At 70.4% G+C, this 56,326-nt stretch carries 47 protein-coding genes and 1 pseudogene (1 of these 48 running past the window's edge); 20 read left to right on the top strand and 28 right to left on the bottom strand.

What is annotated here, in order from left to right; all coding sequences use genetic code 11:
* Positions 1-431: 431 nt before the first annotated feature.
* Positions 432-632, bottom strand: coding sequence for a hypothetical protein (locus tag G6O68_RS09325; RefSeq protein ID WP_165246915.1), 201 nt, complete (start codon positions 630-632; stop codon positions 432-434).
* 305 nt (positions 633-937) lie between these two features.
* Between G6O68_RS09325 and G6O68_RS09330 the strand changes: the two genes are divergently transcribed.
* From G6O68_RS09330 to G6O68_RS09340, 3 genes are read left to right on the top strand one after another with little or no spacing between them, the layout of a single operon-like run.
* Complete coding sequence (locus G6O68_RS09330; protein ID WP_165246917.1) at positions 938-3,160, top strand: S8 family peptidase; 2,223 nt, start codon at positions 938-940, stop codon at positions 3,158-3,160.
* 37 nt (positions 3,161-3,197) lie between these two features.
* A complete protein-coding gene (locus tag G6O68_RS09335) occupies positions 3,198-4,373 on the top strand; it encodes a hypothetical protein (protein ID WP_165246919.1) in 1,176 nt (391 codons plus the stop codon).
* 48 nt (positions 4,374-4,421) lie between these two features.
* Complete coding sequence (locus G6O68_RS09340) at positions 4,422-4,757, top strand: hypothetical protein (RefSeq protein ID WP_165246921.1); 336 nt, start codon at positions 4,422-4,424, stop codon at positions 4,755-4,757.
* A 70-nt stretch (positions 4,758-4,827) separates the two neighbouring features.
* Here the strand turns inward: G6O68_RS09340 and G6O68_RS09345 are convergent, their stop codons facing one another.
* Entirely contained in the window at positions 4,828-5,679 is an 852-nt protein-coding gene (locus tag G6O68_RS09345) for a transglutaminase family protein (RefSeq protein ID WP_165246923.1), read from the bottom strand.
* Between the two features lie 288 nt (positions 5,680-5,967).
* On the opposite strand from G6O68_RS09345, the gene G6O68_RS09350 reads away from it, so the two are divergent.
* From G6O68_RS09350 to G6O68_RS09360, 3 genes are all read left to right on the top strand, one after another.
* Entirely contained in the window at positions 5,968-6,582 is a 615-nt protein-coding gene (locus G6O68_RS09350) for a class I SAM-dependent methyltransferase (RefSeq protein ID WP_165246925.1), read from the top strand.
* 308 nt (positions 6,583-6,890) lie between these two features.
* On the top strand, positions 6,891-9,587 hold the full coding sequence (gene gyrA / locus G6O68_RS09355) for a DNA gyrase subunit A (RefSeq protein WP_165246928.1): 2,697 nt from the start codon (positions 6,891-6,893) through the stop codon (positions 9,585-9,587).
* Between the two features lie 141 nt (positions 9,588-9,728).
* Positions 9,729-10,160, top strand: coding sequence for a hypothetical protein (locus G6O68_RS09360; RefSeq protein WP_165246929.1), 432 nt, complete (start codon positions 9,729-9,731; stop codon positions 10,158-10,160).
* Positions 10,161-10,257: 97 nt separating this feature from the next.
* Here the strand turns inward: G6O68_RS09360 and G6O68_RS09365 are convergent, their stop codons facing one another.
* The gene (locus G6O68_RS09365; RefSeq protein ID WP_165246931.1) at positions 10,258-10,851 is read right to left on the bottom strand and encodes a hypothetical protein; all 594 of its coding nucleotides are present in this window, start codon (positions 10,849-10,851) and stop codon (positions 10,258-10,260) included.
* Between the two features lie 177 nt (positions 10,852-11,028).
* Here G6O68_RS09365 and G6O68_RS09370 point away from each other — a divergent pair, with 177 nt between their 5' ends.
* Positions 11,029-11,688, top strand: a complete 660-nt coding sequence (locus tag G6O68_RS09370) for a hypothetical protein (protein WP_240911107.1) — start codon at positions 11,029-11,031, stop codon at positions 11,686-11,688.
* 27 nt (positions 11,689-11,715) lie between these two features.
* The gene (locus G6O68_RS09375) at positions 11,716-13,797 is read left to right on the top strand and encodes an SWIM zinc finger family protein (protein ID WP_165246933.1); all 2,082 of its coding nucleotides are present in this window, start codon (positions 11,716-11,718) and stop codon (positions 13,795-13,797) included.
* Between the two features lie 12 nt (positions 13,798-13,809).
* Here G6O68_RS09375 and G6O68_RS09380 read toward each other — a convergent pair whose 3' ends face one another.
* The 7 genes from G6O68_RS09380 to G6O68_RS09410 all read right to left on the bottom strand — a co-directional run bounded on the left by G6O68_RS09380 (position 13,810) and on the right by G6O68_RS09410 (position 20,145).
* Positions 13,810-14,361: an HAD family hydrolase gene (locus G6O68_RS09380; RefSeq protein ID WP_206108059.1), complete on the bottom strand. Its 552-nt coding sequence runs from the start codon at positions 14,359-14,361 to the stop codon at positions 13,810-13,812.
* 312 nt (positions 14,362-14,673) lie between these two features.
* Positions 14,674-15,213, bottom strand: coding sequence for a hypothetical protein (locus G6O68_RS09385; protein ID WP_165246935.1), 540 nt, complete (start codon positions 15,211-15,213; stop codon positions 14,674-14,676).
* A 385-nt stretch (positions 15,214-15,598) separates the two neighbouring features.
* A complete protein-coding gene (locus tag G6O68_RS09390) occupies positions 15,599-16,264 on the bottom strand; it encodes an O-methyltransferase (RefSeq protein ID WP_165246937.1) in 666 nt (221 codons plus the stop codon).
* Between the two features lie 148 nt (positions 16,265-16,412).
* A complete protein-coding gene (locus G6O68_RS09395) occupies positions 16,413-17,027 on the bottom strand; it encodes a DUF6714 family protein (protein ID WP_165246939.1) in 615 nt (204 codons plus the stop codon).
* A 24-nt stretch (positions 17,028-17,051) separates the two neighbouring features.
* Positions 17,052-18,092 carry an acetyltransferase gene (locus G6O68_RS09400; protein WP_165246941.1) on the bottom strand — a complete coding sequence of 347 codons (1,041 nt, stop codon included), beginning with the start codon at positions 18,090-18,092 and terminating at the stop codon, positions 17,052-17,054.
* On the bottom strand, positions 18,089-18,847 hold the full coding sequence (locus G6O68_RS09405; RefSeq protein WP_165246943.1) for a hypothetical protein: 759 nt from the start codon (positions 18,845-18,847) through the stop codon (positions 18,089-18,091). Before G6O68_RS09405 ends, G6O68_RS09400 begins: the two co-directional genes overlap by 4 nt.
* Positions 18,848-19,002: 155 nt before the next feature.
* Positions 19,003-20,145: a cellulase family glycosylhydrolase gene (locus G6O68_RS09410; protein ID WP_165246945.1), complete on the bottom strand. Its 1,143-nt coding sequence runs from the start codon at positions 20,143-20,145 to the stop codon at positions 19,003-19,005.
* A 408-nt stretch (positions 20,146-20,553) separates the two neighbouring features.
* Between G6O68_RS09410 and G6O68_RS09415 the strand changes: the two genes are divergently transcribed.
* A complete protein-coding gene (locus G6O68_RS09415) occupies positions 20,554-21,279 on the top strand; it encodes a methyltransferase family protein (protein WP_165246947.1) in 726 nt (241 codons plus the stop codon).
* On the opposite strand, the gene G6O68_RS09420 is transcribed toward G6O68_RS09415, so the two are convergent.
* Positions 21,190-22,215, bottom strand: a complete 1,026-nt coding sequence (locus G6O68_RS09420; RefSeq protein WP_206108060.1) for a methyltransferase — start codon at positions 22,213-22,215, stop codon at positions 21,190-21,192. The two genes, G6O68_RS09415 and G6O68_RS09420, sit on opposite strands and share 90 nt — an antisense overlap.
* Before the next feature lie 184 nt (positions 22,216-22,399).
* Between G6O68_RS09420 and G6O68_RS09425 the strand changes: the two genes are divergently transcribed.
* Complete coding sequence (locus G6O68_RS09425; protein WP_165246949.1) at positions 22,400-22,882, top strand: hypothetical protein; 483 nt, start codon at positions 22,400-22,402, stop codon at positions 22,880-22,882.
* Positions 22,883-22,888: 6 nt separating this feature from the next.
* Complete coding sequence (locus G6O68_RS09430; protein WP_165246951.1) at positions 22,889-23,305, top strand: hypothetical protein; 417 nt, start codon at positions 22,889-22,891, stop codon at positions 23,303-23,305.
* Between the two features lie 21 nt (positions 23,306-23,326).
* Here G6O68_RS09430 and G6O68_RS09435 read toward each other — a convergent pair whose 3' ends face one another.
* Positions 23,327-24,649, bottom strand: a complete 1,323-nt coding sequence (locus G6O68_RS09435) for an ATP-dependent 6-phosphofructokinase (protein ID WP_206108061.1) — start codon at positions 24,647-24,649, stop codon at positions 23,327-23,329.
* Between the two features lie 205 nt (positions 24,650-24,854).
* Here G6O68_RS09435 and G6O68_RS09440 point away from each other — a divergent pair, with 205 nt between their 5' ends.
* Positions 24,855-25,565, top strand: a complete 711-nt coding sequence (locus G6O68_RS09440; protein ID WP_240911109.1) for a Yip1 family protein — start codon at positions 24,855-24,857, stop codon at positions 25,563-25,565.
* A gap of 9 nt (positions 25,566-25,574) precedes the next feature.
* Here G6O68_RS09440 and G6O68_RS09445 read toward each other — a convergent pair whose 3' ends face one another.
* From G6O68_RS09445 to G6O68_RS09465, 5 genes are all read right to left on the bottom strand, one after another.
* Positions 25,575-26,255, bottom strand: coding sequence for a hypothetical protein (locus G6O68_RS09445; protein ID WP_165246957.1), 681 nt, complete (start codon positions 26,253-26,255; stop codon positions 25,575-25,577).
* 20 nt (positions 26,256-26,275) lie between these two features.
* Positions 26,276-27,730, bottom strand: a complete 1,455-nt coding sequence (locus G6O68_RS09450; RefSeq protein WP_165246959.1) for a transposase — start codon at positions 27,728-27,730, stop codon at positions 26,276-26,278.
* Positions 27,727-28,689, bottom strand: a complete 963-nt coding sequence (locus tag G6O68_RS09455) for an ABC transporter ATP-binding protein (RefSeq protein ID WP_165246961.1) — start codon at positions 28,687-28,689, stop codon at positions 27,727-27,729. Before G6O68_RS09455 ends, G6O68_RS09450 begins: the two co-directional genes overlap by 4 nt.
* 16 nt (positions 28,690-28,705) lie before the next feature.
* Entirely contained in the window at positions 28,706-29,110 is a 405-nt protein-coding gene (locus tag G6O68_RS09460; RefSeq protein ID WP_165246963.1) for a GntR family transcriptional regulator, read from the bottom strand.
* 326 nt (positions 29,111-29,436) lie between these two features.
* On the bottom strand, positions 29,437-31,983 hold the full coding sequence (locus G6O68_RS09465) for a sodium-translocating pyrophosphatase (RefSeq protein ID WP_165246965.1): 2,547 nt from the start codon (positions 31,981-31,983) through the stop codon (positions 29,437-29,439).
* Positions 31,984-32,568: 585 nt separating this feature from the next.
* On the opposite strand from G6O68_RS09465, the gene G6O68_RS09470 reads away from it, so the two are divergent.
* The gene (locus tag G6O68_RS09470; RefSeq protein WP_165246967.1) at positions 32,569-35,631 is read left to right on the top strand and encodes a serine/threonine-protein kinase; all 3,063 of its coding nucleotides are present in this window, start codon (positions 32,569-32,571) and stop codon (positions 35,629-35,631) included.
* Positions 35,632-35,685: 54 nt separating this feature from the next.
* Here G6O68_RS09470 and pncA read toward each other — a convergent pair whose 3' ends face one another.
* The 5 genes and pseudogenes from pncA to G6O68_RS09490 all read right to left on the bottom strand — a co-directional run bounded on the left by pncA (position 35,686) and on the right by G6O68_RS09490 (position 39,524).
* Positions 35,686-36,303, bottom strand: coding sequence for a bifunctional nicotinamidase/pyrazinamidase (gene pncA, locus G6O68_RS33535; RefSeq protein WP_390625363.1), 618 nt, complete (start codon positions 36,301-36,303; stop codon positions 35,686-35,688).
* 165 nt (positions 36,304-36,468) lie between these two features.
* Positions 36,469-37,272: pseudogene (locus G6O68_RS33540) on the bottom strand (serine/threonine-protein kinase); the annotation flags it as partial.
* A 92-nt stretch (positions 37,273-37,364) separates the two neighbouring features.
* Positions 37,365-37,769 carry a DUF3224 domain-containing protein gene (locus tag G6O68_RS09480; protein WP_165246971.1) on the bottom strand — a complete coding sequence of 135 codons (405 nt, stop codon included), beginning with the start codon at positions 37,767-37,769 and terminating at the stop codon, positions 37,365-37,367.
* A gap of 645 nt (positions 37,770-38,414) precedes the next feature.
* Complete coding sequence (locus G6O68_RS09485) at positions 38,415-38,933, bottom strand: hypothetical protein (protein ID WP_165246973.1); 519 nt, start codon at positions 38,931-38,933, stop codon at positions 38,415-38,417.
* Between the two features lie 258 nt (positions 38,934-39,191).
* Positions 39,192-39,524: a hypothetical protein gene (locus G6O68_RS09490; protein WP_165246975.1), complete on the bottom strand. Its 333-nt coding sequence runs from the start codon at positions 39,522-39,524 to the stop codon at positions 39,192-39,194.
* A gap of 227 nt (positions 39,525-39,751) precedes the next feature.
* On the opposite strand from G6O68_RS09490, the gene G6O68_RS09495 reads away from it, so the two are divergent.
* On the top strand, positions 39,752-41,131 hold the full coding sequence (locus G6O68_RS09495) for an RNA polymerase sigma factor (protein ID WP_165246977.1): 1,380 nt from the start codon (positions 39,752-39,754) through the stop codon (positions 41,129-41,131).
* A 20-nt stretch (positions 41,132-41,151) separates the two neighbouring features.
* Here G6O68_RS09495 and G6O68_RS09500 read toward each other — a convergent pair whose 3' ends face one another.
* Complete coding sequence (locus G6O68_RS09500; RefSeq protein WP_165246979.1) at positions 41,152-41,637, bottom strand: VOC family protein; 486 nt, start codon at positions 41,635-41,637, stop codon at positions 41,152-41,154.
* 339 nt (positions 41,638-41,976) lie between these two features.
* Between G6O68_RS09500 and G6O68_RS09505 the strand changes: the two genes are divergently transcribed.
* Positions 41,977-43,395, top strand: coding sequence for a tetratricopeptide repeat protein (locus G6O68_RS09505; RefSeq protein ID WP_165246981.1), 1,419 nt, complete (start codon positions 41,977-41,979; stop codon positions 43,393-43,395).
* Positions 43,396-43,455: 60 nt separating this feature from the next.
* On the opposite strand, the gene G6O68_RS09510 is transcribed toward G6O68_RS09505, so the two are convergent.
* From G6O68_RS09510 to G6O68_RS09520, 3 genes are all read right to left on the bottom strand, one after another.
* Positions 43,456-44,043, bottom strand: a complete 588-nt coding sequence (locus G6O68_RS09510) for a hypothetical protein (RefSeq protein WP_165246983.1) — start codon at positions 44,041-44,043, stop codon at positions 43,456-43,458.
* A gap of 223 nt (positions 44,044-44,266) precedes the next feature.
* The gene (locus G6O68_RS09515; RefSeq protein ID WP_165246515.1) at positions 44,267-44,770 is read right to left on the bottom strand and encodes a hypothetical protein; all 504 of its coding nucleotides are present in this window, start codon (positions 44,768-44,770) and stop codon (positions 44,267-44,269) included.
* Between the two features lie 177 nt (positions 44,771-44,947).
* On the bottom strand, positions 44,948-45,460 hold the full coding sequence (locus G6O68_RS09520) for a hypothetical protein (RefSeq protein ID WP_165246516.1): 513 nt from the start codon (positions 45,458-45,460) through the stop codon (positions 44,948-44,950).
* Between the two features lie 336 nt (positions 45,461-45,796).
* Here G6O68_RS09520 and G6O68_RS09525 point away from each other — a divergent pair, with 336 nt between their 5' ends.
* The 5 genes from G6O68_RS09525 (at position 45,797) to G6O68_RS09545 (ending at position 55,436) form a co-directional block, all read left to right on the top strand.
* Complete coding sequence (locus G6O68_RS09525; protein ID WP_165246985.1) at positions 45,797-46,282, top strand: (2Fe-2S)-binding protein; 486 nt, start codon at positions 45,797-45,799, stop codon at positions 46,280-46,282.
* Complete coding sequence (locus G6O68_RS09530) at positions 46,279-48,507, top strand: xanthine dehydrogenase family protein molybdopterin-binding subunit (protein WP_165246987.1); 2,229 nt, start codon at positions 46,279-46,281, stop codon at positions 48,505-48,507. The genes G6O68_RS09525 and G6O68_RS09530 overlap by 4 nt, the downstream gene beginning before the upstream one ends.
* A 172-nt stretch (positions 48,508-48,679) precedes the next feature.
* Positions 48,680-50,947: a polymorphic toxin-type HINT domain-containing protein gene (locus G6O68_RS09535; protein ID WP_165246989.1), complete on the top strand. Its 2,268-nt coding sequence runs from the start codon at positions 48,680-48,682 to the stop codon at positions 50,945-50,947.
* Between the two features lie 47 nt (positions 50,948-50,994).
* On the top strand, positions 50,995-53,139 hold the full coding sequence (locus G6O68_RS33230; protein WP_165246991.1) for a Hint domain-containing protein: 2,145 nt from the start codon (positions 50,995-50,997) through the stop codon (positions 53,137-53,139).
* A 56-nt stretch (positions 53,140-53,195) separates the two neighbouring features.
* Positions 53,196-55,436, top strand: a complete 2,241-nt coding sequence (locus G6O68_RS09545; RefSeq protein WP_165246993.1) for a polymorphic toxin-type HINT domain-containing protein — start codon at positions 53,196-53,198, stop codon at positions 55,434-55,436.
* A gap of 30 nt (positions 55,437-55,466) precedes the next feature.
* Here the strand turns inward: G6O68_RS09545 and G6O68_RS09550 are convergent, their stop codons facing one another.
* Together G6O68_RS09550 and G6O68_RS09555 are read right to left on the bottom strand one after the other, a co-directional pair.
* Positions 55,467-55,856: a c-type cytochrome gene (locus G6O68_RS09550; RefSeq protein WP_165246995.1), complete on the bottom strand. Its 390-nt coding sequence runs from the start codon at positions 55,854-55,856 to the stop codon at positions 55,467-55,469.
* A 379-nt stretch (positions 55,857-56,235) separates the two neighbouring features.
* A protein-coding gene (locus G6O68_RS09555; RefSeq protein ID WP_165246997.1) for a hypothetical protein crosses the window boundary here: on the bottom strand, positions 56,236-56,326 show its 3' end. Its footprint extends 1,913 nt past the window's final position; only the last 91 of its 2,004 coding nucleotides appear in the window; its start codon lies off the right edge, out of view; it ends in the stop codon at positions 56,236-56,238.

Raw genomic sequence — 56,326 nt, forward strand, 5'->3', positions numbered from 1 at the left:
CCCAACTGCCCCCGCGACGGGGTACGGCAGCGGGACGGGGTAGGCGAAGTAGGCGGGCATGGCTTTCCTGTCGTCTGGATGAGGAAGTCCGTCGGGCACGGAGGGCCGCCGGAGCGGCGATCTCATGCCGCCGCGCCCATCCCTGGGGCGCTTCGGGCGTCGAGGGCCGGGACGGCGTCGCGCCGGACCGGCCATCTCCCTCAAACTGCTACAGGAATGCGGAATTGCGACAAGGACGCGCGGATTCAATGGGCCGGCGCGTCCTCGCTCCGAGTCCGCGGACGCCGCATCCGGGCTGGGACGAATCGGCTCGGCGGGCGTCCGGGGCGGGGCTTGAAGAGGAGGAACGCCAGGACCTCATCGAGCCGTCCGTGGGCGTCGAGGTCGCCAAGTCTCTTCATGCTGGGCACGTCGGCCACGTAGGGGCCGCATCAGGTCGCCTGGAAATCGAGGACGACGACGCGCCCCTTGAGGTCCGCGATCGCGCTGGAGCGTCCCGAGGCCTCGTCGTCGAACTTCAAGGTGGAGGAGCTTGCCCACGAGTTCCATGACGGCGAGCGAGCCGAAAGCGGCCTTGCTGCGGGCGTCTCGGGATAGTCGGCGATCAGGCGGTCGAGCAGCATTCGCTTCACCGCGTCGCAGGTCGTCTGGGCGAAGCCAGGGAGGCTGGCGTCCAGGCGGTCCCCAGGTAGTCGGCTAGGAACCGCTCGACCACGGGGACCGCACTCGGGGAGACGAATCCTCGGCGCCTCGACCCGGGCGTGCAAATTTTGTCCTTGTTTGGGTCTTTTAACTCGATGCTGTCTTGGTTTTAAAAAATTGTGACGATATGGGTTTTTTTTGTTTGAAACAAGGCGGCGGAGATGGAATATTGGTCGAGAACATCCTGGCATGATTTGGTCTGAACCGCAAAGGCTCGCTGGCCGAAGGGGGGGGGATGTTTACGCGTCGCGCACATCTCGGCCGTCTCAAGCTAGATTTCGCGATCGTCCTTCTGACCTCGCTGGCATCTGCCGCGGCCGGTCGGTCCGAGGCGCAAGATCAACTTGAACAACTCGTCTACGACCATCCTCCGACCCCAAGGCTCCTGCCGAAACAGGAGCCATCCTTTGCGCCTCTAGACGCCGAATCCGATCGGTTCATCCACGTCCGCGAGGCGAGATCGGAGTTTGGCGTCAGCGGCGCGGGGCTTGCCGTGGTCGTCGTCGACACCGGAGTGAATCAGGATCATGTCTCGTTCCAGGGCCAGTTGCTTCCTGGAATGAACTTCAGCGAGAAAGGGGCGCCGGAGAACACGCTGGACCTCGATGGGCATGGGAGCAACGTCGCGGGAATCATCGGTGCGAAGGTTCTTCTGAACGAGGATATGCCCGTCGGGATCGCTCCCGGTGCCCGGATCATCCCACTCAAAGTGTTCCCCGGCGGCCAGTCTTCCCGCATCGTCGACGCATTGCAGTGGACCCTGGATCACCAAGATCGATACCTGACCGAGCACGGGGTCTTGATCTCCGCCGTCAACCTCTCGCTTGGCACCAGGGAGAATATCACCAGGGGGATGGGGAGAGAGGCGCCCGACAAGGCGAAGCAGGCCGAACTGATTGGGCGACTTCGATCGCGGGGGATCGTGGTGACGGTTTCGGCCGGCAATCATTACTTCCCGTTCGAGTCGAAAGAGGGGATGAGCTTTCCGGCGATCTGTCAAGATACCGTGAGTGTCGGCGCCGTTTTCGACGACGTGTATCGAGCCCGTCCTGGAGGCGTCCCGTGGCGAGAGTACACCGACGGATCGGTGGTATTCTCTGGCCTTCCGTCGCGGTGCGTGGCGTTCTCGCAGAGATTGGGCGAGCATGTCGGGGGGGCGAGTCGTACGGACCTGTTCGCCCCTGGCTTCATCATGACTTCCATGGGTCCATCGACGGATCGCGAGGGCCAGGACAAGGCCCGCACGCGCACCACGCAGGACGGCACGAGTCAGGCTGCCCCGGTCACGGCCGGCGTGGCGCTCCTGCTGCAGGAAAGCTATATGCGAATGAACATGGCGACGGGACGCTCGTCGTCGGATCTCCCGTCCGTCGATCTAATCGAGGAATGCCTCCGCAATGGCGGCGTGGAATTCGACGACGTCGAGGATGCGGAAGCCGCGCGGATGGACAACGTCAGCGGCTGCGGGGCCCGCTTCGTGCGGCTCGACGCGCTTGGCGCCTTGAGGTATCTGAGGAGCCGTTGGGAGCCGAACCTCGTGCCGGATCTCAGGGCGAGGCAGGCCGACCTGCTGGCGAATGCGAAGCCGTCGGTGGAGATCGCCCCACGCTCGACGAAGATCAAGCTGGTGATGGCGTCCACGGTGAAAGGGGTGGTCGAGCCTGCCCGAGATTTGGATCGTATCGAGAACATGATTCGACGGGGCGCGGTCGCCTCCGGAATCGAGCCCCCGATCGTCTCTCCATTGATCGGGCCGTTCGGTCGGAAAGCGTTGGAGGATCAGATCGAGAAAGCCCTGGCAGACGAGACGACTACGCTTGTTTGCTATCTGAAGCTTCACGGTCGGATCGATAAGAATCGTGAAGGCGCTCATATCATGGAACTTGATTTCTTGGACGCCGCGCAGCCAGAGCAGATCACGCGAGCCGAGGTGCGCAGGATCCTGGAGAATCAACAGGCCCGCCTGACGGTCTTGATCACCGAATCCTGCAGCCAGTCGGAGATCATCAGCGCGCCGATCGCGAGGGCGGGTGGATTCCCTAGGGAGCTTTTCGAAGCCCTATTCGTGAACCCCAGCGGTTTCACCGACGTCAACTCGTCGACTTACGCGCGTAACGGCCAGATCCTGGATCAGGCCGCCTGGATGGATGCGGATGGTGCAGTGTTCACCCGGATGCTCGTTCATGCTTTCGATGCGGGCGATCAGCAGGACGATATTCTGGCGCGGATCAGGCGAGAGGGCTCCGGAGCCTTCACCTGGCCAGGCTTTCTGAGCTATCTCACGGCGGAAACCACCTCCGAGTATCGGCGGTTGAAGACGAACCAACTGGTCGTCATCGACCGGGAACTGTCGGATCCGAGAACCATGCTCGACCGGCTCCAAAAATCACATTCGCTTCGCAATGGACTCGATCGGCAAACCGATCAATTTCCTCAGGCGTATGAGCTGGCCAGGTGAAGGCGCGACGTTCAACGAGGATAGGAGGACCGGAACCATGCCCGCGCGATTCGTCCACGCTTCGCTGCTCGCGGCGTTGATCCTGACGTCCGTCTCGACCCCGGCGGCCGGACAGGCGACGCCGGATGGGCCGCCGCCCGCCCGGAAGAAGACGATCAGGACGCTCTGGACCGGGAATCCGCGCATCAAGCCTGCTCGGTTCTTCACGCTGTTTATGTATTCGGAATCATTCAATCAAGGGCAAAGGGAAGATACTCATAAGAATATGACCAACATGTTCAGGGAGTTCAATAACGATGTCTCCGATCTTCGTGAGGCGCTTGGTCCGGAGCTTATCGATATCAGCAGGCCGGTTCGTGTCGATTCATCGGCGCGAGCGCCGCGCCCGCCCCGCTCTCAGAAGGACGGCGTCGACGAGTCGTACGTGGTGATCAAGGATAAGCGCGGCCTCCGAGATTGCATCGACGCCCTCAAGAAGGAACTCGAGGAGAACGATCCCGGAACCGACGACGTCGTTTTCGTCTATCTGCTCACGCACGGCGGCAAGGACCAGAACGGACGCGTCGTGCTTGAGGCCGGCGACCGTGACCTGGTCGATCGTCAGAACGACCTGGTGATGCCGTTGAAGTCGTTGGTGGCCGTGGATGATGGACCGGCGCGTTTGGTCGTGCTGATCACTGATAACTGCGCGGGGGACCGACTTGTTCGTGGGGTACGCCCCCAACCCGCGGCTCAGCCTGCCGCGGCCCCCCTCCTTCCCGAAACCTCGGAGAGGCGCGTAGGCGGCATCTGGCGAGCCCTCTACTTCGGCCACGAGGGCTTCGTCGACATCCAATCCGCCGATCCGAACCTGAACCAATCTGGGTATATCGTGGGTTCGAGTGGTTCGCTATTCCTGTTGGCATTCAGCTCCGCGCTGAGCGCCAATTCTATTGATTATCTGTTGGATCCTGATGAGCGCGATAGATTCAAGAGCATGAACAATTTTGCCAAGCGCAACCGTTTCGTAGAGAAACTCGATCGGCCTGACGCCAATGGCCTCAAAGACGGCGTCGTGGCCTGGAAGGATGAGTTCAGAGGGCATCTTGAACACGAGATGTCCCGGCTGTTCGACCAGGCTTTCAAGCGGAATGAGGGGCAACAGCGTCAGACGATCTCGTTCGACCTGTCCGGCGTGAAGGTGAGGCCGGCCGACGGCGGCATCCGAAATTGAATCAAGTGTAGGCTCCCCTCTCGCATTGTCGCTGCGGAGATCACGTAGATGAAGCGCTTCAAACGGTCCATGCTCGTCACCGTCGCGCTCCTCAACGGGGTGTCTCAGGTTGAGGCCGGCGGATGGTGCCGGATCTTCCACCATCGCGCGCGCCCTTGCGTGCCGGGCTCCAACCAAGTCTCCCCCGGCCTCGACGTGCACCCCAAGAGCGATGGAATCCGCGACGTCGATCAGGCGAAGGGATTCTATGTCGTCTTCCTGATCACCGAAGCCGGACATCGCGTCTACGACGGAGAGTTCGGGGATTTTGGGCCGGCTCTTCGACGATATCAGAGCTTCAACCCCGAGGTACAGCCGGCGGAGCTCTGGTGGTATCCCGAGTGAGGACTTCGACGTCCTGGGTCGGACGGTGGAAGCGGAGGACCGCGATGGAATCACGGCGCAATCCAAGCTTCTACATCCCGACGACCTGCACGGAGACGTCCATCCGGTCGAACGCGCCGGCGGGGCCGATCCAGGAGCCGGAGAGGGGGGAGGCCTTGTCGTGGTCGCGCGAGACGGCCACCGAGACGTGCTCGGAGCCGGCGAGCTTGTCGTTGGTCGGGTCGAATCCCCGCCAGCCGGCGCCGGGGAGGTAGATCTCGGTCCAGGCGTGGGTCGCGCCGTGCTGGCCCTCGCCCATCTGGATGTAGCCGGTGACGAACCGCGAGGCGAAGCCCAGGTGCCGCGCCGCCTCCATCATGAAGACGGCGTAGTCGCGGCAGGAGCCGGTCCCCCACTCCAGCGTCTGGCAGGGGAGCTGCACGCCCGGCTCCTCGCGGCGGACGTAGCGGAACGAGTCGTGGACGCGGGTGTTCAGCGCGTTCAGCAGCTCGGCCGTGAGGACCGACCGGCCGGGCTTGTAGAGGTCGCCGAGCCATCGCCGGACCGCCGCGCCGTCGTGGGGGTAGCTGGAGAGCCGGTAGGCGACCAGCTCGACCTGCTCGGCCGCGTCGTAATGGAACGGATACCACTGGGCCTCGGGGTCGACCGAGCAGTCGATCGGGCCGTCCTCGTACAGGTCGACGTCGACCTCGCTGAGCAGGCGGAACGTCGACCCCGGCTCGTGGAACGTCAGGACGGCGATCGAGTTGCCGTAGACGTCGCGATACCACCGCACGTCGGCGCCCGGCTCGACCGCGAGCCGCGAGCTGGCGATGTGGACGTCGTGCCCCTCGCGCGGCCGGACGAGCGCCCGATGGGGCAGGAACCGGACCGGCTCGTGATAGTGGTACTCGGTCGAGTGCGTGATCCGGATTCGCTTCATGGCGGGCGCCTCCCTTGGTCCGGCCCTGTCCGCGCGACGCCCGCCTCGGGCGCGGCGGCCTTCGTGCGGTCATCGTAGCAGACGAGGCCGGGCGCGATGGCGTCCATCCGCGACGATTCCGCGACCGGGCCGCCGTTCGGGGTCCGTGAGCGAGGCGGAGCACGGTCCGCCGAGCCCTCGCGGGGCTGTCCGGGGCTCGCTATCGTGAATCCGGCGATCGGGCCGCCGGCCCGGGGTCGAGAGGGGTCGCACGCGGGCGGCGGCGCGCGACTCGGGCGGGAGGGTGCCATGGCGGGGCCTGGGCGGAAGGAGCGCTGGGAAGAGGTCTACTCGACGAAGGCCGAGGTCAGCTGGTATCAGGAGGACCCCCGGCTCTCCCAGGAACTCATCCGGAAATTCGCCCCGCCCGGGAGGGGGCGGATCCTCGACGTGGGCGGCGGCGCCTCGCGGCTGGTCGACGCGCTGCTCGGCCTGGATTTCGAGCGGGTGGCGGTGCTCGACATCGCGGAGGCCGCGCTGGAGCGATCCCGGCGACGCCTGGGCGCGCGGGCCAGCGAGGTGGAATGGATCGTCGCCGACGTGACGACCGTCGGGGACGTCGGCGGCTTCGACCTGTGGCACGACCGCGCGGTCTTCCACTTCCTGACCGACGCGGAGGACCGCGAGGCGTACGTCGACCTGGCCCGTCGGACCCTCCCGGTCGGCGGCCACCTGATCGTCGCCACCTTCGCCGACGACGGCCCGACCCGGTGCAGCCGCCTCGACGTCCGTCGCTACGACGCGGAGTCGATGGCGGCCGCGCTCGGCGACGGATTCCGGCTCATCGAGCAAGCCCGGGAGCGGCACGAGACCCCCTGGGGGGCGTCGCAATCCTTCTTCTACGGCGTCTTCCGGCGCGTCTGAGTCGGGGAGGGGCCGCGCGAGGCGCCGGCGGCGGCCGGCCCGGTCGATCGTCCCGCGGCCTCCCGGCTCGTCCTCCCCCGATCCGGCCCGTCGGGCCATTTTCCCCCGCCCGGCGGGAAGGGCGTCGGGGCCCCGCTTCGCCCGCGCAAAACGTCTTGCGAGGTTTGCACTTAACGGGGGTTGAAAGGGAGGCCGTCGGCGTTGCGGGGAGGGGCCGGATCGGATAAAATCGACGTGATTGGAATGGCTCTTGCGACGTCGCGCGCCCGGGCGCGTCGATCGGCTCTTGACGAGGGAACGGAACCGACGTGAGTACCGCCGAACTGCCGCCCAACGCGCCGCTCGCCCCCCTGCCGCTGGACATCGAGGAGGAGCTGAAGGAGAGCTACCTCAACTACGCGATGTCCGTCATCATCAGCCGGGCCCTGCCCGACGTGCGCGACGGGCTGAAGCCCTCGCAGCGGCGGATCCTGGTCGCCATGCGCGACCTCGGGCTGAACCCGGGCTCGTCCACCAGCAAGTGCGCGGGCATCGTCGGCGAGACGATGAAGCGGTACCACCCCCACGGCGACAACTCCATCTACCCCACGCTGGCGCGCATGGCCCAGTGGTGGAACATGCGGCACCTCCTGATCACCGGCCAGGGGAACTTCGGCAGCATCCACGGCCTGCCGCCGGCCGCCATGCGGTACACCGAGGCCAAGCTCAGCCCGGTCGCCGCCGAGATGCTGGAGGACCTGAACTACGACACGGTCGACTTTCAGCCCAACTACGACGAGAAGTACCAGGAGCCCCGGGTCCTCCCCGCCAAGTTCCCGAACCTGCTGGTGAACGGCTCCGGCGGCATCGCCGTCGGCATGGCGACCTCGATCCCGCCGCACAACCTGGGCGAGGTCTGCGACGCCGTGGTCGCCTACATCGACGACCCGGCGATCGACCTCGACGAGATCATGGAGATCCTCCCCGCGCCCGACTTCCCCACCGGGGGCGTCATCTGCGGCCGGATGGGCGTGAAGGAGGCGTACCGCAGCGGCCGGGGCCGCGTGATCCTCCGCGCCACGTCGTCGATCGAGGAGCTGAAGGACGGCCGCTCGCAGATCGTCTTCAGCGACATCCCCTACCAGCTCACCAAGGAGCCGCTGTTCAAGAAGCTGGCCGAGCTGGTCAACAACGGCCGGATCACCGGCGTCTCCGACATCGTCGACGAGAGCGACCGCAAGCAGCCGGTGCGGATCGTCGTGAAGCTGAAGAAGGCGGAAGACCCCAACGTCATCCTCAACCAGCTTTATGAGTTCTCGCCGCTGCAGGACACGTTCAGCGTCATCATGCTGGCCCTGGTCGACGGCCGGCCCAAGACGCTGCCGATCAAGGAGTTCCTCCGCCTCTTTGTCGAGCACCGCGTCAACGTGATCCGCCGACGCACCCGCTACCTGCTCCGCCAGGCGAAGCAGCGGGCGCACATCGTCGAGGGCCTGTTGATCGCCCTGCACCACATCGACGAGATCATCCGCGTCATCCGCACCTCGGCCAACCCGCCCGAGGCCCGCGTCCGCCTGATGACGATGGAGGTCTCCGCCCAGATCCTCCAGCGCGCCCTCGACGACCCGAACGCCCGCGAGTCCACCAGCCTGACCCGCATGCAGGCCGACGCCATCCTCGCCATGCAGCTCCAGCGCCTGACCGGCCTCGAGGCCGACAAGCTGGCGGCCGAGTACCTGGGCCTCAAGGCCGACATCGACCGCTACGAGGAGATCCTCGGCGACGAGCGGATCATCCTGGGCATGATCCGCGACGACCTGCTGGAGCTGAAGTCGAAGTACGCCAACCCCCGCCGGAGCACGATCTCCGACGAGGAGCTGGGCAACTACGACAAGGAAGCCCTGATCCGCGAAGAGTACATGGTCGTCACCGTCACCCACGACGGCTACATCAAGCGCCAGCCCCCCAGCACCTACCGCGCCCAGGGCCGCGGCGGCCGCGGCATCACCGCCGCCGGCACCCGCGACGGCGACTTCCTCGAACATATGTTCGTCGCCCTGACGCACGACTACCTCCTCTTCTTCACCGACCTCGGCAAGGTCTTCTGGCTGAAGGTCTACGACCTCCCCATCGCCACCCGGACCTCGGGCGGCCGCGCGATCGTCAACCTGCTGCAGGTCGCCGAGGGGGAGAAGATCACCGGCATCATCCCGGTCCGCCGATTCCTGGAGGGCGAGTCCTTGATGATGGTCACCCGCCGGGGGACCGTGAAGAAGACCGACCTCACCGCCTTCAAGCGGCCTTTGGGACGCGGGATCATCGCGCTGGGCCTGGACGAGGGGGACCACCTGATCGGCGTCGCCCGGACCAAGCCCGGCGACCACGTCATCCTGAGCACCCGCGAGGGGATGGCCGTCCGGTTCGACGAGTCCGACGTCCGCAGCATGGGACGCCCCGCCCACGGCGTGCGCGGGATCAACCTGGAGGAAGGCGACGAGGTCGTCGGCATGATCGTGGCCAACGGCCCGGACGACCCGGCGAGCCTCTTGACGGTCTGCGAGAACGGCTACGGCAAGCGGACCCTGCTGTCGGAGTATCGCTCGCAGAACCGGGGCGGCAAGGGCCTGATCGACATCAAGACCAGCGACCGCAACGGCCGCGTGGTCGCCATCAGCAAGGTGACCGACGCCGACGAGGTGATGATCACCACCACCGGCGGCATCCTGATCCGCACCCGCGTGGGCGACACCCGCCCCATCGGCCGCAACACCCAGGGCGTCCGCCTGATCCGCCTGGACGAGGGCGACGCCGTCAGCAGCCTCGCCAAGCTCCCCGAGGAGCAGCTCGCCGCCGACGCCGCCCTCGCCGCCGACCTCGCCGCCGAGGCCGAGGCCGCCGCCCTCGCCGCCCCGGCCGACGGCGACGGCCACATCCTCGACGACGGCGTCGCCGAGGCCGAGGCCCAGGACCACCCGGAGATCGAGGCCGAGTCCGACGACGAGGCCGAAGACGACGCGGAGGCGTGATCCGGGAGGATCGCCGACACGCCGCGGCCGCCGGGGGCGGGAATGTCATCGAGGGCCGGCTCCGCACGGGCGTCTGGCGGGTGTGATCACCGCCGTCGTCCCGTGCGGGTGGGCCTTTCCATTCATCTGGTTGGGTGTCCCATGGCATTCCCCGACGTTCGCGAGTTCCCGGAGGAGAGCGGTCCCGGCCCGTATGGGCTCCAGATGGGAAGCGTCATCGCCGCTTTGCTCAGGTTGTTCGCCGGAAAGGTGCCCGACCTGGAGAGCAACACCTGCGTGCTGGAACTGGCGTCCGACCCGACTCGATGGTCGGCCGGACACGCCGTCTTCGACGAGGTGCGGAAGCGGCTGCTTACGGCCCTTGAGGCCGAGGATGGAACGCGAGGGTGGCAATATCAGTTCGAAGAGTCTTGCTGCCAGGCCATGTACAACGCCACCTGCCCGCTAGATGAATTCGACTCGGAATCGGCGTTTTTCATAGCCGGCCAGGCGATCGACCTGGCGCGAGTCGTGGGCGTGCCGGTGGAACGGGTCGTCGCCGTCCTCGCCCCGGAGGTCGAGGCTCCGGAATAGGCGAGACCGAGACACGACACCAGGACCGCATCGCCCGGCGAGCGAGGCCGAGACCGACGCTGGACCCAAGGCCGGCGGACCGGCCGAGACCCGCGCCCTACCGGTCCGCCACCTCTCCCGCCCCTGGGTTTCCGGCCTTCTTCAGGCGGACGGCGACCGGGGGCAGGACGCCGCCGAGCGGCAGGCGGACGCCGGCCTCGCGACGCAGGTCTTCGAGCCGCATCGTGCGGGGCTCGCAGCCGACCGCCCGGATGCGGAACCCGTCGCGGGGATGGAAGACGACCTCGGGATCGCCCGCGACGGGGAGCAGGCCGAAGGCCCCCCGGCGGGGGAGCCTTTGGTAGTCGCCCTGCGTGTAGACCCGGACCCAGCCGTCGTCGCGCGTCCGCGAGGAGGGAGGCCGGAGATCTCCCCCGAGGGTTTCCAGGCCGTCCAGCCCGTCGGGGAGGACATGAGCCCGGAAGACCTCGGCGTCCGGGATCGGCCTCCCCGCCTCGTCCAGCACCCGGACGTCCACGGCGATGAAATTCTTGATTCCGACCGGCACGCGGCCCAGCCTCCGCTCGACCGCGCGGACGTAGAGCCCCAAGGCGATCGCGATCATCGCCAGGGCCGCCGCCGTCGCCCGCAGGCTGAGCCGGAATCGACGCCATCCCCCCCTCGGTCCCGAATCGCGCTCGACCAGGCCCATGCTCCGCCCTCCTCGCCCCTGCGGCGTATCGCTCGGCGTCCCGATCCAGCGTATCTCCATGAGTCGATCCGATCCAGAGCGCCGCCCCGTCGCGAATTCCCTGGACTCGGTCGTCCCGGCGGGGTCCAATCGATGGGGTGACGATGGGCTGACGCACCCCGGTGGAGTGGCCGCAAGATGATTCGTCCGCATCGGTTACTTGGGCTCGGACTTCGGGTTTTGCTGGCGGCGGCGATCTCGGTCGCGGCTTCGGGATCGGTCTTCGCCGAGCAGTTCGTGCTGTTCGACGAGACGTTCACCTTCACCAAGAAGGACGCGGATGAGTCCCGGCCGAGCAAGTCGCATTATTATGTGAAGGGGGCGAAGATCAACCCGGACCGGCCGAAGGACTGGACCGCGCCGGTAGATTACCGCAACGGCACGGTGCACATCCGGGCCGAGGTGATCGAGAAGCCCGAAGGGGGCGCGCCGACAACCTGGACGCTCTGCTACATCCCCAACAAGGGCCGGGGCAACGGCTACGGCTGCACCGGGACCGGGATCTACACGGAGGCGGGCGTCTATGAGAAGGACGTCGCCATGACCGAGTTCTGGGAGAACGGCTCGATCGTCTGGGAGGAGGGGATCAAGCAGATGGACCTCGTCATCAAGGACGACAGCGGCGGCCAGGGCCACGCCCACAAGCGGGCCGACCACGAGAAGTTCTTCCCCACGAAGATGCGGATCACCATGATCCAGGTCTCCGCCGGGTCGAACTACGACCCGAGCCTCGTCCCGGGCCTCCCCGAATCGAAGGCCGCCGCGAAGGCTGCGGAAGGCTGCGGCTCCTGCGAGTGAAGGTCGACGACGACCGGGAGGTCGGCCATGCCGCGAGCGAAGTCCGAGACGCCGGCCGGATCCGCCGAGGCCGCCTGGCGCGCCCTGAGCTGGGATGACCTGGAAGCCTGGGCCGGCGAGAAGGCCCTCGAACGCGGCAAGAATTATCAGGCCGAGGGCCGCGTCACGGACCTGGCGCTCACCGAGGAAGGGGGCCTGCTCGCCTCGGTCGAGGGGACGGAGGAGTATGCGACTCACGCCTGGCTGGAGTCGCGCGGCAAGCGGTTCGTCCTGGAGTCGCACTGCTCCTGCCCGGTCGGCTACGCCTGCAAGCACGCGGTGGCCGTCGTGGTCGAGTACCTCAAGGCCCTCGCCGAGAAGCGCGAAATCCCGACCGCCTTGGAAGACGACCCCCGTTGGTACGACCTGGACGTGCCCGAGGACGAGGACGAAGGCTACGACGAGCCCGAGGACCGGCCGCAGAAGTCGGCGAAGGCGACGAAGGAGTGGGACGAGAAGGTCCGCGACCACCTGCGGAACCTCCCGCAGGCCGAGCTGGCCGAACTCGCCTGGGGCCTCGTCCGCAAGTCCCCGCGCGACTACGAGGCGATCCGCGAGAAGGTCGCCCTCGCCGAGCTGGACCCGAAGGGCCTGGTCGCCGAGGCCCGGCGCGAGATCCGCGAGACGACCGCCGTCCAGCCCTGGCGGAACCACTGGGACGGCGGCGGCGAGCTGCCCGACTACCGCCCGACCCGCCGGCTGCTCGAACGCCTGCTGGAACTCGGCCGGGCCGACGACGTGGTGAGCCTGGGCCGCGACCTGATCCGCAAGGGGTTCGCCCAGGTGGGCCGGGCCGACGACGAGGGGGAGACGATCGACCGCCTCGCCCGCTGCCTCCCCGTCGTCTTCGAGGCCGTCGCCCGGTCCAGCCTGTCGCCGCCGGAACGCCTGCTGTTTGCCATCGACGCCGAGCTGGCCGACCAAACCGACATGGTCGCCGAGGCGAGCGAGGCCGTCTTCGAATCCCCGCTCACGCCCGAGGACTGGTCGGCCGCCGCCGACGCGCTCCTGAAGCGCATCAAGGGTCGGACCGTCGCCGGGACGGACGACTTCTCCGATCGCTGGAACCGCGACCAGCTCACCGGCTGGATCGCGCGGGCGCTCGAGGAGGCCGGCCGCCGCGACGAGCTGGCGGCCCTCTACGAGGCCGAGGCCCGACTCACCGGGAGTTACGAGCGGCTCGTCGCGTTCCTCGCCGACGAGGGCCGGCTCGACGACGCCGAGCGCCGGGCGACCGAGGGGATCGCCGCCGTGATCGCCGCGGCGCCCGGCACGGCGTCGCACCTGGCGGTCTGGCTCCGCGACCTGGCCGCGCGCCGAGGACGCTGGGACGTCGTCGCCGCGCACGCCGCGCGGACCTTCTTCGACCATCCCGGCGTCGTCCCCTACGACGACCTGATCGAGGCCGCCGCGAAGGCCGGCGTCGCGGAGCCCGTCCGCGCCTGGGCCCGACGGTTCCTCGAGACGGGCGAGCGGCCCTACCGTGTCGTCGTGCCGAAGGCCGCCGCGAAAGCCTCGCGCTCCCGGGCGAAGGCTGCGCCGAAGTCCTCCAGGCCGGCCGAAGAAGCCCCCTCGACCCCGAGCGTGAAGGTCGACCCGACGTGGCCGCTCCCGGTGCCCGAGGTGCTCATTCCCCTGCTGGCCCAGCCCCGGGGGTTCGGGTCGACCGGGCCGCGTTGGAGCGTCCTGATCGACCTGGCCCTGGCCGCCGGAGAGCCCGCCGAGGTCCTGAGGTGGTACGACCGGATGCGGGCTGCGGAGGAGGGGACGCCCTATCCGTCCGACTCCCCGCGCCTCGCCGACCGCGTGGCCGAGGCCGTCGCCGCGACCCACCCCGATCGCGCGCTGGCGATCTACCGCGACCGTCTCGACGCGCAACTCCCCCACACCGACCCCTCGGCCTACGCGGCCTGCGCCGACTATCTCGACCGCATGGGCCCGATCTACCGCGCCCAGGGCCGGATGCCCGAATGGTCGGCCCTCGTCGCCTCCATCCGCGAGAAGTACCGCAACCGCCCCCGCTTCATGGAGCAGCTCGACCGCACCCTCGGCCGCGCGCCGGCGAAGTGAGGGGATCGCTGTTCAGGCGTTGTCGGATCGGAGCCATCCGCGCTTCTCCAGGATTCGCACGTTCGGCGAGTCGCGAAGGGTCGCCAGGTAGGCGGCCAACCTGGGGAGGACGTCGTCGGCCGGGTCTCCCAGGAACGCGGGGATGTAGACCGCGTTGCCGTATTGCCGGGCGACCTTACTGGGCGTGTCGTCGACGATCAGGGTTCGTTCCAGGGCGAATCCTCGACGTCGGATCTTCTTCAAGTCCTTGAGATAGACGTCCTCGAACGTTTCCGGGTCGAAGCGACGCGAGCAGCGGCTTCGCCCCCAGACGAATGCCGGGGCCGTCCCCTCGGGCAGGATCCGCGCGACTACGGCCTCGACATAGGCGTCGGTCGCGGTCGACCAGAACGCCAGCGTCGACCAACGGGCGCCGCTTTTCAGGAAGGCGTCCAGGTGCGGACGCCTCTTCACCGCATACGGCCCGACCTGGAAGTCCGGACCGCACGCCGAGGCGTCCTCGACGGCGTGAATCAGCGTATCGTCCAGGTCCAGGATCAGCAGCATCGGCGCGTCGCTCGTCATGGGTCGCCTCATCGGCCGGCCCATCGGACACCAGCCTTCCCGACACGGTTCGTCAGCGCCGGAGGATTGCGATCGCCCCGAGGATGCGACGGGCCCCCTCTTCGCCAGCCCCTGTGCGGAGTCCTTGATCGGGGAACCATGCGAGTTTCGGGCTGGTTCGGCGGGGCGTCATGCGCTGTTCTCTGGATACGCATCGAATGACGCCGGGAACCGTCGGGAGGGGTGTTGAAGGAAATGGGATGACCGACTTCGAAACGCTGCGCACGCATCGATCGACGTTCGCGTCCGAAGGGAACCCTCTCGGAACGGCCGTCAATAGCCTTCGGGATTCTCGGCGGTGGCCGTGCGGGCCGACAGCAGGGTCTCCAGGCTGCGAAACTGCTGAACGCGATAGCGATCATCGAGCAGGTCGCGGATCCGCTCGAAGGCCTCCTGATCGAGAGGCCCCACGTAGACCAGGGCCCGGGGCGAGCGGCCGCCCTTTCGCTTGATGGTGAGGGCCGCAAGCTGGGCGCCACCCGGCTGTCCGCCGAAGATTTCGGCGATGAACGAACGCGATCCGGCCTGGCTGACGACCCGGGAGAGCTCAAGGGGGCCCGGCCAGTCCGAGAGGGGGGCGCTCTCTCGGGCGACGCCGGCGCGTTCCCCGTCGTAGGAGGACTCTCGGATCAACTTCCCGTCGCGGCACTCGAACTGCCAGGCGTCCCCCGTCTCCTCTCCGCGGCCCCGCGCCCGGAAAAGCACGCCCGGGAAGCCGGAGGAAACGAAGGTTACGAGTCCGATCGCCCACTCCTCTTCCACGACCTTGATGTCGGCTCCCCTGCCGACGAAAGCCTCGCGGAACTCGTCCATCCAACCGTCCGCATCGTAAGTCCCTTCACTTCGAAGGTAGTCCTCCACGCGCGCGAGTACCGCATCCTGCGAGGTTTTGATTCGCGGGCCGAATCCCTTACAGCCCCACGTCACCCGAAACCGGACGAAGTAGCTCATCGGCGACGGCCCTTTCCATCCATCCCGCGAACGGGGACGACTCGGCCCGTCCCGCTGGCCGCGCGGCCGGGAGCCCTCGGGCGTTCAGCCTTCCCACCTCGACGCATCGGGGAAGAAATGCCGGCAGGATCGATCGGCTGCCGCACGGCGCCGGCGGAGGAGGCCGGCGGCGTCGTGATCATCTCGAGGTCGTACCCGCGAAACGGGCCGGGAATCCGGAGTCCGTCGGATCCCCGGCGAGGCCGCTTCAGCGCTTCTTGAGCGTGACGCCCAGCCCGGCTCCGTCCATCAGCAGGAACGAGGTGTCCAGGTCGGGGTTGGTGGTGACGGCCTCGACGTACCTGGGATTGGGGGCGGGCGTGTGCATGTTGTGGGCGAGGATCAGGCCGCCGGGACGGACGAGGGGGAGCAGCTCGCGGAGGTAGGCGTCGTAGCCGGGCTTCTCGGCGTCGATGAACAGGACGTCGATGGGCTCGGTGTTCTTCGGGGCGGTCTCGTGGGCGTCGCCCAGGGTGACGACGATCAGGTCCTCGACGCCCGCCCGCTTGAAGTTGGCCTTGGCGACCTCCACCCGGCCGGGGTCGATGTCGTACGTGTAGAGCTTGCCGCCGGTCTTGCGCAGGGCGAGCGAGAAGTACAGGCCAGACTCGCCGGTGGAAGTCCCCAGCTCGACGACCCGCTTGGCGTTCACGGCCTCGACGAGCTGCCGCATCAGCCGGCCGTCGGCGTCGGAGACGTTGGCGTAACGCTGGCCTTTGCGGGCCTCGGCGATCGCCTCCAGGATCCGCTTCTCGCCGTCGTCCTTCGGCAGGGCGGGCTTCGGCTCGGCCGTCTGCGCGGCGCTCATCGCGGGCGTCCCCAGCAGCAGGGCCCCGGCCAGGCAGGCCAGGGCGGTCTTGTGGATGGTCGTCATGAGAGGTCTCCATCGTGACGAGTGGTCCCGGGAGCGGTCGCTCGCCGTCCGCTCGCCCGGGCGACGGACCCCCGTCGAAGCCCGCCGCCGTCCCGAGTATGCGCCGATCCCCGCGCCGAAGCCAGGACGCGATCGGGCCGGGCCTCGTTCAACGCTTCTCGAAGCGATGCCAGTACGATCGGATGGCCTTGCGTGCGTCTCGGCCGTCGGGCTCGCCGGAGTACTTGTCGAAGAACGCCAGGAAGTCGTGGACCGCCTCGGACTGGGCGAGGTCGAGCGACGCGAACCGTTCCGATGTCATCAGCGGGTCCGAAGGCCAGTCCGTGCGGAGCGTCAGGGTCCAGATCGTTGAGGCCACGGTGGTGGTCTTCGCCGTACGCCAGTTCCGGAGCGACCAGCACAGGAAGGCGGGGAGGTAGAACCGCCAGCCCTCGAGGTCGAAGAACGTGAGCGTGGAGGCCCCTTGCTCCAGCTTCCAGTCCGGGACCTCGGTCCAGTCGGATTCCGGGTCCTTCGCGCCCTCCGCAGCCCACCTCGCGTCCCGGCCGAAGATGCCTTCGAGATGGGCCTGGTGGATGGTCTCGCCCTCGCCGCGACTGACCCCGGCGAACGCCTCGCGGATCCGGCGGATCAGCTCGGCGACGTCGCGGAGTTCCTCGTCGGTCTGCGTCGCCGGGTACACGGCCCCGCCGTAGTTCCGGTTGCACTCGGGGCAGTATTCCCAGTCGTACTCCCACGGGACGCCGCAATGACGACATTGCATTTCGGGCTCTCCGCCGAGGTGCGATCAGGTGTAGCCGTAATCCGCCTCGATGGGCGTGAGGTAGAACGGCGCGTGAGGCAGGAGTTCGCGACGGTCGCGGAGGCTGAGTTCCAGCGGATGCCGCATCACGAAGCCGGCGCGGCGGAGGGCCTCGGCGGTCCACGGCGGGGCGGCGAAGACGCGGGCGACGTCGGCCCCGCGGCGGGCCAGCTCGGCGGAGAGGAGGAGCAGGGCGGCGTGCCAGGCGTCGGGGTCGTCGTCGTCCATCAAGAGGTCGACGACGCGGCCGAGCGCGGTCCGGCCCGCGTCCTGCGGGAGGACGTTGAGCACGGCGAAGCCGCGCACCCCGCCGCCCGATTCGCGGAGGAGGAAGCCGGAGGGGGGGCGTCGGGGATAGCGCAGGGCGAGGTCCAGCCGGCCCGGCGTGCGGGCCGTGACGACGGCGAAGCGGGAGGCCCCCCGGACGACCTCGGCGACCTCCGGCCCGAACGTCGAGACCGGCTCCAGTTGCAGGCGAAGGCCTGCGGGACGGGGGCGATGGACGAGGCTTCGGGCCACGTCCCGCAGCGCCCGCGCGGCCGATTTCGGTGCGAGGCCGCCGGCGCGGAGGCGTCGCAGCGGGCTCAGGAGCCGATCGAACACGAGGACCGGGGGCATGGGCTCATACCCCCCGCGCTTGATGACGGCGCGGCCGGCGTCGCTGCCCCCCAGGCCGAACTGCACGGGCGCCGCCTCGTGCGCCCGTCGCATCAGGCTGGCGCCGACCGAGCGGTGCTCGCGCGAGCCCAGCCAGTCGATCATGTGCAACGCCGGGATCGGCTCCGCGAGGCCCGGGGCCGCGAAGGCGGTCGGACAGAGCCCGACGTGGCCGACGATCGCGCCCGACTCGTCGATCGCCACGAAGCTGCGCGGCCCCGGAGCGTCGTCGCGGGCGTCGAGGAACTTCCAGCGCAGGACGTCCACGGCCGCGAACTCGGCGTCGGCCGGGGTGTGGAACCCGGCCGTCAGGAACCGCGAGAGGGCCGGAAGGTCGGCCTCGGCCAGGGGGCGGATGCTCACGCTCATGCCGGACCCTGAAGGGTTGATAAGCCCCCCTGGTCGGTTCCATCGGGGAGTTCGGCGGATTGGATCAGGCTGGCGAGCCGGTCGAGCGGGACGCGGAGGCTCGCCCGCGTCGGCCGTTCGTCCCGCGCGACGTGATCCAGCAGCTCCGCCATCGCGGCGTCGATCGCCCCCATGACGGCATCTCCCTCGACGAGCCGGTCGATGGCGGCGTATACCTTCTCGGTCGGCTCGTCCGATGGGTGACGGAGGACGTGCCCATTCCACAAGCGTCTGCGTAAGTGTTCCACGACCAGTTCCGTCGCCTTGGCGGCATCCGACGCCGAGTCGGCCTGGGCGGACCGGATGGCCAGGTCGACCACGCCGACGGCGTCGAGCGCCTCCCAGTAATGCCGGTAGGATGCGTCGGCGACCCGGCAGGGGACGTCGTCGGCGGCGGGCAAGGCGGCGACTGCGGACTCGCAGCGGTTCGCCAGGTCGTCGATCTCCCGCATCGACGCCTCGCTGTCGTTGAGCGAGAGCCAGAAGCGATCGATGATCGGTCGAAGCGCGTCCGGCTCATTCCTTTCGTCCTGGAATCGCCGATAGCCCGGGTGCAGGAGGTCGCAGCAGGCCGCTGCGACGGCGAGCCGGCCGCTCGTCGGCATCCGTGCGATGCGGTCTCGGACCTCGCGGAGGTGCGGCGAGAGGGCGAAGATCAGGTCGGGGCCGAGTCGCAGCATCTCGTCGGGGTCCCGCAACAGCTCGTCGGCGTTCATCGTCTGGGACTCCGGCTCAGAAGGATATCCGATGGCCGGGGCGTCGAGGGCTGGAGGTTGCGGGAGCGACGAACGGCCCTCGTGTTCGGCTTCCCGCTCATCCGGCTCTGCGGGCCGCCTTCCCCCGCGAGGGGGAAGGGGTCGTCTTCACCCGCTTACTTCTTCGCGCCGGTGACGGACTTGATGTAGTCCACCTCGTCCTGCTTGTAGGGCGTGCCGTCGGTGCGGAGGATGTCGTGGAACCAGACGGGGGGCTCGCCGTCGTAGGGCTTCTTCCAGGAGTCCCAGGGGTAGATGGTCTGGCTCTTGCCGTCGATGAAGCCCCAGTTGTACGCGCCGACCTTCTCGGCCTTGAGGTAGCCGAGGAGCGGGTCGAACCGGCTGCCGTTGGGGCGGGCCATGTACTCGGTGCAGAGGACGGGCCGGCCGTACTTCTTGAGGGCGTCGACGTCGGCCTTCATCCTCTCGGGCGGGTTGTAGTTGTGGAAGCTGATGACGTCGGACTGCTCGACCTGGAACTTGTTGAAGGGGGAGAGTTTCTCGGGATTCGTCAGGTCGCCGGTCCAGAGGCCCATGGTGAGGGGCTGGCTGGGGTTGAGCGGGCGGACCCAGGCGAGCGTCTTCTTCAACAGGTCCCACGCGCGTTCGCGCTTGTCCTTCAGCTCGGTGGCGCCGTAGCTGTTGGCGTTGGGGTTGTCGGCCTCGTTGAAGAGGTCCCAGGCGTGGACGCGGGGGTCGTCCTTGAACCGGCCGACGACGCCGACGACGTAGTCCTTCAACTCGTCGTGCCGCGCGGGATCGCCCAGGATGGCGCGGCCGGGACTCTGGACCCAGCCCGAGTTGTGCAGGCCGGGCTTCGGGTCGCGTTGCTTGCCCGGCTTGGGATCGGTGTCCCAGACGCCGTCGAAGAGGACGAGCATCACGCCGATCTTGTGGCGGTCGGCGACCTTGAGGAATTCGTCGATCCGCTTGAGGAACGCCTCGGGGTCCTGCTTGTAGGGGATGTCGTGGAGGAACACGCGCATGCTGTTGAAGCCCAGGTCATGCGCCCAGCCCAGCTCGCGGTCGATGGTGGGGATGTCGAAGGTCTCGGCCTGCCACATCTCCAGCTGGTTGATGGCCGTGCTGGGGCAGTAGTTGCAGCCGACGAGCCAGGGGTGGGCCTCGCCCCAGGCCCGGGCCTTGTCGACGGGCCAGGGGCCGTCGTCGGCCCGGGAGGGGGTTCCGAACGCCGCGCCGGCGAGGGCGATTGCGGCGGTCGCGAGGATTCCCGCGAGCGGGAGGCGTGTGCGTCTCATGGCGATGTCTTCATCCATCCGGGGAATGCGGAGAGGTCTACGGGAGGCCCGTGCAGGGCCCAGTCTACGCCCTGCCGGACCCCCTTATCAACCGCCCCGCCCGCCCACGCCGGACCCCCTCCCGACGAATCCCCGCGAATCCCCCGCGCCGATTTGCGTTCCGCCCCGGGGGTGGCATAATACAGCCGATCGCGGAGCCCGGACGGCCGAAACGCCCTCGCAAATCTTCATCCCACGTCGCCGCCGAATCCCGCCGATCCATCTTGAGACACTCCCCGGGCGGGCGGGGCGCCAAGGACTCAGTGCGCCTCGCCCGCTTTTTCGACCTCCTCGTCCGGGACCGGTCCCGGCATCGCTCTTGCAAGGTCCTCCAGGTCCATCATGGGGGGCACGACGATGTGGCGGAGCATGCTGAAGACGGCGGCGGCGACGGCGGCCTTCGGGCTGGTGCACAGCGCCCTGGCCTCGCGCCCGGCCAAGCGGGCGGCGGCGGGGCTGATCGGCCGGAGGGCCCGCGACGGCCTCTACCGGCCGCTCTACCTCGGCCAGTCGATCGCCGCGACGGCCGCGCTGGTTTCCTACGTCCGGCGGCTCCCCGACCGCGAGCTGTACCACGTCCGGGGGCCGGCGGCCGCGCTGATGCGCGGCGGGCAGGCGGCCGGCCTAGCCTACATGACCTGGGCCGCCTTCCAGGTCGGCGTCCCCCGCCTGACCGGCCTCGCGGGCCTGGCCGCCCTCGGCGCCGGGGACCCGGACCCGCCGCCGCCGGTCGAGGCCCAGGGACCGGCCCCCGACGCCGACGGCCGAATCCGCGCCGAGGGGCCGTTCCGGCACAGCCGGCACCCGCTGAACCTGGCGCCCCTGCCGGTCTTCTGGCTCCAGCCCCGGATGACCGCCAACCTGCTGGCCTTCAACCTGGCGGCCACGGCGTACCTCGTCCTGGGCTCGAAACACGAGGAGCATCGCCTGCGCGCCGCCTACGGGAAGGCCTACGAGGGCTATCTCCGCACCGGCGTGCCGTTCTACCTGCCCGGCCCGGGGTCGTCAGGCTGGGTCGACCACGCCCTCGATCACGCACATCGGGGAGCCGGTGGGGACGATGCGCGACAGCCGGATCCCGGCCGAGGCGAGTAGGTCGCGGAACTGCTCCTCGGTGCGCTCGCGGCCGCCGGCCAGGACGAGCATCTCCAGGTCCAGCAGCTTGCCGGGATGGCGGTCGTTGCCGGGGGGGATCACCATCTCCGCCAGCAGCACGCGGCCGCCGGGGCCGAGGGCCCTGGCGCAGTTCCGCAGGATCCGCGCGGCGCGGGCGTCGTCCCAGTCGTGGATCACGCTCTTGAGGATGCAGGCGTCGGCGCCCTGGGGGACCGTCTCGAAGAAGTCGCCCGGGACGACCCGGCAGCGGTCGGCGAGCCCCTCGGCTTCGAACCGCTCGCGGGCCCCCTCGCAGACCTCGGGCGTCTCGTACAGGATCCCCTTGAGCGAAGGGTTGGCCTTGAGGATCGTGGCGAGCAGCAGGCCGTGGCCGCCACCGACGTCCATCAGCGTGTCGATCCCGGAGAAGTCCCAGGCCGCCGCGACCGGCGGGGAGTTCTGCGTCGACCAGCCGGTCATGGCCTCGTCGAAGACCGTGGCCGCGATCGGGTTCTTCGCGAGGTACTCGAACGGCGGCATGCCGAACACGCGGTCGAACGCGCGCTCGCCGGTCTTCACGCTGCCGTAGAGGTCCCCCCAGGGCCGCCAGGTCCAGTCCTCGCCGACCATCGTCGCCACGGCCCGGAGCGAGCCGGGCGCGTCCGATCGCAGGAATTCGGCCGTCGGCGTGAGGGCGAACCGGCGGTCCTCCACCTCGGCGAAGACGCCCACGCTCGCCAGGGCGCGGAGCACGCGGTAGAGCGAGTCGGCGTCCATCTGGTTCATCCGGGCCAGCTCGTCGCAGCCCTTCGGCCCGTCCTTCAGCGAGTCGGCGATCCCCAGCTTCGCCGCGAAGCTCACCGCCTGGGCGACCCACTTGCCCAGGATCATGTCGTGCAGGGCCATCAGCTCGGCGGGAGGCGTGTTCTCGGGCATCAAGGCGGTTCCTGTTCAGGGCGGTTGTCGGGGCGGCCGGATCGACGGCCTTTCTACCCTACGTAGAGACCTGCCGGCGGACGACACGGGGAGACGGCTTTTCGGGGCGATTCCCGCCGAATCCGCCCGTTCTCCGCGAGGAGGCGCTAGAATGCGAGGCGATCGTCGACGCGGAGGTGATGGAATGGACGTCTCGAAGCGTTCGGGGCCGAGCCGGATTCCGACCGGGTACGTCGCGCCGCTCGGCCTGCTGGCCGTGGTGCTGGCGGTCCTCGCCGATCGTTCGCGGTCCCCCGCCGATCGGGCGATCCTCCTGTTCGTCCTCGTCGCGGCCTCGGCGATCTACCTGAAGGACCGCCGCCTGGTCGCGGCGGCCCTGGCGTTCGGGGCCGCGACGTGGGCGCTGGAACCGATCCCTCCCGCGTGGGCGTCGGGCTTGCTGCGCGGCCTCGTCGCAACTCGCGTCCCGTCGCCGATCGACGCGCCGACGCACGACTTCGTGGATCATTTCGAGCGAGTCGCGATCCAGGAGCGTTTCGACGAGGAATTTCGACTGTACTGGTTCGTCCTCCTAGACGGGCTGGCGTTCTCGACGCTCCTGGCGTCCGCGACGATCTTGAGGCAAGGACGAGGGACGGGGCGGTCCGATGGGTCGAGGGAGGCTTGAGCGGCGATGTCATATCAGATCACCGCCGACTTCGAGGGACGATTCGCGATCGAGTTCGAGGGTGAGCCGCATTTCATCCGAGGCTTGCGAATGGCCCCGGACCGGATCGAGCCTGAACTCATGACCGGTGATTGGCTGCTCCTGACCTTCGCCGTCTGGGACGCCTACGAACGCAAGTCCATCGACGCGGCCGTCGGCATCGCGAAGGAGCATGCAGGCCGCTTCTCCCTGGGCGTGCGGCCCTTCGAGAGCTTCGAGGAATTCGAAGCCTGGCTGCACCCTCTCGCGGGACAGGTCCCGAAAGAGGCGTCGCGCGTCCCATGCTGGCACCGCCTAAACTCCGGAGAAATCGTCGCCACGCACTTCGGGCCGCTCGACGCCGCGAGCCTGGATGCTCTCATCCGCCGCGTGCCGGCGGGTTGAGACGCTCGGCCGAGATTCCGATCACTCGAACGCAGGAGGCTGGCCGGTGGACTCCAAAACGGACATCCAGAGGTCGCCGTTGGGGTCGACGGTGTGGCGGTCGCGGACGGCCAGGGGGATGGGGAGGAGGACGAACCGGCCGTGCCAGCGGCTGACGACGACCTCGGTGCGGCCGGCCATCGCGGCGTGGACGGCGTTGTGCGCCAGCCGCAGGCAGTACACGGCGTCGAACGGGATGGCCTTCACGCTGCGGACGAGGTAGCTGGGGTCGAAGTACTTGAGGTTCAGCTCCAGGCCGTCGGCGGCGAACGCCGCCTCGATCCGGCCCTTCAGGAACACGCCCACGTCGCCGAGCTTGGCGTTGCCGGAGGCGTCCGAGCCGTTGCCGCGGCCCCCCATCAGGTCCTGGCCCGCCCCCTCGGCGACGACGACCACGGCGTGGCCGAACGACCGGACGCGGTCCTTGAGCGCCGCGAGGAACCCGCCGGGGCCGTCGAGGGCGAAGGGGACCTCGGGGATGAGGACGAAGTTGGCGTCGTTGTGGGCGAGCGAGGCGTAGCAGGCGATGAAGCCCGAGTGCCGGCCCATCAGCTTCACCAGGCCGATCCCGTTGGGCGACGCCTTGGCCTCGGCGTGCGCCGTGCGGATCACGTCGGCCGCGACCGAGAAGGCCGTCTGGAAGCCGAAGCTCTGGTCCATGTACATGACGTCGTTGTCGATCGTCTTCGGCACGCCGACGACCGCCAGCTTCGTCCCGCGCGACTCCGCCTCGCGGCAGATCGCCCGCGCCCCGCGCAGGGTGCCGTCGCCGCCGACGACGAACAGCAGGTTGATCCCCATCCGCTCCAGGCAGTCGACGATCTCGCCCGGGTCCTGCTCGCCGCGCGAGGTGCCCAGGATCGTCCCCCCCAGCTCGTTGATCCGGCTGACCGACTGCGGCGTCAGCTCCATCACCGGCCGCTTGTACTTGGGGATGAACCCCTGGTAGCCGTTGCAGAAGCCGTGGATCCGCCGCACCCCGTAGGCGAAGTGCAGCTCCATCACGAGCGCCCGGATCACGTCGTTGAACCCCGGGCAGAGCCCGCCGCAGGTCACGATCCCGGCGCGGGCCTTGGAGGGGTCGAAGTAGATCTTCCGCCGCGGCCCCGCGGGCTCGAACCCGGGGACGTCGGCGGCCGAACCGCCGCGTTCGATCAGCGCCGAGCCCGTGTCGTCGAACAGCACCCGGTCGGACTCGTCGACGTTGTAATAGCTCCGCCGCCGACGCTCCAGAAGCGGGAGCATCGGCGAGTCGACCCGGCACTCTCCGAGCGACCGGACCGCGAGGTCTTCCTGGGTGATCACGGGCGCCCTCGCCAGCGTGGGGCCGAGTTCGATCGTCCTGGAGAGGAGGTGACCCGAAATGCTAAACGCCCCATCGCGAGCCCGCAAGGGCGCCGCGGGGAGGGCACCGTCCCGAGGCGCACTGGGCCGGAACTTTCGCATCGCCCGGACTAATGTAGTATCATGTCCGTGCGATCGAGGACGGCACGGATGAAAGGGGGTGGCTATGTCCGATGAGAAGGCCCGGGGCCTGGATTTCACGCATAAACGCCTGTCGCCGAGCGACGAGGGCCTGCCTCCTCCGGCGGCCGAAGGCGACCGCCGATCTCCCGGCCGCCCGCTGGCGACGATCTGGACCAGGCCCCGGGAGACGATCCGGCGGATCCTGGAGTCCGACCCGTCCTACCTGGTGATCCCGCTGAGCCTGGCGGCCGGGGTGGCGAAGGTGCTCGACGCGGCGTCGTGGAGGCACGACGGCGGACGGCTGCAGATGCCGACGATCCTGGCGATGGCGATGATCTTCGGCCCCCTCACGGGGGTCTTCGGCCTGTATCTCGCCGGCTGGCTGTTGTCGTGGTCCGGCCGCGTCCTCGGGGGCGTCGCCGAGCCCGAGGCGACCCGCGCCGCCCTCGCCTGGTCTCTGGTTCCGACGGTCGCGAGCCTGACGGTCTCGGCCGTCCAACTCGCGTTCCTTGGCGACGCGATGTTCCGGAACTCCCCGGGACCGGCCGCCGGCACCGGCCGGTTCCTCCTGGCGACCTGGGCCATCCACATCTTCCTGGGGGTCTGGAGCCTCCTCCTGCTGCTCATCGGCCTGAGCGAAGCCCACCGCATCTCGATGGCGCGGGCGCTCGGGGCGTTCCTCCTGGCGGGGTTCGTCCTCCTCATCGCATCCATCGTCGTCAACTTCGGCTTTCTCCTGTCGCGCCTCGTCTGACGCCCAGCCTCAATAATCCCGCGTCTCGGCCTCGCGGAGGATGAAGACCGTCAGCGCCGCCGTCGCGAGCGCCAGGATCGGCAGGCCGACCGACCACCACCAGGGCACGACGGCGGCGGCCGTGGCGGGCAGCGCGACCGCCGCCAGCGGCAGCAGCCGCGAGCCGAACCAGCGCGCCGGGCGGAGGCCGCTGGCGAAGGCCCCGAGGTAGACGAGCGGCAGCACGGCCCACACGCGGAGCGCATCGCCGGTCATCGACCATTCGAACGGGCCGGGGTGCGTCCGGGGCGTCGCGGCCCAGAGTCCGTACAGCCCGATCGGCGTCAGCGTGCACGCCAGCAGCAGGCCGACGCCCGTCAGCAGCTTCGTCAGGACGATCGTCCGGCGCGGCAGCGGCAGGTGCAGCAGGTACAAGGCCGTCCGCTGGCTCGGCTCCCAGGCCGACTGCCGGAACCCCAGGGCGATCCCCAGCGCGGCGCCGATGTAGAGGAGAGTTGAGTTGAAGTCGCCCTGGATGAACGGCAAGTCGGGGGGCATCCCGCTCAAGCCGGGGAGGAGGCCGGCCAGGGCCCTGGCCAGGGGACGCGCCATGCCCGTGAGGTGGCCCACATAAACGAGATAGAGCGCGAGGGCGGGCGCGACGAACGCCAGGGTCTCGCGGAGTTCCTTGCGGACGAGGGTCGGGACCATGGTCATCTCCGATGGGGGGGTCAGGCGAAGATCTCGGTTCCTCGGAGCGCCGGGGCCGGGAAGGGGGCCCCGCATTCCGCGCACGCTTCGCGGTCGCGGACCGTCCGCGAATGGCAATGAGGGCAGGGCGACGGGGCCGGCCAGCGGCGATGGAGCAGGAAGCCCGCGAAGCCCGGCAGGCCGAGGAGGAAGACGAAGGCCGTCCACGCGGCCCGCTCGCGGCCCGTGAGCCCATACACGCGGCCTCGCCGCCAGGTCGCCGCGGCCAGCGCGGCCGCCAGGGCCGTCGCCGCCGCGAGGGCCGGCAACACGCGATCCCGCATCGGCACGAACTCCGAACCGTCGCTCATCGCCAGGAAGATCAGGGCGCTCGCGACCTGGGGCGCGGGGGAGGGCAAGCTCAGGCCCAGTTGGAAGCTGTCTTCCCACGGCTTCGGGATCCCCGCCGAACTCGCGAAGGCGACCTCGGTCGGGCCCTGGACCGCCCCGCCGGGGCCGAATCGGTAGAGCTTCAACCTGACGACGCCGTCGGGGAAGCGTCGGTACGTGGCGACGGGCCGGGCCGTGACCACCGCCTTGCCCGAGTCGGACTCGTACCAGGAGATCAGGTCACCGCGGTCGATCCCGTCCGGGAGGGCGACCGTGTCCAACAACTTGTACTCATAATCCAGCTTGTAAATCGCCCTCTCGGTCCTGACGAGGAGGATCCGTCGCTTCCGGAGCGGGATCTCGACGTCCGACCTCAGGATGGTCGTGCTCACCGAGACGATCGGCTCCGGCGCCTCGAACACCGTGGCGATCGTCCTCGCGGAAAAGTCGACGAGCCGGATGAGGTTTCCGGACGGCACGTGGAGCATCAGGTTCGACCTTAGGTCGCCGGGCTCGCCCCGGACGATCAAGTGCTCCGTCAAGGACCAGGGCCCGAACGACCGATCGACACGGAATGGGATGCGATCCTCGGGAGGGACGGGCCCCTCACGGAAGCCGGAGCTGTCGATCGAGCCGAGGAGACGGTTGCCGAGCCGCTCATATCCGACGAAGTACCCGGAGCCCCGTGATTGGCCGTCGTGCACGAAATACCAGGCCTCGGCCGGATCGCCCCCGGTCCGGAGCGTCACGAGGCGAGTCCGCCAGTCCGAAGGCGAGGAAATCCCCCGGGAATCGTCGGCCAGGCCTGGAAGTTGAGCATTGGAGACCATTCTCGACTCGTCGCCGTCTTGACGGGCCACGCCGTCAAGGTCGCGGAAGGTCGGCCGCGATCGGCCGTCGCCCACCATGCTCATGATCAAGGGCGTGCCGTCGGTCGTCACCACGAACTGGTTGATGCGGGTCGCGGCCTCGTCCCGCGTCGCGGAGAGGACCGCGGAACCCAGCCACATCGCGAAGGCGAACCAGGCGGTGCCGAAGCCGATCGCGAGGATGAGGGCCGCGAGCAGGCGTCCCGGCAGCGAAGTCTTGTGCCGATTCATGATCATGCGGCCCCCCGATCGGCGGAAGTTGCGGTTGAGGGGGCCTCGGGCGGGCCGTCGTCGAAGACGGGGAGCGACCGCCGGGGCCCTCGGGTGTAGGCGACGAACGCGTCTTCCAGGCTCATCGACGCCGCGTCCCACGAGAGCGGCGCGAGCGACTCCACCACCCGGCGCTGGTCGTCGCCGAAGTCCACGACCACCAGCTCCAGCCGGCGGCCGACCTCCCACGCCTGGACCAGCCCCGCGCAGCCGGGGAAGGCCGGCGGCTTGCCGGGGAACTCCAGGACGACCCGGCTGACGGCCTCCTTGAAGCGGTCGGTCGGGCAGTCGACGCGGAGCACGCCGTCGACGAGGACGCCGATGCGGTCCGCCACGCGCTCGACGTCGGCGAGGATGTGCGAGCTGAAGAGGATTGTCCGCCCCTCGCGCTGGACCAGATGGATCAGCGACAGCAGGAAGTCGTGGCGGGCGACCGTGTCGAGCCCGAGCGTCGGGTCGTCGAGGATCAGCAGGTCGGGGTCCGGCGCGATCGCCAGGGCCAGCGCCACGTTGGCGCGCTGGCCGTTCGAGAGCCGGCGGACCTTCGCCCGCCCGGGGATCTCGAAGTGGTCGAGGATCTGGTCGAGCTTCCGCCCGTCCCAGCGCCCCGGGTGGAAGGCGCGGGCGAATCGCGAGGCCTCGGCGACGGTCATCCAGCCGTAGAGCGGCTGGCCCTCCGCCAGGTAGGCGATCCGCTCGCGGACCGAGGGGGGGAGGGCGGCCAGGTCGTGACCCAGCAGCTCCACCCGCCCGAAGGTGGGCCGCACCATCCCCAGGAGCATCTTGATCGTGGTCGACTTGCCGGCGCCGTTGCGGCCCAGGAACCCATAAACGCACCCGGTGGGGACGCGCAGGTTCAGGCCGTCGACGACGCGCCGGGCGCCGTAGTCCTTCGTGAGGCGATCGGTCGCGATCGCAAGCGTCATGGCCGGGTCCCTCCGCTCATTTCGGGGCCGAATTCGGCGTGTTCCAGTGGAATTGCCGGGATCGCGCCGCCACGAGCCGCGCGACCTCTTCTTCCGAGAAGCCCAGGTTGACCGCCTCCGTCAGCAGCCGATCGATCGTCTCGATCAGCCGCTTCCGGCGCGCGTCCTTCGTCAGGTCGGCCCGGGGCTCGGCGACGAACACGCCGCGCCCCGGCCGGTTGGCGACCAGGCCCTCCCGCTCCAGCTCGGTGTACGCGCGGGCCACGGTGTTCGGATTGACCACCAGGTCGCGCGACATCTGCCGCACCGAGGGGAGCTGGTCCTGGGGCTTCAGGTCCCCCCGGGCGATCCCCTCGCGCACCTGCTCGACGAGTTGCCGATAGATCGGCAGGCGGCTCGCGCCGCTGATCTCGTACTGCATGCCGCCCCCTTTCGTTAACTGTATTAGGTGTTGTAGTACAGTTGGGGTGCGGCGTCAAGCTTGTTCCGGGATGTCGGCGCGCGAAGGCGCCCCCTCGCGGCGTCGCGAGGGGGCGTCGTTGGGATTCGCGCGTATTCCCTTCCCCCCTGGTGGGGGAAGGTGGCCCGTCAGGGCCGGATGAGGGGGACCATCAAGGCGGAGTGCGCGGGGAAGCGGGGGTGTTCGGACCCGATTGTTTCTCCGAGTGGCCCTCGTGCTCGTCTTCCCCCTCATCCGGCCTTTCAGGCCACCTTCCCCCGCGAGGGGGGAAGGGCTTGGTTCGCCGCTCAGCCGAGCGTGTCGGCGGCGACCAGGGTGGGGGCCTCGTCGCCCGAGGGGCGGCCGTTCTCCTCGACGTCGATCCGCATGCCGAAGAAGCTGCGGTGGATGAACGTCAGGGCGGCGGCGGCGAACAGGGCGGCCAGGACCAGGCGGGGCGCGGTCGGGACGCCGCGGGCCAGCTCGACGGCCAGGAGGCCGAACAGGGTGGCGAACTTGATGATCGGATTCATGGCCACGCTGCTGGTGTCCTTGAACGGGTCTCCCACCGTGTCGCCGACGACGACCGCGGCGTGCAGCTCGGTCCCCTTCTCGCGGAGGTCGGTCTCGACGATCTTCTTGGCGTTGTCCCAGGCGCCGCCGGCGTTGGCCATGTAGATCGCCTGGAAGAGCCCGCTGAGCGCCAGGCCGATCAGGAATCCGACGAAGAAGAAGGGCTCGACGAACGCCGCCGCCAGCGTGACGAAGAAGATCGTGAGGAAGATGTTGAACATGCCGAGCTGGGCGTATCGCGTGCAGATGGCGACGACCCGCTTGGAGTCCTCGACGCTCGCCTTGGCGGAGCCGTCGAGCTTCATGTGCCGCTTGATGAACGCCACGGCCCGGTAGGCGCCGGTGATGACCGCCTGGGTGCTCGCGCCGGTGAACCAGTAGATCACCGCCATGCCGAAGATCATCCCCAGGAAGAACGGCGGGTGCAGGATCGACAGCTTGACCACCTGGTCCGGCCGCAGCATGAGCAGGCCGGTGGCCGGGTCGACGCCGCCGGCGAGCTGCACGACGATCGAGAAGATCATCGTGGTCGCCCCCACCACGGCCGTGCCGATCAGCACCGGCTTGGCGGTGGCCTTGAACGTGTTGCCCGCGCCGTCGTTCTCTTCAAGAAGGAGCTTGGCGTGTTCGAAGTCGGGCTCGAAGTGGTAGTCGCGGCGGATCTCCTCGGCGATGTCGGGCTCCTGCTCGATCAGCGACAGTTCATACACGCTCTGGGCGTTGTCGGTCACCGGGCCGTAGCTGTCCACGGCGATGGTGACCGGGCCCATGCCGAGGAACCCGAACGCGACCAGGCCGAAGGCGAAGACCGCCGGCGCCAGCATCAGGTCGGCCGGGAAGAGCAGGCTCACGCCGTAGGCGACCGCCATCAGCCCGGTGATCACCACGCCGCCGACCCAGAAGGCCGAGAAGTTGCCGGCCGTGAGCCCCGAGAGGACGTTCAGCGACGCCCCCCCCTCGCGGCTGGCCGTCACCACCTCCTTGACGTGCAAGGACCCGGTCGAGGTGAAGACCTTGGTGACCTCGGGGATCACCGCGCCGGCCAGGGTGCCGCAGCTGATGATGCTGGCGAGCGCCCACCAGAGGTTCGGGTCGCCGCCCACGTTCGGGATCAACGCGTAGCTGGCCGCGTAGGTCGCCAGGATCGACAGGATGCTGGCGACCCAGACCAGCCCGGTGAGCGGGACCTCGAAGTCGAAGTGGCGGACGTGGTGGAAGCGGGACTTGGCGATGGCCTCGTTGACGAAGTACGAGACGCCGCTGACCGCCACCATCAGGATCCGCATGGCGAAGATCCAGACCAGCAGGTCCACCTGGACCTCGGGCCGGGAGACGGCCAGGAGGATGAACGTGATCAGGGCCACGCCCGTGACGCCGTAGGTCTCGAAGCCGTCGGCCGTGGGGCCCACCGAGTCGCCGGCGTTGTCGCCCGTGCAGTCGGCGATGACGCCGGGGTTGCGGGCGTCGTCCTCCTTGACCTTGAAGACGATCTTCATCAGGTCGGAGCCGATGTCGGCGATCTTGGTGAAGATGCCCCCGGCCACCCGCAACGCCGCGGCGCTCAGCGACTCGCCGATGGCGAAGCCGATGAAGCACGGCCCGGCCAGCTCCCTCGGCACGAACAGCAGGATGCAGAGCATGATCAGCAGCTCCACGCTGATCAGCACCATGCCGATCGACATCCCCGCCTTCAGCGGGATCGAGTAGCAGAGGAACGGCTTGCCCCGCAGGCTCGCCATGCTCGTCCGGCTGTTGGCGAAGGTGTTGATCCGGATCCCGAACCAGGCGACGAGGTAGCTGCCGGCGATCCCCACCAGGCTGAACGCCAGGATCACCGGCACCTTCACCACGCGCGGGAACTCGCGCAGGCCCTCGGCCGCCGCGGCGGCGTCGTGGCCGCCGTCGGACAGGAAGCCGAAATAGGCGACGATCACCGCCGCGATGAACGCCCAGAGGATCATGATGAACTTGGCCTGGTGGAGAAGGTACGTCTTGCACGTCGCGTAGATCAGCTCGCTGACCTCGCGCATCGTGCGATGGACGGGGAGCCTCTCCAGCTGCCGGTAGAAGGCCAGGCCGAACGCCAGGCCCGCCGCGCACACGCCCAGGCCCCAGAGCAGCAGCGTCCGGCCGTTGACGGACCCGCCCAGGTAGCTGCGGGAGGCCAGGTCGGGCAGGACCAGGTCCGCCTCGCTCGCGACGGCCGAACTCGGCAGCGCCGCCGCCAGCCCCAGGGCGGCCAGCACGGCCCCCCGGGCGATCCATCGTCGTGTGTTCGCCATGATGCTGTTCCGACGTCCGAATTGGGAAAGCCGGCGACGCCCGATTGACGGAGAGTCGGGTTCATCCCGCCGGCGGTGGAAGGTCCGATTATGTCGACGGCGCCCGCATGCAAGCAATCCGGCGCGGGCCGCGAGTCTGTTCAAAGGCTCGGGTCGTCCCACCTAGGAGGTTACGCCCCCCCCGGCCGCCATCACAAGAACCGACCCTCCTGAACGGCCATAAAGAATCCGGGAACCGCCCCCTCGCCGCCATGGCGCCACGGCATCGCGCAGGCCGAGGAGCGATCCGGCGGCTTCGACCAGGACACCTCACGCCCGCCTCGATCGGCCTCGGTCCGAGTCCCGCTCGCGCGAGCGGCGGGGCGGCCCGGGACGTCGAGGATGCGAGCGGAGGACTCCCGGCCGCGGGGGTCCTGGGGCGGGTCGCGACTCCCCGGTGCAAAGGGGGGGGCGAAGCCGAATCTCGGCGGAAGCTCGGCCACTCATGGCCGCTCGCCTCGGGGCGGGTGACAATCGTCGGATCTCGCGATCGGGGCGCCGCCCCGTCGCGGGCCGCGGGGAACGGGCTCGATGGGGAGCGCCACGATGACCGAGATGTCCCGGGTCGAAGAGATCGTCCTCACGGCCCTCCGGATCGCCACCCGCGCCGGGCGGGACGCCTACCTCGACGACGCCTGCGGCGATCGGCCGGATCTTCGGGAGCAGGTCGAGCGGCTCCTCGCCGCTCGGGCGGGCGGGGGCGACGTCCTCGAAGGGGGGTCGGCCACCGAGGCGGTCGATGCGGCCGACCCCGACGCCACGACCGCGGGCGAGGAGGCCGCCACCCGAACTCGCGAGCCCGAGGGGGGGCCGACACGCGAGTCGTCGGGCCCGGGGAGCGATCCCGCCCCCCTCATCGACGGCAAGTATACGCTCGTCGAGGCCATCGGCGAGGGCGGCATGGGCACCGTCTACCTGGCCCGGCAGAGCGAGCCGGTCCGGCGCATGGTGGCCCTCAAGCTCATCAAGGCCGGCATGGACTCGAGGGCCGTCCTCGCCCGATTCGAGCAGGAACGGCACGCGCTGGCGCTGATGGACCACCCGAACATCGCGCGCGTCTTCGATGCGGGGATGACGCCGACGGGCCGGCCGTTCTTCGTCATGGAGCTGGTCGACGGCCTGCCGCTCGGCAGGTTCTGCGACGAGGGGAGGCTCACGCCCCGCGAGCGGCTGGAGCTGTTCGTCCCCATCTGCCAGGCGGTGCAGCACGCGCATCAGAAGGGCGTCGTCCATCGCGACCTCAAGCCGGCCAACATCCTGGTGACGCTCGTCGACGCGAGGCCCGTCCCGAAGATCATCGACTTCGGCGTGGCCAAGGCGATCGCCGGCAAGCTCGCCGACGAGGCGCCGCCCACCCAGTTCGGCGCGATCGTCGGCACGCTGGAATACATGTCGCCGGAGCAGGCGGGCCAGCTCGGCGAGGACGTCGACACGCGGGCGGACGTCTATTCGCTCGGCGTGATCCTCTACGAGCTGCTGACCGGGCTGCGGCCGATCGACGCCGCGCGATTGAGGCGGGCGGCCCTCACCGAGATGATCCGGATCGTCCGGGAGGAGGAGCCGTCGAAGCCCTCGACCCGGCTGTCCGGCGAGGCCTCGCTGCCGTCGCTGGCCGCGCTGCGGCAGGTGGAGCCGAGGAAGCTGATGGCGTTGCTGCGGGGCGAGCTGGACTGGGTGGTGATGAAGTGCCTGGAGAAGCAGCGCGACCGACGGTACGCGACCGCCAACGCCCTCGCCCGGGACATCCAACGCTACCTGGCGGACGAGGCGGTGGAGGCGCGGCCGCCGAGCGCCGGGTATCGCCTGAGGAAGTTCATCCGGCGCAACCGGGCGACGGCGACGGCGGCCGCCGCGGTGGCGGCGGCGCTCGTGCTCGCCGCGGGCGTGTCGGTCCGGTTCGGCCTGAGCGAGGCCCGCCAGCGCGCCGAGGCCGTGGAGCTGCGCGACCTCGCCGACGCCCGGGCCGCCGCCGAGATCAAGGCGCGCGCCCGGGCCGAGGCCGTCACGAGCTTCGTCACCAAGGCCCTCGCGTCCGTCGACCCCCTGCAGGAGGGCCGGCAGGACGCCACCATCGCCCAGGCGATGACCCGGGCCATCGCCGAGATCGAGTCGGGAGCGTTCGCGGACGACCCCGAGACCGAGGCGGCGCTCAAGAACACCATCGGCCTGATCCTCAAGAACGAGGGCAAGTACGCCCAGGCCGCGCCCCTCTTGGAGCAGTCCCTCGCGACCCGCGAGGCGCTCTTCCAACGCGACCACCCCGACGTCGCCGACGTCCTGAACAGCCTCGCCGCCCTCCACTCCGCCCAGGGCCGGTACGAGCAGGCCGAGCCGCTCCTGGAGCGCGCCGTGGCGATTTTCGAGAAGACCCGGGGCCCCGAGCATCGGAACACCGCCGCCGTCCTCAGCGCCCTGGCCGCGCTTTATTACAACCAGGGCCGCTTCGACGAGGCCGAGCCGCTCTTCCGGCGGGCGCGGGCGATCCGCGAGAAGGTCCTCGGCCCGGACGACCGCGACCTGGCCCTCACCCTGAACGACCTGGCCCTCCTCTACAGCGCCCAGGAGCGGTACGCCGAGGCCGAGCCCCTCATGAAGCGGGCGCTCGCGATCAACGAGCGGGCCCTGGGCCCGGACCACCCGGACGTCGCCGCCAGCCTGAACAGCCTCGCGCTGATGTACGACACCCAGGCGCGATACGCCCAGGCGGAGCCCCTCTACGTCCGCGCCCTGGCGATCTGCGAGAAGGCCCTGGGCCCGGACCACCCGCTCGTCGCCGTCGGCCTCCTGAACCTGGGGGACCTGTACCGGAACCTGGCCCAGTACGACCGGGCGGGCCCGATGCTCGCCCGCGCGCTGGCCATCCGCGAGAAGGTCCACGGGCCGGAGCACGCCGACGTCGGGGTCGTGCTCGTCAACCTCGCCCGGGTCTACCGGCAGCAAGGCCGCCTCGCCGAGGCCGAGCCGCTGCTCCGGCGCACCCTGGCGATCGACGAGAAACTCCTGGGCCCCGAGCACCCCGAGGTCGCGGGGGACCTCAACAGCCTAGGCGTCCTCTACGAGGCCCAGAAGGCGTACGACGAGGCCGAGGAGGCCTACCGGCGCTCGCTGGCGATCCGCGAGAAGGCCCAGGGGCCCGACCACCCGGAGGTGGCCGCCACGCTCGGCAACCTCGCCTCGCTCTACCGCGTCCAGGGTCGAGAGGCCGAGGCCGAGCCGCTCGCGCGACGCGCGGTGGAGATCGGCCGCAAGGCCCCGGACCCGACCCATCCCGGCCTCGCCGCGTCCCTGGCCACCCTCGCCGGCGTCCAGAACGCCCTCGGCAAGGCCGTCGAGGCCCGGCAGGGCTTCGATCAGGCCCTGGCCATCCTGCGCGGGCGATCGCCCGACGGCTCGCCGCAGCTCGCCCGCACCCTGTGGCGTTCCGCCGTCGCCCGCATGAAGGGCGGGCCCCCGACGGAACTCCAGGCTGCTCGCCGTGAGCTGGAAGAAGCCGTCGCCATGGCGGCCGCGATCCTGCCGCCGGAGCATCCCGACCTCAAGCAGTACGCCGACGAACTCGCCAGGTGCAAGGCGGCGCTGGCGGAGCAGGGCGAGCCCGAGGGGCGGTGACGAGGCCGTCGCGTCGCGTCGTCCGGGCGGATGCGAGCGAGGGCGGGCTCGCCCTCACGCCCGGACCACGCCGGCCTCGTCCATCTGGGCCCAGGCGGCTTCGAGGGAGCCGTCCAGGTCGATGCCGCGGCAGGCGGACTCGATGACGGTGACCTCGAAGCCCAGGCGGCGGGCGTCGAGGGCGGAGTAGGCGACGCAGAAATCCGTGGCCAGGCCCACGAGGAACAGGCGGTTGAGCCCGCGCTCGCGGAGGTAGCCGGCGAGGCCGGTGGGGGTGGTGCGGTCGTTCTCGAAGAAGGCGGAGTAGCTGTCGATCTCGCGGAGGTAGCCCTTGCGGATGACCAACTCGCAGTTCGCCACCCTCAGCCCCGGGTGGAACTCCGCGCCGGGGGTCTCCTGGACGCAGTGGTCGGGCCAGAGGATCTGGGGGCCGTACGGCAGCTCGATCGCCGCGTAGGGCTTCTCGCCGGGGTGGGACGTGGCGAACGAGAGGTGGTCCTCCGGGTGCCAGTCCTGCGTCAGCACGACGTGGGCGAAACGCCGCGAGAGCCGGCTGATGATCGCCGGCAGCTCGTCGCCGCCGGGGACGGCCAGGGCGCCGCCGGGGCAGAAGTCGTTCTGCACGTCCACCACCAGGAGCACCCGGTTCTCGCGCGGGGAGGCCGAGTGGATCGCCCGGCCCGCCGTCCTCGCCGCCGGGATGACCCCGGAGGTCGAGATCGACGCCCGCGAGGCCGGCGACGAGGACGCGGGCCGCACGAAGGACGACGACGGCGGCCCGCCCGACTGCTGCGCCGCGCGCAGGTCGTCGATCAGCTCGGCGTGGGTCTGGTGGCGGTCGGCCGGCCTCTTCGCCATCATCTTGGCGACGAGCTGCTCCACGGCCAGGGGGACGTGCGAGGGCAGGGCGGGCGGGTCCTCGCGCTCGATGACCCGCAGCAGGGCGAAGAGGCTGTCGGCCTCGAACGGGGGGCGGCCGGCGAGCATGTGGTAGAGGGTGGCGCCCAGGGCGTAGACGTCGGCCCGGAGGTCCACCGAGGCGGCGTCCAGGAACTGCTCCGGCGGCATATAGGCCGGCGTCCCCAGCGAGGTGCCGGCCTCGGTCCGGCCGGCGAAGTCCATCGTGGCGTCGGTGGAGTCCGAGACGACCGCCACCTTCGCCAGCCCCAGGTCGGCGAGCTTCACCTGCCCGGCCGAGGTCAGCAGGATGTTCGCCGGCTTCACGTCGCGGTGGATCACGCCGACCTGGCTCCAGGCCTCGCCGAGCGCCCGGGCGACCTCCTCGGCGATCTGCAGCGAGCGGTCCACGCCCACCGCCCGGCGCTCGGCGATGTGGGCGTCCAGGCCCTGGCCGTCGACGAACTCCATGACGATGTACGAGCGGCCGTCGGCCTGGCCGCAGTCGAAGACCCGCACCACCCCCGGGTGGTTCAGCCGCGCCGCGAGCCGGGCCTCGCGCAGGAAACGCTCCGCGCCCCGGCCGTCGGCCACCCGGTCCGGGCTCAGGAACTTGACCGCGACCGGCAGGTCCAGGTCCTCGTGCCACCCTCGGTAGACGACCCCCATGCCCCCCTCGCCGATCCGCTCGATCAGCCGGCAGCGGCCGAGGTTCGGGGACTGCAGGTAGGGGTCGTCGGACATGAGGAACCTCGACGGCGCGAGACGGGCGGGGACGCTCCAGCCATCCAATCTAACCCCCGACGCCGCCGGGCCGCAACGCGCGCCGCGACGGGTCAGGGGGCCTCGGGCAGGTCGTATTCGAAGTCGTAGTAATGCTTGCCGTCCGCGACCGTGATCCCCATCCGGCCCGTCAGGCCCGCCAGCCCGTCGGTCCCGGAGTCGGGCACGACGGCGATCGACAGGCTCGGCGTGCCCCGGTCCATCAGCCCCTGGTGCAGGATTACGAAGCTCCCCGCCTTCCCCCCCAGCGTCCCCGTCACTCGCTCCAGCGCGACGTACCCGGCCGAGTCGGGCCTCGCTCCGTGCGCCGCCAGCATCTCGCCCTTGCCTACCCCCTCCAGCTCGCCGCGATACCGCTTGTCCAGCGACATCCGGTGCAGGCCCGCCTCCCTCGCCAGCTCGCTCGGCTCCTGGGGCGGCATCGTCACCTCGAACTCCCCGCAGATCCGCGTCGCCATCGCTTCGGCCCTCCTGTTCGTTTGACTACCGGCGTGAAGCCTAGCCGGACCGGGCCAGGTGAACAAGGGAAGGCCCGTGAATCTTCGCCGGGGCGAATCACGATCCCTCGCGATTGGCTTCGTTCGCGCCGGCCCGAGAACGAAGCCGTCGGACGCAAGGTGTTTTGGTGACGGTGTTTGATGTTCGTTCAGACGATCGGAGATTGGGTTCGTTCGGCGCGCTTTCGATGGTGCGGACGCCGCTCGACGTGGGGCCTGGGGCAACCGTGGCATTTCGACGGGACTCCTCGGCTGACGACGATCGCCGCATCGGTGCGCAACGGCCCTACCTGGAACATGCGCACGAATCACCGTCCGGGAACTCGGCCGGCTCCGGGTGCCACGGGTTCGCAGAACCCGTGACTCGGCGTCGGGCCGGTCCCGAGCCCTGGCCGAAGTCCCCGGCCGGTCCACGGGTTCGGGGAACCCGTGGCACCCGCGCGCGATCGCAGATGAAGCTTGCGGGGACCTTCGTGTATCCTACCCAAGGGCGTTTGCGCATTACGGGACTTGGGCGCAGCGTCGTGGCCGAGAGGCCCAACCGGATCGACGTCACCTAACCGTTCACGTTCCGAATCGCTTGCCGGTCAGGGCCCCACGTCTCAGCTATCCGTTGAACCAGAAGACGAGACGGCTGCGCCCCCCTTGCCCTTTCTCCAGAGCTTGCACCGCAGCGATAACCGCTCCGAGTTCAAGGTGATCGGCGCCGCGCAGAAGCCGATAGCGACGCTGGACCTCTTCAAGTTCGGTGGCGCCTAACCATGAGACGGAGTGCCAGTCGGGATTGGTGACCGCATGATCTCCGATGTAATCCGCGTACCCTTCCTGCACCCACTGCTCCGCATCCTCGCGGCTGCAATAGCCCTCCACCTCATGTGCCGCCAGTTCATCGTCGATCCGGCAGCCCGAGTGGAACAAGAACGCGGTTGAAATGTCTTTCGGCAGCCCCTTCGGCTCGCAGACCGGTACGAGGCCCTCCTCACCGCGGACCCCCGCCATCAGGGCGAACAGGTCATAGTCGCGGCCTAGGTTCAGCTCGCAGGCGAAGGGGGTGTAAACCCACCGCGATTCGTCCGGGCGAAGCGAGGAAGCATACTCAATACAGCAATGGATATCGCAACCCATCGGTAACCCTCGAAAGAGGCCGGGCTGCGGCGAGGCGGCCCCTGACGATGCTGTCCGCTCAGAGGGCACGAGTGCGACGAGGAGCCGAGTGGGACGTGCCCCCCGCCTGGGTGCCACGGGTTCTCCGAACCCGTGGATCGGCGTCGGTCGGCTCCCGAGCCTTCGCCGAGATCCCCGGCCGGTCCACGGGTTCTCCGAACCCGTGGCACCCGAGGAGCTTCCCTCGCATGCTGGTGGATTCGAGCGAGGAGCGTCTCGCTACCCGGGTTCCCGGACGCTCGCCACGCAGCAGGTCTGGCCCGGATCGGGACGCGGCCACTCCTTCTTTTCCGGGAAATGGCCCGCCTCCAGGTAGGCCTTGATGTGCTCGGCGTCCTCGGCGGTCACGCCCTTCGCGACGACGACCGGGGCCGACGTGGCGAGCCGCTCGGCCTTCGCCGGGTCCAGGCCCAGGCCGACCGTGGCGGCGCTGCGGAAGCCCGCGACCTCGGTCCACTTCGTCCGGCTCGGGATCCGGACGGTGAGCAAGGCGGCGACCACCGGGCCGTGGAAGCCCGGCGACACGGATTCGAGGACGACGTCGTAAGCCATGGGGGCATTCTACCCGCCCACGAAGGGGAGGGGGAGGGCGGGGCGGGGCCCAACGTCGCTCCCGATTCCGAAGCCCGCTCGGAGGCGGCGAGGGGCTCGCCGCGGCCTGGATGCGCCGGGCTGCGCTGGCCGGTTCTTCGCGAAATCGACGCGGGCGAGCGTGAGGATCGGCCTTCGACGGGCACTAGGCTAGTGGAGCGAACCGACGACAGGGAGGGCGAACCCGCATGAATCCGTCGAACCGCGCACCGGCCTTGGCCTTGCAGACGCTGATGACGCTGGGGGTCCTGGGCGATTGGAGCGACGGCCGGCTGCTGGAACTCTATCGCTCGCGACGCCCGGGCGGCGACGAGGCCTTCCAGGTCCTCGTCCGGCGGCATGGGCCGATGGTCCTCGCCGTCTGCCGGGCCGTCGCCGGCCCCGGCGAGGCCGACGACGCGTTCCAGGCCGTGTTCCTCGTCCTGATCCGTCGCGCGGGCTCCATCCGGAAGGAGGATTCCCTCGGGCCCTGGCTGCACGGCGTGGCCGTGCGCGTCGCCCGCAAGGCGAGGCGGCGGAGGTCCCGGGACGCCGCGCGGGTCCGCCCGGTCGACGCCGGGACGCTCGCCTCCATCCCGGCTCGGCGGCCCGACGCGGGGGGATCGGCGGAGATCGACGCCGAGATCGAACGCCTGCCCGAGCGCGAACGGCTGCCGCTGGTCCTCTGCACGCTGGAGGGCCTGTCGTACGACCAGGCCGCGCGGACGCTGGGCGTCTCGGAGTCCACGCTCCGCGGGCGGCTCCACCGGGCTCGCCGGCGGCTGGAGGCGCGGCTCCGATCTCGGGACGTCTCCGTGCCCTCGACGCTCGCGATTCCCGTGCTTCCCAGGGAGCTGCTCGACGCCGTCCTCGCGATCGGGAAGGCCGCGACGCCCATCCCGACGACGGCCTCCTCGTTCGCGAAAGGAGCGATCTTCGCCATGGCTTTCTCCCCCTCGAAGTGCGTCGCCGGGCTGACGCTGGCGACCCTGTTGACGACGCTGGGCGTCCTGGGTTCCGAGGTCGTCGTCGGCCTCTGGTCGCCCCCGCCGCTGGAGTTCCGTTGGACCGGCGCGGGGACGGGCTCCTCGTCCGCCCCGCCGCGGGAGTTCGCCGCGGCCGGCGCGGCGGACGAGCCGTTCCCGCCGTTGTCGCCCCCCGAGCCGATCCGGCCCCCCGGATCGACGCCGGCGGAGATCGAGGCCAGGAACCGGGCGATCCGGGCCGCGCTGGAGGCGCCCGTCGACTTCGATTTCCCCGAAGGCGTCGCGCTCGATCGCTTCCTCGAGCATCTCAAGGAAGCGACCGCGAAGGGCGATGATCCGGGGATCCCCGTCCACGTCGAGCCGACCGCCCTGGACGGGGACCTCTCCGCGTACGTCACGAAGTTCGTGTCCAGGGGGAGGCCCGCCCGGGTGGCCCTGAGGACCTACCTCGGCAGCCTGGGGCTGGGGTTCGCCGTCCACGACGGCTTCCTGCGGGTCGACTCCCAGGCCGCCGCGGCCGAGTATCGGTCGGAGTCGATCGAAGCCCGGCTGGATCGGCTGATCGAACTGCTGGAGGCCCGCGAGGACGCCGCCCCGCATTGATCGAGCCGCGGCCCTTCGGCCTAGCCTTCGCCCCGGCGCGCGGCCTCGATCGCGGCGATGTCGATCTTGCCCATCGTCATCATGGCGTCCGTGGCGCGCTTCGCGGCGGCGCGATCGGGGTCGGTCGTCGCCTCCATCAGCACGCGCGGGGTGATCTGCCACGAGAAGCCCCAGCGATCCTTGCACCAGCCGCAATGGCTCTCCTCGCCGCCGTTGCCGACGATCGCGTCCCAGTAGCGGTCGGTCTCCTCCTGGTCCTCGGTCAGGACGATGAAGCTGACCGCCTCGTTCGGCTTGAACATCGGGCCGCCGTTCAGGCCGAGATACTCCCGACCCATGACGGTGAACTCCACGAGCAACTCCTCGCCCTCGTTCGCCGACGGATTGTCCGTGGCGGAGGCGTGGGCCTTGCCGACGCGGCTGTCGGGGAACACGCTCGCGTAGAACTCGGCCGCCTTGCGGGCCTCGCCCCGATCGAACCACAGGCAGGTGATCAGCTCGCTCATCTTCTTCTCCTCAATCGCCGCCGATCGGCGGGACGCGGGGCGCCCGTTCTCGCCCCGAAAGATTCCCGTCCGCGGGGATTGGAATCTTTTATCGGCGAGAAGTCAACGGGTGTACAGTATAAATCCGGGGCGGGGGGGCAAGTCCTGAAGTTCCGCGGGGGGGCCGCTTTTGGTGGTTTATCTGGATGGAGTCTGGTATCAATCGATGAGGGTCGAGGTGAGGGACCGGGTCCTCGACGAGCACCTGCTGGGCGGCCGGGTCGTGGCCGGGCGCGCGTTCGCGGGCGATCCCAGGGGCGGGCCGACGCCGGCGGGCCCGGGTTGGGGGGGAGCGTCGTCATGGAGTCCTCCAGGATCCTCGGCAAGGTCGGCCTCCCGGCCGTCGGGCTGATCGCCGCGACGATCGCGTTCGGGATCGTCGCGCCGGAATACTGGTGGGGCGACGGCTACGGCCAGATCGCCCGCGCGCAGCCGATCGAGCAGATGGAGGTGGTGCGTCGCGTGGCGCGGGAGTGTCCGCCCGAGAAGCGGCCGACGCTGCTGCGACGGGTGGCCGACCTCGACGGCGGCGAGGGCCTGGCCACCGAGCTGCTGCTGGCCGTGATCGAGTCCGACCCGGGCCACGCCGACCCGCTGCTGGAAGCCTACCGCGAACGGTTCCCCATCTCCCCGATGCTCAACGCCTGGACGATCGAGGCCAGGCTGGGTCAGGGGCGGTTCGACGAGGCGGTCCGCCTGCACCGCGAGGCCCTGGCCGACCTCGGCGGCGCGGAGGCGGCCCGGCGGGGTCTGGTGGACCGGTTCGCGCGGCAGATGGCCGAGGCCGGCCGCCCGGTGGAAGCCTACGTCGCGGCCGACGCGCGCGACGCCGAGGACACCTTCCGGGCCATCGCCGAGCGGCTGGAGCAGAGCTGCAACCTGGGCGACGCGGAGGCCGCCGTCCCCCTGCGGGCGCTGGTCGCGGCGCGCGAGGCCCGGTCCGGCCCCTCCGCCTGGACGAAGTTCTACGCGGGCCTCGTCGCCGAGGTCTCGGGCGACGACGAGTCCGCCCAGCGGCTCTACGCCGAGGCGAGCCGCGCGGCCCGCTCGGACGCCGATCCGTCCGTCGGCACGGCCCCGGCCCCGGCCCCGGGGCTCGGCTCGGACCGCTTCCAGAGGCGTCGTTTGGGCTGCCTGGTGCGGCTGGGGCGCTGGGAGCAGGCCTACGAGGAGTGCACGCCCGTCGAGGACGCCTTCGACCTGATCGGCCTCAACCTGCAGCTGAAGGGGCGGATCGACGACCTGGCCAGGCTCGTCGAGCGGCATCGCCCGAAGTTCCCGGAATCCCCCACGGTCGTCTACTGGGACGCGATGACGCACTGGGAGCGAGGCGAATACGCGGAGGCGGTCGCGCTCTTCGACGCCCACCTGCGGTCGCCGAACCCGATCCGCCGCTACGACTCGGAGGCGACCGCGAAGAAGTTCCGCAGCCTCATCCGGCTCGACCGCCTGGACGAGGCTCGCGCGATGCTCGACGGCCCCCGCTCCCGGCGCTGGTCGCTCAGTCCGATCTGGAGGATGATCGTCGCCGCGAAGGCGGGCGACGAGGCCGCGCTCGGGCCCATGCTGGAGGCCTACGCGGCGGGCCGCAGCGACGGCGCGGCCGACGCCTTCGCCGACCCCGACCTCGGCCCGTTGCTGCGGGCCTCGGGCCGAACCGCCCCCGCCCCCGCCGGCGCCGACGCGAAGGCCCCGCCCCCCGGCTCGGCTTCACGCTGAGCGATGGGGAGGCGGGGCCGTCGGTTTCGCGTCTTCTCGACCTCGGCGGGCGGGCGCCCGTCACCGGGGGAAGACATACCTCGGCGCGGCCTGCTGAGGCTGGTAGCCGGGGGCGGCGTACTGATACTGCTGCGGCTGGACGACCGAGCGGACCGCGTCGGCGTAGCGCTGGGTCGTCGTCTGAGGATAAGGCTGCTGGAACGGCGTGTAGGCCTGCTGCGGCTGGGTGTAGCCGTAGCCGCTGTAGGTCGGCTGCTGGTACGGCGTCGTGTAGCCCGGCTGGATCGGCTGGGCGTAGCCGTTGGCGGCGGGCTGGACGTATTGCGTCGGCACGTAGCCGTTGGCGGCCGGCTGGCGGTAGGGCTGCTGGACGTAGCCGTTGGGGGCGTAGGTCGGCTGCTGGGTCGTCCACTGGCCGGTGGTCGGCGAGTAGTAGGTCATGCCCGGCTGCTGGTAGGGGACGGGCTGGGCGACCGTGGTCGGCCGGGTGGTCTGACCCTGGATCAGGTTGGAGACGGCGTTGAGCCGGGCCGCCGTGGAGTTCGGCTGAACGACCCCCTGCGCCCGGGCCGAAGCCCCACCTACGATTCCCGAAGCCAGCAAAGCGGCCGCCCCGAATCCCAGGGCCTTCGCGTGGATGATGTTCATAGTTCGATCCTCCTCGGTCTCGGTCAGTTCGCGAGATTCGCACCCACCGTCGGCCTCGGCGGCCGACTTCGTCCTGCGGGCGTCGGAGGATGTTCTTGCATTCGGGATGCCAAGGCCAGCCCTCTTCGCAGACCGTCGGGGCCGAGGCGGCCGGTGCCCGATGGGGCGTCGTGACGATCCGGGAGGGCCGGTTCGGGACGCCCAAGGCCGGCATGGCGGCCGGTTACCGGGGCCGGAGCGAGGGAACGGTCGCGTTGAGTTGGGGAACGGTCGCGTTGAGCTGGGGGAGGGCCGCGTTGAGCTGGGGCACGCCCGCGTTGAGCTGGGGCACGCCCGCGTTGAGCTGGGGGACGCCGAACGAGGAATTGCCCGCCGCCCCCCCCGGCTTGACATAGGGCTGGAAGGTCGGGGCGGCGCCGCTCGCGTCATAGGAGCCCGGCCCGTAGAAGCCCGCGCCGCCGTAGGGCGAGAGGCCGCCGCCGTAAAACCCGGCTCCGCCGAAGCCGCTGTAGCTGCCGTACGCGCCATAGCTGTAGCCGCCGTACGCGCCGTAGCCGTAGCCGTAGCCGGGAGCGCCGTAGCCGTAATATCCATAGCCCGACGGGGCGATGGTGGTGGGGACGAGCACGTCCTGCGCCTCGGCCTTCCCCGGGGCCGTCGCGAGCCCCAGGGCCGCCAGCAGCAAAACCCGCCCGAACATCCGCATGGTCCGTCGCGTCGCGTTCATCGCACGTCTCCTGGCCCCGCTCGATCTCGGCCGTCCGATCGCGGCATGGGGAAGTATACGCGAATCGAGGGCCGCCGTGGCACGCGGATTCGCGAATAATCCATTGATGTGGAATCCAGGGCGGTTCCAGGCGGGGCCCGGAGCGTCGGGCCCCGCCGCGATCGCCGACCCGGAGGGTCAGCCGGGATAGACGATCAGGTTGGCCTGCGGCTGATAGGCGGGGGCCTGCTGGGGCTGGACGTACTGGTACTGCGGCTGCTGGTAGACCGGGGCCTGCTGGGGCTGGACGTACTGGTACTGCGGCTGCTGGTAGACCGGCTGCGGGGCGTACTGGTATTGCGGCTGCTGGTACATCGGCTGGGGCTGGGCGTAGCCCTGGTAGCCGGACTGGTAGTAGATCACCTGCTGGCCCTGGGGGTAGTACGGGGGCGGCTGGTAGTTCACGAACGGCGGGGCGTAGCCGGGGTAGCCGCCGTTAACGTAGGAGCCGTTCCTGATGAACACGTTCTCGGGCGTGCCGTTGATGCCGCGGGCGGCGTCGCCGATGCCCCCCAGCAGGTTGCCCACGCCGTTCATGATGATCGCGGCGTTCTGCGCGTCGCTCTGGGCCCGGGCCTCGGGGCCCGCGACCGCCGCCGCCAGCAAAACCGCCGCACCGATCCCGAGCAGGCTGACACCGTGGATTCGCATGGATTCATTCTCCTGTGGTCAGGCGTTATTGCGTCCCCCGTTCGTCGCGGGGTTCGGTTGTGCGGGTTGTTACGGCCTTGCGGCCCGGGGCTTACACGGCTCGAAGGGCGGAAACCGCCCGCATCGCCGCGACAGCTTGTCGCGAAAGGGTTTAAGCGATCGAAAAAAGGTTGAGAAAATCCGCGTCGGCTTCGGTCGGCCGGCTTGATCAGGCGTGCAACGAGCGCGTCCCGCGTCCGGGACGGGCGTCGACGGCTTGACCTCGGGGGCGAGGTCGGGGGACAGTGGGGCCTGCGGACGCCAGACGGGAGATCCCGCGATCGGGGAGGACGGCCGATGGGCGCGGAGGCGGCGGTTCGGTTCACGGTGAACGGCGAGGCGCGCGAGGTCGAGACCGACCCCGACCGCACCCTGCTGGACGTCTTGCGGGAGGACCTCGGGCTCCCGGGGACCAAGTACGGCTGCGGCGAGGGCCAGTGCGGCGCATGCTCGGTGCTGGTCGAGGGCCGGCGGATGAACGCCTGCCGCACGGCCGTCTCGAAGGTCGAGGGCCGCTCCGTGGTCACGATCGAGGGGCTGGCGAAGGGGGACGAACTCCACCCCGTGCAGCGGGCCTTCCTGGAAGAGAACGCGTACCAGTGCGGGTTCTGCACGGCGGGCATGATCGTCGCGGCCGTCGCGCTCCTGGAGGCCAACCCGGCGCCCAGCGACGACGAGATCGCCGCCGGGATGGACCGGAACCTCTGCCGTTGCTGCAGCTACCCGAAGATCGTCAAGGCCGTGCGGCGGGCGGTCGAGCTGACCGGGGGAGGCGCGCGATGAAGGCCCGAGACGACTGGAAGGCCGAGGCCCTGAAGGCCGCGGGGGTGCCCGCCGACTACGACGAGCCGGTGGACCTCGTCCCCTATCGCTTCGACGAGACCGCCGCGTTCGAGCCCAGCCGCCGGGGCGTCTTGAAGGTCCTGGGGGCGGGGCTCTTGATCGCCGTCGCGGCCGACGCGGCCCCGGCGAAGGGGGAGGAGCCGGCCCCTCGGCGTCGCGGGGGCGGCCGCGGCGGCGCCTTCGGCCGGGGCGCGGCGACGATGGCGGCGCGGCTGCACCTGGGCGAGGACGGCTCGATCACCGTGCTGACCGGCAAGGTCGAGTGCGGCCAGGGCGCCCGCGCCGAGCTGGCCCAGGCCGCCGCCGAGGAGCTGCGCGTCCCGTTCGATCGTGTTCATCTCATCATGGGCGACACCGGCGCCGTCCCGGACGACGGCGGCACCTACGGCAGCCTCTCCACCCCGGCCACAGTCCCGGCGATCCGGCTCGGCTGCGCCTCGGCCCGCGAGCTGCTGGCCGCGACCGCCGCGCGGCGCTGGGGCGTCGAGCCGGCCGACGTGACGGTCGACGACGGCCGCGCCCGCTCCGCGAAGAAGGCCGACGAGTCGCTCGCCTACGCCGACCTGGCCCGCGACCCCGAGGCCGCCCGCGCCATGGCCGCGGCGGTCGCGCCCGACGTGGCGCTCACGCCGGTCTCGGCGTGGAAGACGCTCGGAACCTCGATCCCCAAGCCGACGGGCCGAGCCATCGTCACCGGCTCGCATGAGTATCCGTCCGACGTCGTCCGCCCGGGGATGCTCTACGGCAAGGTCCTCCGCGCCCCGCGCTACCGGGCCGAGCTGAAGGCCGTGGACCTCGCGCCGGCGAAGGCCATGCCCGGCGTCGTCGCGGTGCGCGACGGCGACTTCGTGGGCGTCGCCGCCCCGACTTCGGCCCGCGCGCAGGCCGCGCTCGACGCGATTGCGAAGACCGCCGAGTGGACCGCGCCGCCGCACCCGTCGAGCGAAGACCTTCCGAGGCACCTGCGCGAGCACGCGCAAGGGGGGCTGCCGGACCGGCCGATCTTCGAGGAGGGGGCGAAGGGGCTGAAGGCGTCGTACGACGTGGCGTACATCCAGCACGTCCCGATGGAGCCCCGCGCGGCGGTGGCCGAGTGGGAGGACGGCAAGGTCACGGCCTGGGTCGGCACCCAGGTTCCGTTCAACGTCCGGGGCGAGCTGGCGCGGGCCTTCGGCCTGGCCGACGACCGGGCGCGGGTGGTCGTGCTCGACTTCGGCGGCGGCTTCGGCGGCAAGCACTCGGGCGAGTACGCCGTCGAGGCCGCGAGGCTGGCGAAGGCGGCGGGCCAGCCCGTCCGCGTCGTCTGGACCCGGGCCGAGGAGTTCGCCTGGGCCCAGTTCCGCCCCGCCGCCGCGATCGAGATGGAGGCCGCGCTCGACGACGACGGCGGCATCGCCGCCTGGCGCCACCTGAACGTCAACTCCGGCGGCGGCTCGATCCAGCCCCCGTACCGCGTGGGGAAGTCCGACTGCCGGTTCCTCCAGTCCGACGCCCCGCTGCGGCACGGCTCGTACCGGGCGCTCGCCAGCACGGCCAACACGTTCGCCCGCGAGTCCTTCGTCGACGAGCTGGCCGCGCTCGCCGGCCGCGACCCGCTGGCCTTCCGCCTGGCCCTCATCCAGGAGCCCCGGCTCCGCGACGTGCTGGCCGAGGCCGCCGCCAAATTCGGCTGGGACGAGCGGTCGAAGCTCAAGGAGCCGAACAAGGGGGTCGGCCTCGCCTGCGGGACGGACAAGGGGGGCTTCGTCGCCGCCTGCGTCGCCGTGACGATCGACCCCGAGGACGGCGCGATCGCCGTCGACCACGTCTGCCAGGCCTACGAGTGCGGCAAGGTCCTCAACCCGGAGAACCTCCGCACCCAGGTCGAGGGGGCGCTCGTCATGGGCCTCGGCCCCGCACTCAGCGAGGCGATCGAGTTCCGGGACGGGATGGTCACGAACGGCTCGTTCCGCGACTACCGCGTGCCCCACTTCGAGGACCTGCCGACGAAGCTGGAAGTCCACATCCTCGACCGCGCCGACCTCCCCTCGGCCGGCGCCGGGGAGACGCCGATCATCGCCGTGGCCCCGGCGATCGCCAACGCGGTCTTCGCCGCCACGGGAGTCCGCGTCCGCACCATGCCGATCCGGGTCCCCGACCCGAAGCGGGAGGCCGCCGGGTCGTGAGGCCGGCGGGGTGAACGACCCCGCTTGTTTGAAAACCGTTGAATCCTCTTAAGGAATTGGTCGATATCTTGACGGGTCCATGGTGGGACATGTATAGCATGTAGTGATGAAAGGCTCGGGGAGCCTCGGCCGGTTCCGGCCGCTCCCCCTCCGATTCCTGGAGGCGCCGAACATGATCGCCGCATGGCTGTTGGGTGGTGCGTTGTGCGTGGTCGCGGCCCAGGACGAGGCCTCCCGGCCCCCCGAGCCCGACCTCGCGGCGTATGAGGGGGCCAAGGCCGCCGCCGGCCGCGACGCCGATGCGCAGGTGCGGCTGGCCCTCTGGTGCGAGGCCCACGGGATGGCCTCCGAGAAGTCCACCCACCTGAACCGCGCGATCCTCCTGGACCCGGACCACGAGAAGGCCCGGGGCCTGCTCGGCTACGTCAAGCGCGACGGCAAGTGGCAGCGGCCGGCCGAGGCGTCGAAGGCCGTCGAGGAGTCGCCCGAGCTGCAGGCCCTGCTGCGCGAGTACCTGGACCGTCGCGCCCGCGCCGCCGACGGGGCCGACGACCAGTACAAGCTGGCCCTCTGGTGCGAGGAGAAGGGGCTGACGCAGCCGATGGTCGCCCACCTGCACCGGACGCTCCAGCACGACCCGAGCCGCGAGGGGGCCTGGCGTCGGCTGGGGTTCGAGAAGATCAAGGGCCGCTGGGTCAACCCGCAGGTCGAGGCCGCGATGAAGACCGAGCGCGAGGCGCAGGCGAAGGCCGACCGATTCTGGAAGCCGAAGCTGGAGACGCTCCGCACCGCGCTGGCGGGCAAGAATCGCGAGAAGCGGGCCGAGGCCCAGGCGGCCCTGGCGACGATCGAGGACCCGCGCGCCGTGCCGTCGCTCTGGCAGGTGTTCGCGAAGGGGGGCAACGAAAGCCGACAGCGGGCGGCGGTCGACGCGTTCAGCCGCATCGACGGCTCGGGCTCGTCGCTGGCGTTGGCGACGCTGGCGCTGTTCAGCCCGCACGCGGCGATCCGGTCGGACGCGGCGACCCTGGTCCAGCGTCGCGACCCGCGCGAGTACGCGGGGATGCTGGCCGAGTCGATCCGCGACGAGGTGAAGTACAAGGTGAAGCCGGTGGACGGCCCGGGCTCGACCGGCGAATTGCTGGTGGAGGGCGAGGAAGCCAACGTCCGCCGGCTGTACCGGCCGCTGCAGAACCCGACGATGCTCCCCGGCGACCAGCTGGGGCGGGACGAGAACGGCAACGTCGTGCTCAACCGGCCGGTCGGGGCGTACATCGGGCCGAATATGTCGATCGAAAGCTATGCCGCCATGATGAGCGGGAGGCCCGTCATCGGCTACCTGCCGTTGACCGACGGCACCATGTTTACGGACCCTGTCACGGGGCTTCCTCGGGTGAGATCGTTCGGGATGGGTAGCCTTTGGAGCCCGCCGGACAATCCCGCGGCGGCGGTCGCGACGCTGGAGCGTGCGGGCGTGCCTTCCGCGCTGAACCAGACGGCCGTGGGCCGGATGGTGGAGTCCAACGCCGTCATGACGTCGGCGCTCGGGCTCGCCGCCACCGCGAGCTTCAGCGGGGGGTTCATGGCCCCTCGAGTGGCCGCGCCGGTGATTCAGGAATCGCTCCAGTTCCCGGTGGAGCAGATGAGGGCCGAGGCCCAGATGTCGGCCCTCGTGGCGCGCGAGCAGCTGGCGAACGACGTGGCGAGCCTCGAGGCGCACAACGCGCCGATCCGCGAGGTGAACGAGCGGGCGGTGGCGATCCTCAAGGCGGTCAGCGGCGAGGACCGGGGCGACGACCGCAAGAAGTGGATGAACTGGGTGCTCGACCTGCAGGGCTACGGCCAGCCGTTCAAGGGGCAGTCCGCCCCGCCGGCCGAGGTGGTCGAGGAGGTGCCGATCGCCTTCCAGGCCCAGTCGGTCGCGATCCCGACCAGCAGCGTCGTCGGCTTCCGCTTCGGGTCCTCGTGCTTCGCGGCGGGGACCACGGTCCGCACGCTGCGGGGCGACCGGCCGATCGAGCAGCTCCAGCCCGGCGACCAGGTGCTGTCGCAGGATACGGCCACCGGCAAGCTCGACTACAAGCCGGTCCTCCAGGCCGTCCACAATCCGCCCGACCTCGTCTACGCGATCAACCTCGGCAAGGAGACCGTGCACGCCACCGGCATCCACCGATTCTGGGCGGCCGGCCGGGGCTGGGTCATGGCCCGCGACCTGAAGGCCGGCGACCGGTTGCGGACCGTCGGCGGGACCGCGGAGGTCGTCTCGGTCGAGAAGCAGGCGCTCCAGCCGGTGTTCAACCTGCTGCTCTCCGGCGGCGACAACTACTGCGTGGGCGCCGCCGGCGTGATCGCGCACGACAACGGCCTCGTCGAGCCGGTGGCCGCGCCGTTCGACGGCGTGCCGGCCACGGCCGACCTGCTGGCGACCGCCAAACCCTGACCGCGATCGACGCTTCGCGACACGTCCAGATCCCGGAGGAAACGACCATGATCGGCGCGTGGGTGCTGGGTGCGGCGGTGGGACTGGCCGGGGGCGTCGATCAGGACGCCGACCGCGCGGCTTATGAGGCGGCCAGGGCCTCCGCCGGCCGCGACGCCGACGCGCAGGTGCGGCTGGCCCTCTGGTGCGAGGCGCGGGGGATGGCGTCGGAGAAGACGACGCACCTGACGCGGGCGATCCTGCTCGACCCCGGCCACGCCCGGGCCCGGGGCCTGCTGGGCTACGTCAAGCACGAGGGCCGCTGGCTGCGGCCCGCCGAGGTGGCGAAGGCCGTCGAGGAGTCGCCCGCGCAGCAGGCGCTGCTGCGCGAGTACCTCGACCGTCGCGCGAGGACCCGCGACCGGGCGGACGACCTCTACAGGCTGGCCTTGTGGTGCGAGGAGAACGGCCTGGAGCAGCCGATGACGGCGCACCTGCAACGGGTCGTCCAGCTCGACCCCCGCCGCGAGGGGGCCTGGCGTCGGCTGGGGTTCGAGAAGGTCAAGGGCCGCTGGATCGACCCGGGGGCGACGCTCGCCGCCCGCGAGGCCCGCGAGGAGCAGGATCGGGCCGACCGGGCCTGGCGTCCCCTGCTGGAGAAGATCAAGGCGGGCCTCGCCTCGCGCGACAGGGCGAAGCGGGCCGAGGCGGCCGCGGCGCTGGCGGCGATCGAGGACCCCCGCGCCGTGCCCTCGCTCTGGCGGGCCTTCGCCAGGGGCGAGGACGAGGCGGAGCAGCGGCTGGCGGTCGAGGCGTTCGGCCGGATCGAGGGGCAGGGGGCCTCGGCGGCGCTGGCGAGCCTGGCCGTGTTCAGCCCGCACGGCCCGGTGCGGGCGGACGCGACGGCCCTGCTCGTCCGCCGCGACCCGCGCGAGTTCGCCGGCCTGCTGGCGGGCTGGATCCGCAAGGAGGTGAAGTACCAGGTCCGCAACGTCGAGGGGCCGGGATCGCAGGGCGAGCTGTTCGTGCAGGGGGAGGAGGCCAACGTGCGCCGGCTGTACACGCCGCTGGCCCCCATCGCGCCCCTGGGAGCGGCGGTCGACCCCAACGCCGTCTTGAGCCTGGGGCTCGGGGGAGCCACGGAGGCGCCGAGGTTCGCCGACGCGGGCCGGCCCCTCTCCACGCGGGCCGAACTCGACGCCGCCCGCGCGGCCCGCGCCCCGTTCGACGCCGCCCCCGGGCCGATCGGGCAGGCGCTGCAAGGGTTGGGGGGGGCGCCGAGCCCGGTCGTCACGGCGAGGGCCCAGGAGGTCGACCCGAACTCCCGCTCGTTCCAGGAGGTCCAGCTCAGCCGGGAGGTCCTCCAGATCCCGATCGGCCTGATGGTGGCGGAGACGCGGTATTCCGCCCTGGTCGCCCAGCAGCAGTTGCTGAACGACGTTCGGTTCATCGAGATGCGGAACGCCCCAATCCGCGAGGTGAACGAGCGCGCGGGGAGCATCCTGAAGGCCGTCAGCGGCCGCGACCTGGGGGATGACGCCGAGAAGTGGACGGCCTGGGCCGTCGACCTCGAGGGCTACGCCTTCCGCTCCGAATCGATCCGGCCCGAGCCCCCGACCTACATCGAGGAGGTCCCCCTGGCCTTCGCCCCCCAGGCGCAGGCGACGGTGGCCACGACCTCCGCCGGATCGGCCATCGTGGCGACGGCCCCGCCGATCCCCCCCCACAGGGGCTCGTGCTTCGCCGCCGGCACCCCGGTCCGAACCCTCCAGGGGCCCAGGCCGATCGAGGAGCTGCGCCCGGGCGACCAGGTCCTGGTCCAGGACGTGACGACCGGCGAGTTCCGCTATCGGGCCGTCTCGACCGCCTTCCACAACCCGCCGGACCAGACGTTCCGGGTCGACGTGGGGCGCGGCGAGCCGATCGTCGCCACGGGCATCCACCGCCTCTGGAAGGCCGGGCGGGGCTGGGTCATGACCCGCGACCTGCGTCCCGGCGACCGGCTGCGGACGGTGGGCGGGACGGTCGAGGTCGTCTCGGTCGAGCCCGACCGCGTCCAACCGGTGTTCAACCTGAAGATCGTCGGCGGCGACAACTTCTGCGTCGGCGGCCCCGGCGTCGTCGCGCACGACAACACCTTCGTCGACCCCGTCGAGCACGCCTTCGACGGCGTCCCCGCCACGGCCGACCTGCTGGCGACGGCGAAGCCCTGATCGAAGCGGACTCGGAGCCTCTCGCGATCCATCAACGTCACTCGGAGGGATTATCCATGCTCGGCGCCTGGGTCCTGAGCGTGGCGGTGGGATTGGCTGGGGGCGTCGACCAGGTCGCCGACCGCGCGGCGTACGAGGCGGCCAAGGCCTCCGCCGGCCGCGACGCCGACGCGCAGGTGGACCTGGCCTTGTGGTGCGAGGCGCGAGGGATGGCGTCGGAGAAGACGACCCACCTGACCCGGGCGATCCTGCTGGACCCCGGCCACGCCCGGGCGCGGGGCCTGCTGGGCTACGTCGAGCGCGACGGCAGGTGGCTGCGGCCCGCCGAGGCGTCGAAGGCCGTCGAGGAGTCGCCCGAGCTGCAGGCCCTGCTGCGCGAGTACCTGGACCGCCGCGCCCGCGCCGCCGACGGGGCCGACGACCAGTACAAGCTGGCCCTCTGGTGCGAGGAGAAGGGGCTGACGCAGCCGATGGTCGCCCACCTGCACCGGACGCTCCAGCACGACCCGAGCCGCGAGGGCGCCTGGCGTCGTCTGGGGTTCGAGAAGGTCAAGGGCCGCTGGGTCAACCCGCAGGTCGAGGCGGCGCTGAAGGCCGAACGCGAGGCGCAGGCGAAGGCCGACCGGTTCTGGAAGCCGAAGCTGGAGACGCTCCGCACCGCGCTGGCGGGCAAGAACCGCGAGAGGCGGGCCGAGGCGCAGGCAGCCCTGGCGGCGATCGACGACCCCCGGGCCGTGCCGTCGATCTGGCAGGTCTCCGCGAAGGGGGGCGACGAGGGGCGGCAGCGGGTCGCGGTCGACGCCTTCAGCCGGATCGACGGCTCGGACTCGTCGCTGGCGTTGGCGACGCTGGCGTTGTTCAGCCCGCACGCGGCGATCCGGTCGGTCGCGGCGACCCTGCTGCAGCGTCGCGACCCGCGCGAGTACGCCGGGATGCTGGCCGAGTCGATCCGCGACGAGGTGAAGTACAAGGTGAAGCCGGTGGACGGCCCCGGCTCGACCGGCGAATTGCTGGTGGAGGGCGAGGACGCCAACGTCCGTCGGCTGTACCGGCCGCTGCAGAACCCGACGATGCAGCCCGGCGACGAGCTGGGCCGGGATGAGAACGGCAACGTCGTCCTCAACCGGCCGGTCGGGGCGTACGTGGGGGGTATTCTGACGCGAGAGTCCGCGGCGGCTGTTTTCTCGGGAAGACCTACAGTTGGCTTCTTGCTTGGTAACGACTCACCCGGGAACGATCCCGTCACGGGCTTGCCCATGGTGTCCGCAGGGGTCAGGCCTCATTGGACCGCGGCTCAGGATCGTCCCGAGGTGGCCGTCGCGACCCTCGAACGGGCGGGCGTCCCCGCCGATTTGAGCCGGAGGGCGGTCGGGCAGGCTTCGACGTCCTTCTCCCCTCTCGCGGTCGCGGCGTCCGCGTACCTGAACACTCCGGGGCTGCTGAGAGCCAACACGTTGCGTCCGATCTTCCAGGAGTCGCTCCAGATCCCGGTGGAGCAGATGAGGGCCGAGGCCCAGATGTCGGCCCTCGTGGCGCGCGAGCAGCTGGCGCAGGACGTGGCGAGCCTCGAGGCGCACAACGCGCCGATCCGCGAGGTGAACGAGCGGGCCGTGGCGATCCTCAAGTCGATCAGCGGCGAGGACCGGGGCGACGATCGGCAGAAGTGGCTGAACTGGGTGATCGACCTTCAAGGGTACGGCCAGCCGCTCCGGGCGCAGTCCCGGCCGCCGGCCGAGGTGGTTGAGGAGGTGCCGATCGCCTTCCAGTCCCAGGCGGTCGCGATCCCGACCACCAACTTCGCCGGCTTCCGTATTGGCCCCTCGTGCTTCGCGGGAGGCACGCCCGTCCGCACCCTGCGGGGGGACCGGCCGATCGAACAGGTCGAGGTCGGCGACCTAGTGCTTTCGCAGGACACGACGACCGGCCGGCTCGATTACAAGCCCGTCGTCGAGGTGATGCACAACCCGCCGAACTTCACCTACGCGATCGACGTGGGCAAGGAGACGCTGCACCCGACCGGCATCCACCGGTTCTGGAAGGCGGGCCACGGCTGGATCATGGCCCGCGACGTGAAGCCGGGCGACCGGCTGCGCACTGTCGGCGGGACGGTGGAGGTGGTCTCGGTCGAGAAGGAGGAAGCCCGGCCGGTGTTCAACCTGCTCCTCTCCGGCGGCGACAACTACTGCGTGGGCGCCCTGGGCGTGATCGCGCACGACAACGGTTTCGTCGAGCCGGTGGCCGCGCCCTTCGACGGCGTCCCCGCCACGGCCGACCTGCTGGCGACGGCCAGGCCCTGAACCGAGGGGCGAGGCGGCCGGCGCGCCGGCTCACCGGCCGGGGGCGTCGGCCGCGGCGTTGTATTCGCCCAGCTCGGCGGCGGGGGGGAGGTGTTCCTCCAGCTTGAAGGCGGGGCGGCCGTGGGCGTTGACGCAGGCGGCGACGTCGAGCGTCTCCGGCTCGGTCAGGTGGGGGTCGTCGAGCGGCATGGCGACCTTGTTGAGCCAGGCGGCGAGCTGGGGCGTGTTCGCCAGCCCCGCGCCCCGATTGTACGAGCGGCCGCCCCAGACCGGATGGCTCCGCTTGCGCCCCGCGCCGTCGCCCGCGTGGCAGTCGGCGCACTTCTCGGCGTCGAGGGCTCGGCCTCGCTCGGCGTCGGCCTTCTCGGGGTCGACGGCCAGCGGCCGGATAGCGCCCGGGCCGGCGGGCCCCGGGTGCATGCGGAGGGGCCTGTCGGCCGCCGAGGGCCAGGTGATGGAGGCGGCGATCGCCGCCGAGGGCTCGCCCCCCGGGGGAGCCGGACGCCGTGGCCGCTCCGCATGAAGCAGTCGAGGACGCGGTCCTCCAGCGTGAGCACGCGCCCCTCGCGCGGGGAGCAGGCGGCGTAGGCGGCGGCCGTCCCCGGGGAGGTCCCCGCCCCGGGGTCCCGGGCCTCGTCCAGGTGGCGCGACGTGCAGTTCAAGGCGTTGCCGACGTACATCTTCGTCATGGAGGGCGTCGAGGCCTCGCTCGCGAGGACCCCCCTCCCACATCCCAGGATGGTCGGCAAGGTCCGAAACCCCCGAGCAGCGAGGCCCGAGGCCCGGCCGGGGGGCGAACTCAGGCGTTACGGCCGCCGGCCCGCAAGGCCCCGAGGCGTTCGAACCGGCGGGCCCGCAGCGCGGCCAGTTGCGCCAGCCTCGCCGCGCGG

The organism is Paludisphaera soli, from assembly GCF_011064595.1.
Taxonomy (GTDB): Bacteria; Planctomycetota; Planctomycetia; order Isosphaerales; family Isosphaeraceae; genus Paludisphaera; species Paludisphaera soli.

What these genes read in the sequence shown, in the direction of transcription:
- G6O68_RS09330 (WP_165246917.1), top strand. Translation starts at nt 938, where the DNA reads ATGTTTACGCGTCGCGCACATCTCGGCCGTCTCAAGCTAGATTTCGCG.
- G6O68_RS09335 (WP_165246919.1), top strand. Translation starts at nt 3,198, where the DNA reads ATGCCCGCGCGATTCGTCCACGCTTCGCTGCTCGCGGCGTTGATCCTG.
- G6O68_RS09340 (WP_165246921.1), top strand. Translation starts at nt 4,422, where the DNA reads ATGAAGCGCTTCAAACGGTCCATGCTCGTCACCGTCGCGCTCCTCAAC.
- G6O68_RS09345 (WP_165246923.1), bottom strand. Translation starts at nt 5,679, where the DNA reads ATGAAGCGAATCCGGATCACGCACTCGACCGAGTACCACTATCACGAG.
- G6O68_RS09350 (WP_165246925.1), top strand. Translation starts at nt 5,968, where the DNA reads ATGGCGGGGCCTGGGCGGAAGGAGCGCTGGGAAGAGGTCTACTCGACG.
- G6O68_RS09360 (WP_165246929.1), top strand. Translation starts at nt 9,729, where the DNA reads ATGGCATTCCCCGACGTTCGCGAGTTCCCGGAGGAGAGCGGTCCCGGC.
- G6O68_RS09365 (WP_165246931.1), bottom strand. Translation starts at nt 10,851, where the DNA reads ATGGGCCTGGTCGAGCGCGATTCGGGACCGAGGGGGGGATGGCGTCGA.
- G6O68_RS09370 (WP_240911107.1), top strand. Translation starts at nt 11,029, where the DNA reads ATGATTCGTCCGCATCGGTTACTTGGGCTCGGACTTCGGGTTTTGCTG.
- G6O68_RS09375 (WP_165246933.1), top strand. Translation starts at nt 11,716, where the DNA reads ATGCCGCGAGCGAAGTCCGAGACGCCGGCCGGATCCGCCGAGGCCGCC.
- G6O68_RS09380 (WP_206108059.1), bottom strand. Translation starts at nt 14,361, where the DNA reads ATGACGAGCGACGCGCCGATGCTGCTGATCCTGGACCTGGACGATACG.
- G6O68_RS09385 (WP_165246935.1), bottom strand. Translation starts at nt 15,213, where the DNA reads ATGGACGAGTTCCGCGAGGCTTTCGTCGGCAGGGGAGCCGACATCAAG.
- G6O68_RS09390 (WP_165246937.1), bottom strand. Translation starts at nt 16,264, where the DNA reads ATGACGACCATCCACAAGACCGCCCTGGCCTGCCTGGCCGGGGCCCTG.
- G6O68_RS09395 (WP_165246939.1), bottom strand. Translation starts at nt 17,027, where the DNA reads ATGCAATGTCGTCATTGCGGCGTCCCGTGGGAGTACGACTGGGAATAC.
- G6O68_RS09400 (WP_165246941.1), bottom strand. Translation starts at nt 18,092, where the DNA reads ATGAGCGTGAGCATCCGCCCCCTGGCCGAGGCCGACCTTCCGGCCCTC.
- G6O68_RS09405 (WP_165246943.1), bottom strand. Translation starts at nt 18,847, where the DNA reads ATGAACGCCGACGAGCTGTTGCGGGACCCCGACGAGATGCTGCGACTC.
- G6O68_RS09410 (WP_165246945.1), bottom strand. Translation starts at nt 20,145, where the DNA reads ATGAGACGCACACGCCTCCCGCTCGCGGGAATCCTCGCGACCGCCGCA.
- G6O68_RS09415 (WP_165246947.1), top strand. Translation starts at nt 20,554, where the DNA reads ATGCTGAAGACGGCGGCGGCGACGGCGGCCTTCGGGCTGGTGCACAGC.
- G6O68_RS09420 (WP_206108060.1), bottom strand. Translation starts at nt 22,215, where the DNA reads ATGCCCGAGAACACGCCTCCCGCCGAGCTGATGGCCCTGCACGACATG.
- G6O68_RS09425 (WP_165246949.1), top strand. Translation starts at nt 22,400, where the DNA reads ATGGACGTCTCGAAGCGTTCGGGGCCGAGCCGGATTCCGACCGGGTAC.
- G6O68_RS09430 (WP_165246951.1), top strand. Translation starts at nt 22,889, where the DNA reads ATGTCATATCAGATCACCGCCGACTTCGAGGGACGATTCGCGATCGAG.
- G6O68_RS09440 (WP_240911109.1), top strand. Translation starts at nt 24,855, where the DNA reads ATGTCCGATGAGAAGGCCCGGGGCCTGGATTTCACGCATAAACGCCTG.
- G6O68_RS09445 (WP_165246957.1), bottom strand. Translation starts at nt 26,255, where the DNA reads ATGGTCCCGACCCTCGTCCGCAAGGAACTCCGCGAGACCCTGGCGTTC.
- G6O68_RS09450 (WP_165246959.1), bottom strand. Translation starts at nt 27,730, where the DNA reads ATGATCATGAATCGGCACAAGACTTCGCTGCCGGGACGCCTGCTCGCG.
- G6O68_RS09455 (WP_165246961.1), bottom strand. Translation starts at nt 28,689, where the DNA reads ATGACGCTTGCGATCGCGACCGATCGCCTCACGAAGGACTACGGCGCC.
- G6O68_RS09460 (WP_165246963.1), bottom strand. Translation starts at nt 29,110, where the DNA reads ATGCAGTACGAGATCAGCGGCGCGAGCCGCCTGCCGATCTATCGGCAA.
- G6O68_RS09465 (WP_165246965.1), bottom strand. Translation starts at nt 31,983, where the DNA reads ATGGCGAACACACGACGATGGATCGCCCGGGGGGCCGTGCTGGCCGCC.
- G6O68_RS09470 (WP_165246967.1), top strand. Translation starts at nt 32,569, where the DNA reads ATGACCGAGATGTCCCGGGTCGAAGAGATCGTCCTCACGGCCCTCCGG.
- G6O68_RS09480 (WP_165246971.1), bottom strand. Translation starts at nt 37,769, where the DNA reads ATGGCGACGCGGATCTGCGGGGAGTTCGAGGTGACGATGCCGCCCCAG.
- G6O68_RS09485 (WP_165246973.1), bottom strand. Translation starts at nt 38,933, where the DNA reads ATGGGTTGCGATATCCATTGCTGTATTGAGTATGCTTCCTCGCTTCGC.
- G6O68_RS09490 (WP_165246975.1), bottom strand. Translation starts at nt 39,524, where the DNA reads ATGGCTTACGACGTCGTCCTCGAATCCGTGTCGCCGGGCTTCCACGGC.
- G6O68_RS09495 (WP_165246977.1), top strand. Translation starts at nt 39,752, where the DNA reads ATGAATCCGTCGAACCGCGCACCGGCCTTGGCCTTGCAGACGCTGATG.
- G6O68_RS09500 (WP_165246979.1), bottom strand. Translation starts at nt 41,637, where the DNA reads ATGAGCGAGCTGATCACCTGCCTGTGGTTCGATCGGGGCGAGGCCCGC.
- G6O68_RS09505 (WP_165246981.1), top strand. Translation starts at nt 41,977, where the DNA reads ATGGAGTCCTCCAGGATCCTCGGCAAGGTCGGCCTCCCGGCCGTCGGG.
- G6O68_RS09510 (WP_165246983.1), bottom strand. Translation starts at nt 44,043, where the DNA reads ATGAACATCATCCACGCGAAGGCCCTGGGATTCGGGGCGGCCGCTTTG.
- G6O68_RS09515 (WP_165246515.1), bottom strand. Translation starts at nt 44,770, where the DNA reads ATGAACGCGACGCGACGGACCATGCGGATGTTCGGGCGGGTTTTGCTG.
- G6O68_RS09520 (WP_165246516.1), bottom strand. Translation starts at nt 45,460, where the DNA reads ATGCGAATCCACGGTGTCAGCCTGCTCGGGATCGGTGCGGCGGTTTTG.
- G6O68_RS09525 (WP_165246985.1), top strand. Translation starts at nt 45,797, where the DNA reads ATGGGCGCGGAGGCGGCGGTTCGGTTCACGGTGAACGGCGAGGCGCGC.
- G6O68_RS09530 (WP_165246987.1), top strand. Translation starts at nt 46,279, where the DNA reads ATGAAGGCCCGAGACGACTGGAAGGCCGAGGCCCTGAAGGCCGCGGGG.
- G6O68_RS09535 (WP_165246989.1), top strand. Translation starts at nt 48,680, where the DNA reads ATGATCGCCGCATGGCTGTTGGGTGGTGCGTTGTGCGTGGTCGCGGCC.
- G6O68_RS33230 (WP_165246991.1), top strand. Translation starts at nt 50,995, where the DNA reads ATGATCGGCGCGTGGGTGCTGGGTGCGGCGGTGGGACTGGCCGGGGGC.
- G6O68_RS09545 (WP_165246993.1), top strand. Translation starts at nt 53,196, where the DNA reads ATGCTCGGCGCCTGGGTCCTGAGCGTGGCGGTGGGATTGGCTGGGGGC.
- G6O68_RS09550 (WP_165246995.1), bottom strand. Translation starts at nt 55,856, where the DNA reads ATGCACCCGGGGCCCGCCGGCCCGGGCGCTATCCGGCCGCTGGCCGTC.